We start from the raw sequence: 55,430 nt of genomic DNA, 5'->3' as shown, positions 1-55,430 counted from the left end.
CCAAGAAGGGCGTCGCCGTCAACGAGCTGCCGCTGCTGCTGCCCACCGTGAAACCCGTCTACGTGCCCCGCACCGGACTCTGGGCCGGCGCCATCGGCTCACTCAGCCTCACAGCCGGCCAGAAGCACACCTACCGCGTCTCCCTCGCCGACGGCACCTCCTTCACCTTCACCTTCGGAATCAAATGACCCCGGACGAGCACGAGCAGACGGGACATACGCGACGCCCCGCTTCGTCTCCGACGCCGCTCGCTGAGCGGAATCGGCGGCCCGACCGCCCCTCCCCGCCCGTAGCGGAGTCGTCGGGCACGGTGAGATAGTGGAGAGTCACGATCCCGGTGCTCTCCAGGCCGCGATCGCGTCGCGTTTCACTGGGGAAGCGGGTCGTATGGCAACGCGCGTTTCGGCGTCCGACCTCGTCCCCCGCCTGCTCGTCGAGCACGGTGGGCTGACGGGGCGTCAGCTGCGCGTGGACGGCACCGCCGTGCTCATCGACATTTCGGGCTTCACGACGCTGTCGGAGCAGCTCGCCGCTGCCGGCCGCGAGGGCACGGAGCAGCTGATCGCGACGCTCTCCCGCATCTTCACGGTGCTGCTGCCCGCGACCGACGACGGCGGCGACATCCTCAAGTTCGCCGGGGACGCGCTGTTCGTCCTGTTCCGCGGCGAGGACCACGCGAAGCACGCCGCCCACGCTGCCTGGAACATGAACCGAGTCCTCGCCGCGATCGGCGACATCCACCTGCCGGCCGCGCGCGCGCGACTGCGGATGTCGGTCGGGGTGCACACCGGAAGGTTCGAACTTCTGCTGACCGGCTCCGACTCGGTCAGCGTCGTGCTGGCCGGAGCCGCCACCGACCGCGTGCTCGAGCTTCAGGGCGCCGCCGCGGCCGGACGCATCCTCGTCAGCGCCGAGACGGCGGCTCAGCTGCCCCCTAAGCAGACCGCTCCCGAGGACGGTGTCGAGGGAGGATTCCGGCTGCTGCGGGCCGGCACGGTGCAGGCGCACTCGCTCCTGGCCCTGAACACCGGCAGCGCGTCGGGCGGCGAGCGCTTCCTCCCGAAGGCGTTCCGCCAGCGCCCCGACCTCCTCGGCGCCGAACCCGACCACCGCTGGGCGGCCATCGCGTTCGTGCAGGTCACCGGCCTTCCCGCCGAGCCGGGCGACGAGGATCTGGCGCGGATCGACGCCCTGACGGCGGTCGTCGAGGCAGCCCTCGCCGACACCGGCGCGACGCTCCTCGACGTCGATCCGGCGATCGGCGGCTACCGCTACTTCCTCACCGCCGGCTCGCCGACCACCACCGAGGACCCCGAGGGGCGACTCCTCACCGCCGTGCAGCGGATCGTCGCGAGCGACACCGGGCTCTCCGTGCGCGCCGGCGTGACTGCGGGCCGGGTCTTCTCCGGCTTCGTCGGCGCGATGAACCGTCAGACCTTCACGGTGATGGGCGACTCGACCAACCTCGCGGCCCGCCTGACGGCCCGGGCCGCCGAGGGCACGGTGCTCGTCACTCGAGCGGCACTCGAGCGCTCCGCCGTGGTGTTCGACGCCGAGGACGGCGGGGAGATCACCGTCAAGGGCAAGGCCGAGAAGATCCCGGTCGCGGTGGTCACGACACCGGGGCGCCGCCCCGACGGCGTCATCGGCGACATCCCCTTCCTCGGACGTGATGCGGAGCTCGGCCAGCTGATCGCGCTCCAGGATGCCGCGGCCACCGGCTTCGGCGGATCGATCACGGTCTCCGCGGGAGCGGGGCTCGGGAAGTCGCGTCTGCTGGCCACGGCCGTCGAGCAGTGCCCGCTCCCGGTGATCCGCGTGAACGGAGACCGCTTCGCCGGCGCGGCGTACCGGGCGCTGCAGGCGCTCCTGCGTCCTCTGCTCGGGATCGACGTCGAAGCTCCGGCCGACGTCGCCGGTGCTCAGCTCACCCGAGCAGTGGCGGGGCTGCGGCCGGCTCTGGCGATGTGGGTGCCACTGCTCGCTCCCATGGCCGGCGCCGACGTGGAGTCGACTCCTGCCGTCGACGCGCTCGACGACTCCTTCCGGCAGGAGCGCGCGCACGCGGTGCTCGGCCGCCTCCTGGAAGATCTGCTCCCCACGCCGACGTGCGTGCTCGTCGACGATGCCCATTGGATCGACGAGGCCTCGGCCGCTGCGCTCGCGCACGTCTTCTCCGGCGACATCGGCCACGCGGTGCTCGTGGCCCGCCGCGAGGTCGAGGGCGGGCTCACCCTCCCGGGCCGCGTGATCGAGCTCGGCGGACTTCCGGCCGACGCCGCGTCCGACCTCGTCGAGACCGTCGCCGGCCGCACGCTCCTGCCGTCCGACCTGGCGCCGATGCTCGCCCGGGCTGAGGGCAACCCCCTCTACCTGACCGAGCTCGCCGCGGCGTTCGGCTCCGGCAGCGAGGCGCTCGGCATCGAGCAACTCGTCGGCGAGCGCATCGACGCGCTCGCCGAGCAGGAGCGCGCCGTCGTGCGGCGGTCGGCCGTGCTCGGCTGGGGCGTGCCGGTCGGGCTGTTCGTCCGCTGGGTGGGCCCGCTGGAGCTCGCCGAGTCGGAGGGGGTCTCCGGCTTCCTCGAGCGCCTCGAGGACTCGGTGCGCTTCCGCAGCCCCCTCTTCCGCGACGTGGCCTACGAGCAGCTCAACTTCCAGACGCGACGCGAGCTCCACCGCGCCGTGGCCGCGGCGCTCGAGGTCGAGCCCGAGCTCGCGGCGGGGCCCGTCGAGCCGATGCTCGCGATGCACTACGAGGCCGCCGGCGACCTTCCGCGCGCCTGGCGCGCGGCCGAAGCCACCGCGAAGGCGGCCGAGCAGGCGTTCGCCGTGGAGGATGCCGTCGCCGCGTACCGCGTCGCCGTGGCCTCCGCGGCACGGAGCCGGCCGCACCCGCCCGAGCTGGGGGGACTGTGGCTCGGTCTCGCGCGCACCGCGGTGGCGAGCGGGCGCGCCGGTGAGGGGCTCGAGGCGTACGACCGGGCGCGCGCCCTGACGACCGATCCACTCGAGCGGGGTCGGATCGACCAGGACCGCGCCTATGCGCTGAATGTCCTGGGCCGGGCCGCCGACGCTGCCACGGCCGTGCGCGCGGCGCGGCGCATCGCGACCCGGGCGGGCGCCGACGGCCGGTCGCTGCTGGCGAGCCTTTCGGTGACCGAGGCGGGGCTGCGCCTGCGCCAGGCGAAGTGGTCCGACGCCCAGCTCCTCGCTCGCGAGGCGATCGACCTGCTCGACGGCGACGCGGCGACGGACGACGACCGGCGCATCCTGGCCGACGCCTTCCGCTACCACGACATCGCCGCGGGCGAGATCGACGGCGATGCTGCGATGACGCACCTCCAGCGCGCGCTCGACCTGTACGACCACATCGGCGACGAGCTCTCGCGCTCGAAGGTGCTGAACATCCTCGGCGCTCGCGCCTACTACCGCGGAGCCTGGACGACCGCGGCCGGGCTGTACGCGCAGGCGCAGGATGCCGCCGAGCGCGGCGGAGACGTCGTGGGCGCCGCCATCGAGGCCGCCAACGCCGCGGAGATCCTGATCGACCAGGGTCGCGTCGACGACGCGCTGCCCCTCCTCAAGTCGTCGCGCCGTGTCTTCCAGGGTTCCGACAACCCCTACCTGGTGTCGTTCGTGACCGGCTTCGAGGGACGCGCCCACCTCCGCGCCGGACGAGCGGATGCCGCGGCATCCGCTTTCTCGATCGCCGCCGCCGGATTCGCCGCCCTCGACGACGCCGACGGCGTACTGGATGTCAGCGCGCGCCGGGTCGAAGCGCTGCTTGAAGCGGGGATCGAGACGGCTGCGCGGGAGACCCTCGCCGGTCTGGGGTCCGTGCCGCCCGCCGGATCTGCGGCGAGCCTGGTGCTGCGCCTCCGGGCGCGACTGGCGGCAGCCGACGGTGACGGCGAAGCGGCGCGCGACCTCGCTCGCTCGGCCGCGGACGCCGCCGGACCCGTCATGTTCGAGCGCGCCCTGAGCCTTGCCGAGCTCGCGCGCGCGAGCGGTCCCGACGGCGCCCTGCTGCTCGCCGAGGCCGAGACCATCCTCGGCGAGCTCGGTGTCATCGACATCCCTTCCGTTCTCGCCCCGCACGCCGCCCTCGCCCCCCGTCCCGCACCCGAAGCAGAGACCTCACCATGAACGCAGTCGCACGGCATCGACGACCGGCGCGCAGCGCGGTCGGACTCTTCGCGGTGGCGACCCTGGTCGCCGCGGGGATGGTGAGCCTGCCGGCGAGTCCTGCCGCGGCCGACATCGCCCCGCTCCCGCCCGAGGCCGACGTGTACCTGGTCTCGCGCACCGATCAGGGCGTGTCCGGCTCGCCGTACCTGACGCCCGACGGCCAGAAGGTGGTCTTCGTCTCGACCGCCGAGGACCTCGCCCCGGGCACAGCGCCCGAGACGCCGAACGTCTTCTTCTCGACGGCGATCGAGGGCTCCGGCGACCCGTTCTCGGGAGCGGCGCAGCTGGTCAGCGCCCCCGACGCCTCGTTGCCCCAGACGCCCGCGAACGACATGAGCTACGACCCCGTCGCGAGCGCCGACGGCCGCTTCGTCGCATTCGTCAGTCACGCGACGAACCTCATCCCGGGCGGGTCGACGGCCGGGCGCAGCGGCGTCTACGTGCGCGACATGCTGACCGGCGCGACGACCCGCGTGGACCCGGGCGTCGAGCCCGACGGCGACTCGTACGACCCCGACCTCAGTGACGACGGCCGCTACCTGGTCTTCACGTCTGAGGCGACCAACCTCTGGGCCGAAGACACCAACGGTGCGCCCGACGTGTTCGTCGCGGACCTCGATCCCGCGGGCGACGGCGCGCGCGGAGCTCCCTCGATCCGCAGGCTGAGCGGCGGCAACAGCATCCCGGGTGGTCTGTCCGAACCCGCGATCAGCGGCAACGGCGAGCACATCGTGGTGACCGCCCACGTCGAGAGCCCGCAGTCGACCGAACTGCCCACCGGCACGCCGTCCCTGTTCCTCTTCCCCCGCGGGGCCGACTACCGGTTCACCACGCTTCTCAAAGGCGCCCACGAGGGCGATCTCGACGCGACCGGCAGAGAGTTCGCCGCGATCGCGGACGACTGCGGCGGCGCTCCTGCCGCGGTGGTCGGGACGCTGGACCGCAACGACGAGGTCTACATCACGAGTGTGGGAACGACCCTCGTCGACCGCAGGGTCGGCGAGGTGCACTCGCCGGCGATCTCGGCCGACGGGTCGGCCGTCGCCTACGCCACGACCCAGCCCGTGATGTTCTCGAGCCCCGACCCCGCGGCGCTGGCCGAGCCGGTGATCCGCGTGTCGAAGGTCGGCTGGCTCGATGCCACGCGCGGCGACCCCGACTGCGTCGGCGAGCACGGCAGCAACTCGGCGGTGGAGCTCGCGGCCGGTGGCGCGCCCAGCCTCTCGGCGACGGGACGCACGGTCGCGCTGGCCGGTCCGAGCGACATGAGCGGTGCCCCGAGTGCCGTGGTGGCCATCGACACCCACTCGCACGACGGCCTCTCGGTGACCGAGACGATGGGGCAGCTCTCGGCCCCCGGCTTCATCACGAGTGCGGACATCTCCGACATCCCCGCGTCGGCCGTCGCCGACTACGCCGCGGCGCTCGCGAACGCGCCCATCTACCGGCTGCCCATCTATCGCCTCCCCATCTACCGTCTCCCGATCTACCGTCTCCCCATCTACCGGCTGATGATCGGCGATTCGCCCATCTACCGGCTCGATGTCGCGGACTCGCCGATCTACCGGCTGCCGATCTACCGGCTTCCCATCTATCGGCTGCCGATCTACCGACTCGACATTCCCGGAGGGTGGACCGAGCTGCTCGCGGGCACGAAGTTCGCCGGCGACCTCGCGCAGAGCGTCCTGCTGGCCGATGTGCTCGAGTGGGCGAACGAGCTCCTCGCCGGCGAGGGCGGCGACCCCGCAGAGCGCGCGGCCGCCCAGCGCATCCAGAGCCTCACGCTCAGCGACGTCGGGCTGGAAGGCACCGGCATCGACGCGCTGTCCCTGGCCTCGATGGTGCTCGGCGGCGCCGCCCTCGGTGACGTCGAGATCGACGGGACGACCGGGGATGCCGTACTCAAGCGTTGGCAGGACATCGTCGACGCACAGGGGCTCGCGGTCACCCTCGACGAGCTGACCACCCTGGCCGAGCTGGATGCCGCCGGGCTCGCCGTCGACCGCAGCGGCGTCGACGCGGTGATCGCGAACACGCTGCCCGTCGACGACACGCTGCTCGACGGCATCCCGCTCATTCCGGCCTCCGACGGCACCCCTGGCCTGCAGTTCGAGGGAACTCCGCTCGGCGAGGTCGACGTGACCGACTTGAGCTCCGCCGCCTATGAAGCGATCTTCGGGGAGGGCGCGCAGCATTCGGGCACCCTCGCGGAGAACGTCGCGGCGATCCTGCCGACGGCGACCACGGCCGATCTCGCGGCGGGAGCCCCGGACGAGGTGACTCTCGGGACGATCCTGCTGTCGCTGCTCGAGAGCGCCGATTACCCCTGGGAGCAGATCGACCCGGCCGTCATCCCCGCCGATGCGCCGACGGAGCAGTCCCAGCCGGGGTTCTGGTGCAACGGCGAGGACCGATGCGGCCCCTTCGTGCAGTACCAGTTCTCGTTCGACCCGGGGCCCGGACAGCCCACCGTCTTCCGTGCCCCGACCGCGTCCATCCAGCTCCCCGGCGGGACGCTGTCGGAGCGGATCACGAGCGGCGGCTCCGGGCCGTCGTTCGCCCAGGCCGCGAAGGACCCGTACGAGGGACCCGTGCTCAACGACGGGTCGACCGTGACCTTCCCCCTGCCTGACACCGCGGGAGGCACGGTCCGCGAGTTCACGGTCGAGTTCACCGAATTGCGGCGCCCCGGATCGTGGCAGTCGAGGGGCACGCTGACGAGCGGTGACACGACGGCGGAGACATCCCTCTTCATTCCGCTGGCCGACGAGTACGAGAACCTCGACGCGCAGGCGAACAACCGCACGCCCGAGGGAACGTGGGTGACGTCCACCGAAGCCGGTGGTGGGGTGGTGCTGCGCCCCGGCAGCGTCTACTACGAATGGGTCACGCCGTACAACATCCGGTTCGACGAGGACGCGAATGAGCGCTACCCCGGTCCGGCCGACGACGAGGACTGGTTCCTGGTGGATCCGCCGGCACCCGGCAAACGTCTCGTGATCTCGACGAATGCCTCCGACGGGCAGCTCGCGATCGCGCTGTTCAAGCCGACTCCCACGACGACACCGCTGGGCGTCGGGTCGCAGGGCGCCGCGCCCGGCCGCGAAGTGGCGGAGCAGAACTCCCGCGACGCGGGGGCACCCGCCGAGTCGGGGGCCGATGCCGCCGCTTCGACGGCCGACCACGTGCTCGTCGACCAGGCTTCGGTCGGCGGCGACGGCACCGCCACCGTCGAGGGCGGTTCCGCGACCGTCGACGGCACCGACCGATGGCTGGTGCGCGTCACGAGCGGAACCGGCGAGGCCGGCAAGCAGCTCTATTCGCTGCGCGCCGCCTACGAGGACGAGGCGCCGGAGCAGTCCTGCCCGGCGTTCGCGCCGCCCGTCCCGCTCGACCCCGAGTGGACGCCGCCGCTCCTCGACGAGGTCACCGCCGTCACGGCGGCGACGAACACGCTGTACGTCACCGACATCACCCGCATGCGTCAGCTCCACGGGAAGGCGGCGACCGATGAGGTCGAAGCCGCGCTTCGCGTGGTCGACGAGTGGAGCGCGCTGAACGAGATCGGCGTGGACGGCGCGCTCGTCCCCGTCGACGCCGACCCGGCAGTGCAGGTGGCCCGCGCGGCGTTGGACCTGAACCCGTGCTCGATGTCGGCGCGCCGAGCACTCGCGGCTGCGATCAACGTCTATCTCGCAACGGTCGTGCAGTCGAGTGGCGCGAACGTGCAGAACATCGTCGTCCTCGGCGGCGACGACGTGATCCCCTTCGCGCCCGTGGCACAGAACACGGCGCAGTTCAACGAGAGCGGCCACGCCGCCGAACTGCGCCTCGACACGCTGCCTGACGGCTCGGCGTGTCCGCCGGTCGTCGCCGGCAGCCCCGATCCCTGTGCGACGCCGCTCTCTGCGGCGGCGGCGGGCGACTACATCCTCACCGACGACCCGTACGGCCTCGCCGATGCGTACCAGACGCTCGGCGGCTACCTGTATGTGCCGACGGTGGCCCTCGGCCGGCTGGTGGACGCCCCGCAGCAGATCGTCGCGCAGCTCGACCGCTACCGGGGGTCGATGACCGGACTGCTCGAGGCCGACACCTCGCTCACCGCCGGCTACGGCGCGTGGGCGGAGCTCCCGGACCTGGTGACCAGCAACCTGTCGTGGCGGCTCCCCGGCGACAACTCGCCCCTCACGGAGCCGTGGACCGAGGCGGATGCCGTCGATCGCCTGTTCCCGACGACGGGGGATGCCCCGCGCATCGTGTCGCTGAACACGCACGCCGACGAGCGCAATCTGCTTCCGGGCATCCCGGACGCACCCGGTGGCGCGCCCGAGGGCGCCGATCTCCTCAGCGCCGAGGAGCTGGCCGCGCAGGCGTCCCGCCTGGAGGACTCGCTGGTCTTCATGATCGGATGCCACGCCGGCAACAGCCTGCCGACGTCCTACTACGGCGACACCACCGACTGGACCGACGTGTTCGGCAATGCCGCCGGCTATGTCGGCAACACCGGGTTCGGACTCGCGAACAACGTCACGACCGCCCTCAGCGAGCGGCTGCTCGGCACGTACGCGGACTGGATCGGCGTGGAGACCGACGACGGCGGGGTCTCCGCCGGCGAGGCGCTGATGTTCGCCAAGCAGTCGTACCTCGGCCAGGCCGGGACGTACTCGGGCTACGACGAGAAGGTGCTCATGCAAGCCGTGTACTACGGCGTGCCGATGTACGGATTCGTCAACGACGGCATCACGAAGAAGGCGCCGCCGCTGCCTCCGGTCGCGGACGGGCTGTCGATCGTCGACGCCGGCGAGGGGCTCGCGAGTGCGTCATTGACTCTCACGCCGACCTTCGCGACTCGCACCGTGGACCCCGACGGCAGCGCCGGCGCCGAGCCGCCGCAGACGTTCCTGACCGTGGGCGAGGAGGCTCCGCTGGCGGTGGCCGGACAGCCCGCACTCCCCAAGACCGTGATGCAGGTGCCGCTCACCGACGGAGCCGGCAAGAGCGCCAAGGGAGTCCTGATCACCGGGCTGACGTCGGAGTTCGCGTCGGGTGTCACGCCCCTCGTGGTCGATCCCGGCATCGGCGTCGAGGCCGGGGTCGTGACGAAGCAGGGCGTGGCCTTCCCGTCGGCGTTCGCGAGCGTGACCGCCCAGGACACGCCGACGGGTCCGGTGGGGCTCCTCGTCGTGACTCCCGCCAGCGTCCAGGCCGCCGTCAACGGCATCGGCCGGATCGAGACGTTCACGTCGATGGACGTCTCGGTGCTCTACGGCGATGATTCCGCGGCCGACTCGACTGCGCCGGTCGTGGTGCGTCGCGAAGCCGGCTGGCCGTTCCGGGTCTCGGCCTATGACCCCGGCGACGGCGACATCTCGCGCGTGGTCCTCCTCGTCCAGCAGATGACCGACGGTGCAGCGAAGGAGTGGATCCCGGTCGACCTGACCCGTGACGGAGACGAGTGGGAGGCATCCCAGCCCGAGGGGTTCGAGGGGCCGTTCCGCTGGATCCTCCAAGTGGTCGACGCCGCAGGCAATGTGACGACCGACAGCGACCGTGGCCGGCTCCCCCTCGCCGACCAGGTCGCACCGACGCTGGCCGACGGCGGGGAGACCGAAACCGCCCAGGTGGGCGACCGCGTCGTCCGCGGATTGGAGATCGGAGAGGTGGAGCCCGGCGATGCGCTGAGCGGCAGCTTCCGGCTCCTCCGGGACGGCGACGTCGTGCAGTCCGGACCCCTCCTGGTGGAGACCGGAGCGGACGGTGTGACGCGCGCGGTCCTCGATCTGATCGCCCCGGCACCCGGGACGTTCACCGTCGAGCTCAAGGCGTGTCGTCCCGGCGGGTCGAGCTGCAGCGACCCGTCCTCCTTCGAGCTCACCGTGACCCCCGACAACACGGCTCCCGCCGCCACGGTCCATCTGGCCGACGCCGAGCCGACGCCGAGTTCGACGCTCTACGCGGCAGCGGAGGGCACCGATGCCGACGGAGACACCGTCCGCCTGTCCTACCGCTGGTACCGGAACGGCATCCTGCTCGAGACGGCCGACGAAGTGTCGCTGGTGCTGACGGGGATCGCGACCCCGGGCGACGTGATCCGGGTCGTCGCGACGCCGAATGATGGTGCGACGGATGGTCATGCGGCGTTCGCGGAGGTCGTGGTGGGGTCCGAGGTGCCGTTGCCGACGATCGAGGTCGATGCGGTATCCGATGGGGTCCCCTACGCCGAGGGCGCCTGGGCCACCGACGAGGTGCTGGTGTCGTTCGCGTGCACCGGCACCGGGGTGGTCTGTCCCGACCCGGTCACCGTCACCACCGACACCCCCGGCACCCTGATCAGCCGCACCGTCACCGACACCCTCGGCCGGGAAGCGACCACGGCCATCACGGTCACGCTCGACCGGACCCCGCCCGCCCTGGCCCCCGTGGTCACCCCGGACCCGGTCGCCGTCGGCGGCACCGCCACCGCACGCGCCGGCGCGACCGACACCGGCTCCGGGATCGCCGAGCAGTCCTGCGACACCCCCGTCACCACCACCGCCGGGTCCCAGACCCTGAGCTGCCAGGCCACCGACACCGCCGGCAACACCAGCACCGCCACCGCCACCTACACGGTGGTCGCGCCGTCGGCGGCATGCCGCTCCGGCAGCCGGGTCGTGCTGCAGCCGGTCAACCCCGACGGCTCCAGCGTGTTCGCCCGCATCTCCGCCGTCCCGGTGATCTTCCGCCTCTGCGACAGCCTCGGCCAGGTCATCACCGCCAAAGGCTCCGTCACCGCCGTCACCCCGGTATCCGCCACCGCACTGCCCAAGAAGGGCGTCGCCGTCAACGAGCTGCCGCTGCTGCTGCCCACCGTGAAACCCGTCTACGTGCCCCGCACCGGACTCTGGGCCGGCGCGATCGGCTCGCTCAGCCTCACAGCCGGCCAGAAATACACCTACCGCGTCTCCCTCGCCGACGGCACCTCCTTCACCTTCACCTTCGGAATCAAATGACCCCGGACGAGCACGAGCAGATTCCGGATGCCGCGGCCGACGCCCTCGCGACCACGATGCTGGCCGAGGTCAGCGCCGAGATCGCCCACGCCGACGAGAAGTCCTCGCTGCTGATCGGCAGCCTGGGCATCGCGTTCTCGATCGTGCTGAGCGGGCTGCTCGGCGGCGACTGGGGCACCGAGTCGCTGTCGCCGGTCGGGCTCGGTCTGTGGATCGCCGGTGCGGTGGCCGCGATCCTGTCAGTAGGGACGGCTGCCCTCGCGGTGTGGCCGCGCCTCACCAAGGCTCCGGCGAACGGGGTGATCGCCTTCTGGGGTCACGTGCAGGGCTACTCCTCGCACCGCGAGCTCATGGCCGCGATGGGCACGAAGGCCATTCCCGAGCCCGAGCGGACCTATCAGCAGCTGTTCGTGCTCTCGGCAGTGGTGCAGCGGAAGTACCGGCACATCCGGCAGTCGATGCTGCTCGCCGGAGTCGCCGCGGTGCTCGTCGCGGTCGCGTTCCTGTTCGTCGCGTGAGCCGGGCGGTGGCGCGCGTCAGACCTCGAGCGGGGTGACGGCCGCGACGGCCTGGTCGTCCTCGGTCGCGACGAGCTGGCCGCACGCGCCGTCGATCTCCTTGCCGCGGGTGTCGCGGAGGGTCGTCGGGATGCCTGCCTCGTTGAGGCGACGGACGAACTCGTTCTGCACCGGAACCTCGGACGCGGTCCAGATCGACCCCGGCGTCGGGTTGAGCGGGATCGGGTTGACGTGCACCCAGCCGCGGCCGCGGGCGTTGAGCTTCTCGGCCAGGAGGTCGGCGCGCCACGCGTGGTCGTTCATGTCCTTGATGAGCGCGTACTCGATCGAGACGCGGCGACCCGTCTTGTCGAAGTACCCGCGCGCGGCGTCGAGCGCCTCATCGACCTTCCAGCGCGAGTTCACCGGGATGAGCTCGTCGCGCAGCAGGTCGTCGGGCGCGTGCAAGGAGAGCGCGAACGTGACGGGGATGTCCTCGTTCGAGAGCTTGATGATGGCGGGCACGAGCCCCACGGTGGAGACGGTGATGCCTCGTGCGCTCATGCCGAGCCCGTGCGCCTTGTCGGTCATGACTCGGACGGCCTGCATGACGCGGGCATAGTTCGCGAGCGGCTCGCCCATGCCCATGAACACGATGTTCGAGACGCGCTCGGCGGAGTGGTCGTCCTTCTTCTTGCCACCCAGCCCGCCGTCGGCGATCAGGCGGTTCGCGCGCACGATCTGCTCGATGATCTCGGCCGCCGACATGTTCCGGGTGAGTCCGGCCTGTCCGGTCGCGCAGAAGGGACAGTTCATGCCGCAGCCGGCCTGCGACGAGACGCAGAGGGTGATGCGACCGGGATATCGCATGAGCACCGACTCGACGAGGGCGCCGTCGTGCAGCTTCCACAGGAACTTGATCGTGTCGCCGCGATCGGTCTCGAGGCGTCGCACTTCGGTGAGCAGCGGGGGCAGCATCCCGTGGACGAACTCCTCGCGGCCCTCGACCGGAAGGTCGGTCATCGCGGCGGGGTCGTGGGTCCAGTGGGTGAAGTAGTGCTTCTCCAGCTGCTTCGCCCGGAATCCGGGGAGACCGAGCTCCTTGACCTTCGCGACGCGCTCCTCGGGAGTGAGATCCGCGAGGTGAACCGGCGGCTTGCCGCGCTTCGGGCTGGCGAACTGGAGGAGAGGGCGACCCTCCTCGTCCTTCTTCTGCGACCAGCCTTCGGTCGCCGGACGCACCTGGCGGGGTTTCGTGGCGCGCACGGCAGGATCGGAAGTCATGCTTCGAGGGTAGGGGACGCACCTGAACGCCTGCCCGATCCGCGCGCCGGGCGGCGACGTCGTCTCCGCCCCGCGGGCCCGCGGACGGGTCTAGCCTGGGATCGTGGCGAGGAAGCCGTGAGATGGATGCCTCGGCTCGTGCCGAGCTGGAGGGACTCCGCCGTCGTGCATACGGGCGGGCCCCCGACATCCAGCGCGACCACGACGCCCTGCTCCGGCTGATCGAGCTCGAAGAGGCCGTGGTCGCCGAGCGCGGCCGACTCGTGGCGACGCGCCGTCCGAGCTCGCCCGACACGGAGCCGCCCGGTCGCGACATCGCGTCCGCCGGACCGCCTCCGACCGAGTCGCGGGAGGACGGACTCGTCGATTCGCCGCCGCCCGACGCTGTCACCGCCCAGCCCGATCCTGAGCCTGCGCCCCTCGGGCCGTTCCCGGACCCGCGGCTGCCGTTTCGCGTGTTCGCAGCGTCGGTCGCGCTCGCCGTGGGCTGCGGGCTCGCCGCCCTGGCCATCCCCGCGCTTCTTCCGGACGACGCACCGCCCGCGACGCACGCGGTCGCGACGTCGACGGATCGGGCGTCGAGCGAGGCGTACTCCTTCGCTCAGGATCCCGACGCCGTGGTCCACCTGAACGTCCCGCTCGGCGGCTCGTTCGCGGACTACATCGATCTCCCGGCCGACGGGCACATCCCCGCCTTCCCCGCGAGGACGAAGCTGGAGTGGGCGTCGCCGCTCGGCGAGTACTTCGGCTGGGACGTCTGGATCGCGGGCAGCACCGGAGCCACGGGCTCCGGCCAGGGCGAGCACTGCCTCCTGATCGAGCGAGGCCCGCTCTCCCGCGGACGCTGCGTGCCTGCGGTGCTCCGGCCCCAGAGCGCGCTGCTCGTCGCGGTGCCCTACACGCTCGTCACCGTCGACGAGCGGCCGGTCGGCATGCGGGCCGGCGAGCGCCTGGGCTTCTGGTGGTCGCACCAGCGGGCCATCACGGTGATGGTCGGCGACGATCCCGAGCGCTGACCGCGGCTATCGTTGCCCCCGTGGTCCCTCCCGAGAACCTCCTGGCCTTCACCCTCGCCGCGCTCGTGCTCATCGTCATCCCGGGCCCGAGCGTGCTGTTCACGATCGGGCGCGCCCTCGCGCTCGGCCGGATCGGCGGCCTGCTGAGCGTGCTCGGCAACGCGCTGGGCCTGCTGCCGGTCATCGCCCTCGTCGCGCTGGGCGTGGGAGGGATCGTCGCGCAGTCGATCGTCCTGTTCACCATCGTGAAGGTCGCCGGAGCCGCCTACCTCATGTACCTCGGCATCCAGGCGATCCGCCATCGGTACCGCGCCGCAGAGGAGGCCACAGGCACGGTGGCTCCCCGCTCGGCGTGGCGCCAGCTCGGCGAAGGCTTCATCGTCGGCGTGACCAACCCCAAGACGATCGCGTTCTTCGTGGCCGTGCTGCCCCAGTTCGTCGACCTCGGCGCGGGTGCGGTCCCGCTTCAGATGATCCAGCTCGGCCTGGTCTTCTTCGTCATCGCGCTGATCTCGGACGGCATCTGGGCGCTCGCCGCGTCCGGTGCGCGCACGTGGTTCGGCAAGTCGCCCCGGCGCATCGCTCGGCTCTCCGCGACAGGCGGCGGGCTGATGATCGGCCTCGGCGGCATCCTGCTCTTCACCGGCAGCGACCACTGAGGCCGCTCAGTCGGCGGACGACGCCGGCTGAGCACCGAGGTTGACGAGATTCCCGTCGGGGTCGCGCACCTGCGCCACCCGCTCGCCCCACGGCATGTCCTCCGGCACCTGCACCACATCGCCGCCGGCGTGGCGCCATCGCGTGAAGGCGGCATCGACGTCGTCGACGTAGAACCACAGTGCGACCCGGTCGCCGCCTGCGGCGCCCGGTGCGACGGAATCGCGCCCGATGCCGATCGTCGCCTCTCCGACCGCCAGCGACACGTAGTCGTCGTCGTCGGCACTGCCGAAGCGGTACGAGACCCGACCGTGCAGCGCGTGCTCGTAGAAGCTCACCAGCCTCGGGAGATCACGGCTGAGCAGGATGGGGAAGAGGCTCCGCACCGCCATGGGCCCACCCTACGCGGGTGCCCTCAGTCGAGGAAGATGTCGGGGAACAGCTGGTCGTCGGGGGTTCCGGGGACCGCCGCGTAACCGGAGAAGTCGGTGATGCCGGCATCCCGCAGCACGTCCTCGACGATGAGCGTCTGACCGGTGTACTCGCGGGCGGGCTTGAGCAGCACCTCGTAAGCGGCATCCGCGTAGACCTCGGGGGTGCGGCTGACCTTCATCATCGCGTCGCCGCCGAGGGCGAACTGCACGGCCGCCGTCGCGATCGTCGTGGCCGGCCACAGCGTGTTGGCCGCGATGCCCGCCTTCGCGAATTCGGCGGCGAGGCCGAGCGTCGTCAGCGTCATGCCGTACTTGGCCAGGGTGTACCCGGTGTGCGCTCTGAGCCACTTCGGCGAGAGGTTCAGCGGCGGCGACAGCGACAGGATGTGGGGGTTCTCGGCATCCTTGAGGATCGGCACCGCGGCGCGGCTCAGCATGAACGTGCCGCGCACGTTGACGTCCTGCATGAGGTCGTACTTCTTGGCCTGCAGGTCGAGCGAGCGCGAGAGGTCGATGACGCTCGCGTTGTTCACGACGATGTCGATCCCGCCGAACTCGCCCTGGGTCTTCAGCACCGCCTCGGTGACGTCGTCGTCGTTGCGGACGTCGCCGACGATCGGAAGCGCCCGGCCGCCGGCGGCGCGGATCTGCTCGGCCGCCGAGTGCACCGTGCCCTCGAGCTTCGGGTGCGGGGTGTCGGTCTTGGCCAGCAGGGCGATGTTGGCGCCGTCGCGCGCGGCGCGCAGGGCGATCGCGAGGCCGATGCCGCGGCTGCCGCCGGACATCAGGATGGTCTTGCCGGCGAGGGTCGTCATGCGTTCTCCTTGGGGGCGGACTTCTTGGCGGATGCCGCGGCGAACGCGGCGACGCGGGCCTGCGACTCGGGGGTCTCGAAGCGCGCGCCGATGGACGCGGCCTCGTCGTCGAGGTTCTCGGCGAAGGTGCGGTCGGCCCCGACGCGCACCAGGCGCTTGGCCTGTCCGAAGGCGGCTGTCGCGTTCGCGAGCCAGAAGCCGGCGATCTCGGCGGCGCGTGCGGCCACCTCTGCCGCCGGGAGCACCTCGGCCACCAGTCCCCAGTCCAGCGCCTCGGCCGCCGTCAGCGAGCGGTCCTGCAGCAGCAGCTGCAGGGCCCGGCGCTGGCCGATCGCGGCGGGGAGCAGCGTCGACACCCCGAGGTCGGGCGTGAGTCCGATGTTGGCGTACTTGCTCACGAACCTGGACGAGTCGGCCGCCACGATGTAGTCGGCCGTCAGCATCAGGCCGAGGCCGCCGCCCGCCACGGCGCCCTGCACCGCCGCGACGATCGGCTTGTCCGACAGGGCGAAGGTGCGGATGCCCTCGTGGATGACGTGCGCGGCGCCGGTGACATCGGCGCCGGTCGCGCCCGACGTTCCCATGGCGACGACGTCGCCGCCCGCGCAGAAGGCGGGGCCGGCGGCATCCAGGATCACGGCTCCGACCGAAGGGTCGCGGGTGATCTCGTGGGCGACGTCGCGCCAGCGGGCGCCCATCTCGAAGTCCATGGCGTTGAGGTACGCCGGACGGTTGAACGTCACGCGGGCGAGCCCGCCCTCGACGTGGAGGAGGATCGAATCGCTCATGGAGTCCTTTCGGGTCTCTATTTCGGCGCCATGCGGATCGCGCCGTCCAGCCGGATCGTCTCGCCGTTGAGGTAGCCGTTGTCGACGATCGCCATCACGAGACGGGCGTACTCGTCGGGCCTGCCGAGCCGCTGCGGGTGCGGCACCTGCTGGCCCAGGGAGTCCTGCGCCGCCTGGGGAAGACCCATCAGCATCGGGGTCTCCATGATGCCGGGAGCGATGGTGACCACGCGGATGGCGTGGCGTGCGAGCTCGCGGGCCACCGGAAGGGTCATGGCGTGCACCCCGCCCTTGCTCGCGGCGTACGCGGGCTGTCCGATCTGCCCGTCGAACGCGGCGACGCTGGCCGTGTTGACGATCACCCCGCGCTCCCCGTCGACGGTCGGCTCCGTGCGCGCCATGGCCGCGGATGCCTGCGACAGCACGTTGTAGGTGCCGATCAGGTTGACCCGGATGATCTTCTCGAACCCGGCGAGCGGGGTCGGCTCACCCTCGCGGTCGAGCACCTTGGCGGGCGGTGCGATGCCGGCGCAGTTGACGACCACGCGCAGCGGACCGGCCGCGGCAGCGGTGGCCACGGCGGCGGCCACCTGCTCGACGTCGGTGACGTCGGCGGCGGCGAACGAACCGCCGAGGTCGGCCGCGGCATCCGCTCCTGCCGAATTCGGCAGGTCGACGATCGTGACGATCGCGCCCGCGTCGGCGAGCCGGCGCGCGGTGGCCAGGCCCAGCCCGCTCGCACCGCCGGTGACGAGGGCCGAGGCGCCCGTGAGGTCCATGCGTTCTCCTTCGAACTGCCGAGACATTGCATCCCACCCTACGCGGGACTGAGTCTCACGATGAACGGATGCCACCTCCAGGCTAGTCGGCGGGGCATCATGGTGGCATGGCAGTGAGGCTGAAGAGGGTCTACGACGACCCTGCCCCCGACGACGGCGCGCACGATGCCGAGCACAACCACGCCCTGGTCCTCCTCGCAGCGCTCGAGGCCTGAGCGCCATGACGATCCCGCTCGAAGACGTCGTCGTGCCCGGTCGGGTGCAGACCCTGGCCCGAGGCGTCTCGGTCACCCCGGTGTGGCGGAACGAGTACGGCGGCCTGACCTTCCGCACCGACGACGCGCGGTACATCAAGTTCGGCCCCCGCAACGCCGAGTCCTCTCTCGCCGACGAGACGGAGCGGCTCGAATGGGCCGGGCGGTACGTCCGCGTGCCGCACGTGCTCGAGACCGGGTTCGACGACGCCGACGAGTGGCTGGTCACCCGGGCGATCCCGGGCGAGAGCGCGGTCGCCCCGCGCTGGGTCGCCGAGCCCGCCACCGCCGTCCGCGCGGTGGGCGAGGCGCTGCGGGCGCTGCACGACGCGCTGCCGGTGGCGGAGTGCCCCTTCGACTGGAGCGTGGCCTCTCGGATCGCGAATGCCGAGGGACGCGGCATCCGGGTTCCCGACGCTCTGCGCGAACCGCCGCCCATCGACCGGCTCGTCGTGTGCCACGCGGACGCCTGCTGCCCGAACACGCTGATCGGAGAGGACGGCCGCTGGCTGGCCCACGTGGACCTGAGCCAGCTCGGCACGGGCGATCGCTGGGGCGACATCGCCGTGGCGTCGATGAGCACGGAGTGGAACTATGGACCCGGGTGGGAGGACGCCCTCATCGAGGCCTATGGAGTCGATCCCGACCTTCCGCGCCTCTCCTACTACCGGGAGCTGTGGAACGCGACATGACCGAACGCACCGCCATCACCGGGACCGTCACCGACATCGACGGCTCCCCCAACCTGGTTCTCACCCGCATGTTCGCCGCGCCCGCCTCCGAGATCTGGCGCGAGCTCACCGAGTCGGCCCGGCTGGAGCGGTGGATCGGGCGCTGGGAGGGCGACCCGTCGACCGGGCACATCGCCTTCTTCATGACCGCCGAGGACGACGAGGCGCCGCCCGAGGAGTACACGATCCTGGAGTGCGACCCGCCCCGGCGCTTCGCCGGCGACACATCGGCTGCGACCGGCGCGTGGCACCTGTGGTTCGAGCTCGTGGAGAAGGGCCCGATGACGATGCTCGTCTTCGGGCAGCGCCTCAACCCCGGCGAGGACGTCGGCTCGATCGGCCCGGGATGGGAGTACTACCTCGACCGTCTCGTCGCCGTGCACAAGGGACGGGATGCCGCGACTGTCGCGTGGGACCGCTACTTCCCCGCGCTGCAGGACGAGTACCTGGCACTGGTCGCCTCGGGCTGAGCGGGGGCGTTCGGCGTTCCGGATTCAGGAGACACGCCGCGGTTGGGCCGCCCGCGACCGGCCGCGACGGCGCGTCTCCTGAATCTGAGCCGGCGGGCGAGTGGCGGCAGGCCGGAAGGGTCAGACTCCGGGGCCGAGGATGAAGTTCCAGGTGCCGGCGCCGAGCGCGGCGGCCGAGGCGACGACGGCGATCGCGAGCCCGACGGCCATGAGGGTCCACTCCGCGGCGCCGAAGGGAGACTCCCGCGCCCAGGTGCGGGGCCCGGGAGCGCCGAATCCCCGCGCCTCCATCGCCGTCGCGAGCTTCGACCCCCGCCGGAGCGAGAGCACGAGGAGCGCGAACGCCATGCCGAGGAAGCGCCGTGTGCGGCCCCGATCCGCGATGCCGCGGGCTCGGCGGGCGAGTTCGAGCGCGCGCCAGTCGTCGAGGAAGAGCCCGACCATGCGCAGTCCCGCGAGGGCCCCGAGCACGAACCGCGCGGGCAGCCGCAGCACCTGCCCGAGGCCGTCGGCGAGATCGGTGGGATCGACGCTCGCGAAGAGCACGACGGAGGGCAGCGCGATCGCGAGTACGCGGATGGTGGTGGCGAGCGCCAGGATGAGCGAGCCCTCGCTCACCTCCACGAAGAGCCACTGGACGTATACCTCGCCGCTCGTGCGCCCGTAGAGGGCGATGGTGAGGCCCGTCAGCGGGGCGAGGGCCCAGACGATCCAGGTGCGCGCCCAGAACTCGCGCCAGCCGAGGCCCGCGAGCGGCATCAGGAGCAGCTCGAGCACGAGGGCGACGGTCGCCGACACCACGTCCAGCGTCAGGATGAGGGGGATCGTGATGAGGGCCGCGGCGCCGAGCTTCGCGACCGGGTTGACCCGCGACATCCGCCCGGTGCGCGCGTGCGTGTCCAGGAGGGTCATGTGCGCTCCCCCGACCCGAGGCCGTCGGAGGCCACGGCGAGCGCGAGGTCGAACCGGTCGGCGTGCAGGGCCGAGACCACGTCGAGGTCGTGCGTGACGGCGACGATCGCCGAGCCTTCGTCGCGCAGCCGGGCGAGGAGCGCGACGAGCTCGGCCCACGTGCGGGCGTCCTGGCCGAAGGTCGGCTCGTCGAGCACGAGCACGCGGGGGGCGGTCGCCAAGGCGGCTGCGACGGTGAGGCGCCGCTTCTCGCCGCCCGAGAGCGTGTAGGGGTTGGCGCCCGCGAGGGGCGCGAGCCGCAGTCGCTCGAGCAGCTCGTCCACGCGCTCCGCCGTCCGGGCGTCGTCGAGCCCGAGCGCGCGCGGCCCCACCTCGAGCTCCTCGCGGACGGTCTTCGCCAGCAGCTGGTGCTCGGGGTCCTGGAACACCGTGCCGATGCGGGTGAGCAGCTGCCGCGAGGTCCAGCGGATCGGCGTGGGGCCGGCATCCGCTGCCAATTCCGGGGTCGCGAGGAGGGTTCCGGATGCCGGGGCCAGCAGCCCCGCGAGCGTCAGGCCGAGCGTGGACTTGCCCGCGCCGTTGGGCCCGGTGACGGCCAGGGCGGCGCCCGCGCGCACATCGAGGTCGATCCCGGAGGCGACCGGATGCCCCGCGACGCGCTGCACCGCGAGCCTGGACGCGGCAAGCAGCGTTCCACCGCGCGCGTGCGCAGGGGCCGGCGGATGCGCGGGAGGGATGCCGGGGACCCAGACGCCGCGCGCCGCCAGAGCCGGCCCCTCGCGGTCGAGGACCTCGGCGGGCGACCCGTCGGCGATCACGCCGCCGTCGCCGAGCACGATGACCCGGGACACGACGGGCAGCCAGACGTCGACCCGGTGCTCGACGACCACGAGCGTCGCCGGGTGCGAGTGGAGCAGCCGCGTGACGGCGTCGCGCACCTCGGCCACGCCGCCGGGGTCGAGGTTGGCGGTGGGCTCGTCCAGGAGCAGCAGCCCGGGCCGCATCGCCAGGAGTCCGGCCAGCGCGAGGCGCTGCTTCTGCCCGCCCGAGAGCGCCTTCGTCGGCCGGTCGAGGGGCACGTCGAGGCCGACGGCGTCGAGCGCCGACCGTACCCGGGGCCAGATCTCGTCTCGTGGCACCGCCAGGTTCTCGCAGCCGAACGCGACGTCATCGCCGACCCGTGCCAGGATCACCTGTGCGTCGGGGTCCTGCAGGACGAGACCGGCCCGGCCGCGCACCGCCCCGGCCTGCTCGCCGTCGATCAGGAGCGCGCCCTCGTGCTCGCCCTCCTCGTCGCCGCCCAGCACGCCCGCGAGCCCGTGCAGCAGCGTGGACTTCCCCGAGCCGGAGGCGCCGAGCAGCAGCACCCGCTCGCCGGGCTCGACGCGGAACGAGGCATCCCGCACCGCCCACGCGTGCCGTGACGCGTGACGCCACCCCCATCCCCGCGCCTCCACGGCGGCGGGGCGGGGCGACATGTCGGCCACGCGTCTAGACGCGCGTGCGCGCTTGGCGTCCGGAGGCGAAGCGGTCGAGAGCGCCGGTGGCGGCGAGCCCGCGCGCGAGCAGCCAGGACAGCGCGCCCGCGATCACGGCGCCCGAGAGCGACGTGCTGATGAGGTAGACGACCACGAACTGGAGGTCGGCGCCGGCGTACCAGAGCAGGAGGTTGTTGATGCCGCCGGCCAGCGCTGCGCCGATGCCGGCGAGGATCGCGACGGGCAGCGACCAGCGACGGTAGAAGAACAGGAGGAAGATCAGCTCGGCGCCGAGACCCTGCACGAGCCCGGCCTCGAGCGTGAGGAAGGCGCCCCACGAGTTGCCGATGAGCGTGAGCGCCGAGACGCCCGCTGCGACGACCTCGGTGAAGACCGCGGCGCCGGGCTTGCGGATGATCAGGGCGCCCAGCACCCCGGCGAACAGCCAGGGGCCGTCGAGCAGCCCCTGCAGGCCGGGGAGGAGGGGCTCGAGCAGCGCGCTCGGACCGCGGTAGGCGATGTTCCACAGCAGGAACACGAGCCCCGACGCGACGCCGATCACGCTGGCGACGACGATGTCGACGACGCGCCAGCGGTAAGGGCTCACCGATGACGGTGGGGACGACGTGGGCGTGGACGTGGGAATGGACGTGGACGCGTGCATCTGGTGGCTCCTCCCTGCGCCGGCATGATCCGGATCAGGTTCGACGGTCGAAGCGTGGATCGCTTCCTCTCAGCCCGGCTCACCGGACTCCCGTGGTTATGCGGACGAGTATATACGCCGCGGGGCGAGGTATCTTGAGCGGGTGACTCTGGATGACGCCCCCGCTCCCTCGCGCCGTGCGCGCCGGGCGCAGACGGGTGAGGTGGCGATTCCGGACGCCGCGTCCGAGGGCACCGAGGGCGTGCTCACGCTCGATCCCGAGACCGCTCCGCTGAGCTCCTCGACGGGCTCGATCGCCGCACCTCCGACCATCGCCGACGACTCCGCGAGCACCACCCCCCTCGGCCGCCTCGATCCGGTGGCCGACCGGGCGCCCGAAAGCGAGAGCCGCCGCGTCGCGCTCACCTGGGTGGACGAGAGCACGGTCCTCCGGGCCGCGGCGCCCGCCGACCTCACCGCCGCCTCGACGGCGTACGTCCCTGTCGAGGCCGGCCTGCTCGTCGATCCCCCGCGCCGCTCCCCGCTGCGCGCCGGAGTCGTCGTCCCCACCCTCGTGATCGCGGGCGTCGTGGGGGCCTACGCCGGCACGACCCTCCTGTGGCCACTGCACGCGGTGGCCCCCGTCGTCTCCGCGGTCGAGGTGCAGCCGATCGCAGCGCCGGCGACCGCCCCGACCTGGCCGGCCGCGGGCAGCGCCGCCGTTTCGGTGGGCGGCATCGCGGGGGCCGCGGCATCCGCCGCCGATCCCCGCTCCATCGCCAGCATCACCAAGCTCGTCACCGCCCTCGTCGTGCTCGACCAGATGCCCCTCGCCGTCGGCGAGCAGGGCCCCGAGTTCCGCTTCGACTACTGGGACTCGGTCGACTACTGGAACTACCTCGCCAACGGCGAGTCGGCGCTCGACGTGCCCGTCGGCGGCTCGCTCACGGAGTACCAGATGCTCGAGGGCATGCTCATCGGGTCGGCCAACAACTACGCCGACCGACTGGCGGGCAATCTCTATCCGTCCGACGAGGTCTTCGCAGATGCGGCGATGGCGTGGCTGTCGGTGCACGGGGTGTCCGGCGTCACGATCGTCGAGCCCACCGGCATGGACTCCCGCAACACCGCCTCCCCGGAGGCCCTCCTCGTCCTCGCCGAGAAGGCACTGGCCCACCCCGTGGTCGCCGAGATCGTCGCCAAGCGCTCGGTGGACATCCCCGGGGCGGGCACGGTCGAGAACACCAATGCCCTCCTCGCCGACCCCGGTGTCGTCGGGCTCAAGACCGGGACGCTCGACTCCTGGAACCTGCTCTCGGCCAAGGACATCACGGTGGGCGACACCGCCGTCCGGCTGTACGCCTCGGTGCTCGGCCAGCCGGACGACACCGCCCGACTCGACGCCTCTCGAGCGCTGTACACGCAGCTCGAGGCGGAGCTGCAGCCCGAGCCCTCGGTGACGTCCGGCACGCTGGCGGGAGGCGTCGACACGGCGTGGGGCGAGCACGTCGACATCGTGACCGACGGCGATGCCTCGGTCGTGCTCTGGAACGGGGGTGCCGGCACCGTGACCACCACCTACGCCCTCGGCGACCACCGCGAGCAGGGCGACACGGTGGGCTCGCTCGCGGTCGACGGGCCGTTGGATGCCGCGACCGTCGACCTGCGGCTCGCGGACGACATCGAGGGCCCGACCGCGTGGTGGCGCCTCACGCACCCGCTGGAGCTCTTCGGCCTGAACGACTGAGGGTGCGCGGTGTCGGCGACCGGTGGTAGACCGGGCGCATGCCCACCCACAACCAGATCGACCTGATCGAGTTCCGCGCCGCCGACGCGGCCACGCTCGCCGCCGCCCGCGGCTTCTACGAGTCCGCCTTCGGCTGGAGCTTCACCGACTACGGCGAGTACCTCGACACCCCCGACAGCGGCGTCGTCGCCGGCATCAACGCGGTCGCCGACGACCACCAGCAGCAGATGCCGCTGACTGTCCTGTACGTCACCGACCTCGAGGCCGCTCGCGACCTGGTGGCCGAGTCGGGCGGCCGCATCATCCACGACATCTACGGCTTCCCAGGCGGGCGGCGGTTCCACTTCGCCGATCCCGCGGGCAACGAGCTCGCCGCCTGGTCCGACGGCGCTCCCCCGAGCTGATCCGGCCCGGGCTCAGGCGAAGCGCACGGCCTGCTGCAGGCGAGTGCGCACGTCGAACACCTCGTTGCCGCCGATCGCACGCACCCCGGTGATGCCGCGGCGCAGCACCGTCGACAGCGCGCTGCGCGAGACGACCACGACCGGCGTGCCGCGCACCTTGCCGATCTCGTCGATCGTCTGCAGCACGTCGTCGTCGGGGAGCACCACGATGGCTCCGCTGAACCGCACGCCCGCGGCCCGCGCGACACCGCGCATGCGCGCGATCAGCGAGGCGATGGGAGCGTCGGGCACCGCGGCTCCGACGAGGTCGCCGCGTCGCAGGCGCACCGGACCGCCGAAGTCCTCCGACAGGATCGCGTACAGTCCGCTCGGGCCCAGGACGATGTGGTCGATCTTCGCGTCCGAATCGGCATCCCTCCCCGCCGGTGCCACGTCGTGCCACACCGTGTAGCCCATGCCGAGATCGGCGACGATGCGCGCCGTCGCCTCTTCGGCGAGAGCGTCGGCGAGCAGTCGTCGCAGGTGCTGCGGCGCCGACCGCACCAGGGCCGGATCGTAGGGGTCCTCGAGCGTCACGCCGCGGCCGGCCCACTCCCGGATGAGCGAGAGGTAGCGCTCGCGCCGCCATCCGCCGGGGTGTCCGTACGAGCGCGCTCGCGGCCGCGTGTCGGTGCGAGCCGCCGGTGCACGCCAGCCCGACCACTCCGGGGCCGGTGCGTCGCCGAAGCCGTGGCCGCGGTCGTACGCCGCGCGCGTGTCGGCGGTGCCGACGAGCTCCCAGGCGCGCTGCACCTGGATGAACACCGCGGCGTCGCCTCCGGTGTCGGGGTGCGTCTGCCGCAGGCGCAGTCGGTACGCCTTGCGCAGCGCCTCTTCGTCGACGGTCGGGTCGACCCCGAGCACCTCGTAGGCGGAAGCGGACAGCGGACTGTCGAACACGTGCGCCCTCCCCCCAGTGCCTGCCGATGCGGCGGCTCTCAGGCTATTCCACCGGCCGAGGGGGTCGGCTCACCACAGCGGCACATCGTGGCGGAATGCGAGCGCGGATGCCGCGGCATCCGGTGACAGCTCCGCCAGGGTCGCCGGCTGCCAGCGCGGCGAACGGTCCTTGTCGATGACCTGCGCTCGGATCCCCTCAGCCAGGTCGGGCTGCGAGGTCGCGAACCACATGACGAGGCCGTACTCCTGGTCGAGCGCGTCGCGCAGGCCGGGCAGGTCGCGCGAACGCCGCACCGACGCCAGCGTCACGGCGAGCCCGGTGGGCGACAGCTCGCCCAGCAGGTCGGCGGTGGCGGATGCCTCGGCCTCGGGCCGCGCGCGCAGGCGACCGATGACCTCCGACACCGTGTCGGCGGCGAAGGCGTCGTCGATCCACTCGCGCGCGCGGATGAGCTTCGACGGCGGCGGCGTCTCGTCGAACAGCAGCACGAGCTCGGTCGGGCTCGACGGGTCCGCCCGCGTCTCGAGCGCGTCGCGGAGCCCGTCGAGGTTCTCGGACGGCACGAAGTGATCGGCGAAGCCGGCGTAGATCGCGTCGGAGCCGTCCATGACCGCCCCGGTGAGACCCAGGTACTCGCCGAGCCGGCCCGGGGCGTGCGCGAGCAGCCACGTGCCGCCGACATCGGGGGTGAACCCGATGCGCGTCTCCGGCATGGCCAGCTGCGAGCGCTCGGTGACGATGCGGATCGCGGCGTGCCCGGCGACCCCGATGCCGCCGCCCATCGTGATGCCGTCGGCGAGCGCGACGATCGTCTTGGGATACTCCGCGATGCGGGCGTTGAGGGCGTACTCGTCGCGGAAGAACTGGGCCGAGTCGTCGGCGCGGCCGCTCATGACGCGCTCGGCGAGGCCGCGGACGTCTCCGCCGGCGCACAGCCCCCGCTCGCCCGCTCCGTCGATCAGCACCACGTCGACCTCGGTGTCGTGCTCCCACGCGTCGAGTGCGGCGTGCAGCTGGTGGATCATCCCGAGGTCGAGGGCGTTGATCGCACGCGGACGGTTGAGCGTGAGGCGGCCGAGCCCTCCGCTCGCACGGACGAGGACGGTGGGTTCGGGGGCGTCGGTCACGGTCGCAAGGCTACCGGGGCGGCACCGCGAGGCGGGGACTCACGGAGACGCGCGAGCGGCGCGGCCACATTTCCCCACGCCCGCGCCCGGTTTCCGCAAAGATATGGGGAATGCTCCCGAAGACGAGAGGTTTCGGCATGCCCCAAGGACAGGTGCTGGAGTTCTCAGGCGTCACGAAGCGGTTCGGCGCCGTCACCGCCGTCTCCGGGCTCACCGCCCGGGTGGAGCCGGGGCTCGTCACCGGATTCCTGGGGCCGAACGGCGCGGGGAAGACCACGTCGCTGCGCATCCTGCTCGGGCTGGTCAAGGCGACCGAGGGCACCGCCACCATCGGAGGGTTGCGCTACGCCGCGCTGCCCCAGCCGCTGCAGACCGTCGGCGCCGTGCTCGAGGCATCCAGCTTCCACCCGGGCCGCACCGGAGCGGCCCACCTGACCGTCTACGCGCAGGCCGCGCGCATCCCGAAGAGCCGCGTCGACGAGGTGCTGGGCCTGGTGGGTCTGTCGGATGCCGCGGGACGCAAGGCCGGCGGCTACTCGCTCGGAATGCGTCAGCGCCTGGGACTGGCCTACGCGCTGCTGGGAGACCCCGGTGTGCTCGTGCTCGATGAGCCGACGAACGGTCTCGACCCCGAGGGCATCAAGTGGATCCGCGGCTTCCTGCGGCAGCTCGCCCGCGAAGGGCGCACGGTCCTCGTGTCCTCGCACCTGCTGACCGAGGTGCAGCAGACCGTGGACGCCCTGCTGATCATCTCGCAGGGCCGCCTGGTGTTCCAGGGAGCGCTGGAGGAGCTGGCCGATCCGACGGAGCGGGCCACCGTGGTCGATTCGCCCGACCGCGCCGGCCTGGCCGAGGCGCTGCGAAGTGCGAACGTGCCGTTCGAGGTGCTCCGCTCGGGGCTGACCGTGCGCGGCATCGAGCCGGCCGCGGTCGGACTCGCCGCCGCAGCCGCCGGCGTGCCGCTGTCGACGCTGCATCAGCGCGGTCCCGCACTGGAGGAGGTCTTCCTCGACCTCGTGAGCGGCGCCCGGCTGCACGCGAGCGCCGCGGGCACGGGCCTCGACGACGTCATCCCGGCGATCGAGTCGGGCTCCGTCGCGGTCGTGGACCGAGACGAGACGGTGGCGGATGCCGCGGCCGACGACACCGCAGCCGACGACACCGCGTCCGTCGCGGCCGAGCTGAACGCCGAGGCCGGCGCTCCTGCGGCCGCCGCGGCTGCCGCGGGCGGCGCGGTGGCTGCGGGCGGCGCGGTGGCCGGCGGCTCGTGGGCGGACCACGCGGACGAGGATCGGGCCGAGGAAGCCGCCCCGCGCAGCGCGGGCTTCGCCGTGGCGAGCACGGGCGTGATCGACATCATCCCCGCGCAGGGAGTCGGCGACGAGGCGGGAGAAGCAGAGGCCTCGACGGTGTACCCGCCCGAGGAGCCCGAGGCGACGCCCGTCGAGTCCGAAGCGCCTCTCGGCCCGGCCGACGAGGACGCGCCCGCTCAGCAGGAGCCGGCCGAGGCGGAGTCCGAGCCCGCCGAACCCGAGCCCGCGGAACCGGAGCGGGCGGAGTCCGAGCCGGCGGAGCAGGAACCGGAGCAGGCGGAGTCCCCGCCGGCGGAGCAGGAGCCGGGCCCGCAGGAGCCGGCGGAATGGCAGCCGGTCGCCGACGACGCGCCCGTGCAGTGGGACCCCGAACCGGAGCCCGAACCCGAGCCCGAGCCCGAGCCCGAACCTGAGCCTGAGGCATTCGTCCCCCCGGAGAGCGACCGGCCGGAGAGCGACGCCCCGGCGGACGGCTCGGGCGCGGAGCCGAACGAGCCGGATCCGTGGGCGCCGGCAGATCAGCCGTACGCCGAGGACGCCGATGCAGACGTCGAGGCGATCTCCGACATCGACGCCGAGCTGGCCGACTCCGATCCGGTCGAGCCGGTGGCCTCCGACCACGACGAGCGCCCGTGGGAGGACTACGTCAAGACCGACGCGGATGTCGAGGCCGACCGCTTCTTCGCCGCCTTCGACGCCGAACGAGCCGCCGCAGCGGCCGCCGAGGCCGAGGCCCGCGAGCGGGACGGCGACGGTTCGTCCGACGCGGCGGTCCCTGAGGCAGCGCCCCAGGGCGACGATGCCGGGCTCGGCAGCCTCTCCGACCTCTCCCCCGACTGGGTCGAGGAAGACGTGCATACGCGCCACGACGAAGGGGGTGAGCAGCGATGAGCCTCGCCGCAGCCACTCGCTCCGAGACGACCAAGCAGTTCAGCACCGCGATGTGGTGGATCCTCGCGCTCGTCCTCGCCGTCTACGTCGCCTTCACCGCCGCCGCTCTGGGGTACGTGTTCGCCGCCGCGGCGAGCGGCTCCCTGCCCGGCGACGCCCCGTCGATGCCGGAAGAGGGCCTCGCGGGTCTGCTGTACAGCACCGCGACCTCCGTCGGATACGTCTTCCCGCTGCTCATCGGCACGATGATGGTCACCTCGGAGTTCCGGCACAAGACGCTGACCCCGACCTTCCTGGCCACGCCGAAGCGCGGCCGCGTGCTCTGGGCCAAGCTGCTCGTAGGAGTGCTCCTCGGGGTGCTCTACGGCGTCATCGGCACGGCCGCCTCCGTCGGGGCCTCGGCGGGCTTCCTGGCGGGCTTCGGGCTCGAGACCGAGCTCGCATCGGTCGACATGTGGGCCCAGTTCGGACGGATGCTGCTGGCTTACGTCCTGTGGGTGCTCATCGGCATCGGCGTGGGCGCGGTCGTCCGCAACCAGGTCGGCGCCATCGTCGGTGTGCTCGTGTTCACGCAGTTCCTCGAGCCTGTCGGCCGGGCGGCCGCATCGCTCGTCGAGGGCCTGTCGGAGGTGACCCAGTACCTGCCGGGCGCCGCCAGCGACGCGCTCGTCGGTGCGAGCGTCCTCACGATGGGGATGCCCGGCGGCGGAGCCGCGCTGGAGTGGTGGGCGGGCGGGCTCGTGCTGCTCGGCTACGCGGTGGTGCTGCTGCTGCTCGGACACCTGGTGAGCTGGCGCCGCGACGTCAGCTGACGGGAGTCAGCCCCCGGCGCAGGGCGTCAGACCGCCGGAGCGGCCGCGGGCGCCTTGCGCGCTCGTGGCTTCTTCGGCGCAGCGGTGGGAATGGCGCCCGTCTCGGCGATCTCGACCACATCGACGGCTTCGTCGGCGGCTTCGAGGTGCAGCGCCTGAACGAGTTCGAGCCCGTGGCGGGTGGTGAGGATGATCCGCTGGAACTCCGGGTGGCCGTCGAGGTCGATGACGACGCTCGGACGGCGTCGGCGGATGATCGCGAAGTCCTCGCCGCCCGCCGACTTCCAGGTGCCCATCGCGACCACGCCGCGCAGATGCGTGCCAGGGCTCGGGACGCCGCGGAGCCACGTCCAGGCGTCGTCCGTGAGCTGGACCTTGGTGATCGTCGAGCGCTCGATCACGACATTCCCCTTGCGGAATGCCATGGCCTTCTCGGCCCCCGAGAGCACGACTTCGAGCTGCGTCGAGTCGAGCAGCAGCGTCACCATGCGTCTAGTCTGCCAGCGCCCGCCCCCGCCCGCCCGACCTTTTGCTTACGGGAGGGCAACGATCGACGGCGCCGCGTCGCTCCCACGGTGCGAGACTGGTCCGGTGACCTCCGTGGCATCCTCCGCCGTCTCCTCGCCGGAGACGGCTCGCGCGCTCGAACGCGCTGCCCGCAGAGAGCGCCTGGACGCCGCCGATGCGCGTGCGCTCCTGGCCGCGACGGGCGAGGATCTGGAACGCCTGCTCGAGCTCGCCGGAGCCCTGCGCGACGCCGGGCTCGAGGCATCCGGTCGCCCCGGCGTCATCACTTACTCGCGCAAGGTCTTCGTCCCGCTCACCACACTCTGCCGCGATCGCTGCCACTACTGCGTGTTCGTGGACACTCCGGGGCAGCTCCTCAAGAAGAGCAAGCCCGCGTTCATGTCGCCGGCCCAGGTGCTCGCCGTCGTCCGGCAAGGACAGGCGATGGGCTGCAAGGAGGTGCTGCTGACGCTCGGGGATCGTCCGGAGGACCGCTGGCCCGAGGCGCGGACCTGGCTCGACGAGCACGGCTTCGCCTCGACGCTCGACTACGTCGGGCACATCGCTCGTCTGGTGACGGCCGAGACCGGACTCCTCGCGCACCTGAACCCGGGCGTCATGACCGCGGAGGAACTGCGGATGCTGCGCCCCACCGCCCCCTCGATGGGGATGATGCTCGAGACGACGTCCCGACGCCTGTTCGAGGAGCCCGGACAGGTGCACTACGCGTCGCCCGACAAGGACCCGGCCGTGCGCCTCGCGGTGATCGACGACGCCGGACGCGAGCGGGTGCCGTTCACCACCGGCATCCTGGTCGGGATCGGCGAGACGCTCGATGATCGTGCGGAGTCGCTCGTCGCCATCCGCGACGCGCATGAGCGGCACATGGTCGACGGGCAGGGCCACGTGCAGGAGGTCATCGTCCAGAACTTCCGGGCGAAGCCGCGGACCGCGATGCAGGGGGCGCCCGACGCCGAGCTGCTCGAGTACGTCGCCGCCGTCGCGGTCGCGCGGCTGGTCATGGGGGCAAGGATGCGCATCCAGGTGCCGCCGAACCTCTCCGACCCCGCCGAGTTCGATCTGCTGGTCCGCGCCGGCGCCGATGACTGGGGCGGGGTCTCGCCGCTCACGGCCGACCACGTCAACCCCGAGCGGCCGTGGCCCCACCTCGACGATCTCGCGCTCCGCACCGCCGAGCTGGGCTTCGAGCTGCGCGAGCGGCTCACCGCGCAGCCGGAGTTCGTGCTCGACGCCGAGACATGGCTCGACCCGGCGATGCGGGGGCCCGTGGCCGCACTCGCCGACGCCGGCACCGGCCTGGCGCGCGTCTCGGCGGCTGCCTCCGACCCCGACGCGTTTCGTCGCGCTCGCTCCGCTCCCTCGCTCTACGACCGAGAGCCTGGAGAACCCTCCGTCCGGTCGTTGAGCGAGCGAAGCGAGACGAAACGCCCCACCCCGACGAGCAGTGCCCGGCAGCTCGCCGAGACCGCGGCATCCGATCCGGGCGCTCTCGACGACGCCGAGTGGGTGGCGCTCCTGGAGTCACGCGGCGACGACCTCGACACGCTGACGGCGACCGCCGACGACCTGCGCCGCTACACCGTGGGCGAGGCCGTGAGCCTCGTCGTGAACCGCAACCTCACGTCGTCGGGCCTTCGCCCGGCGCCGACCGACGACCCGGCGGCGTTCACCCTCGCCGACGTCGGCGCGATCGCCGCCGACGCGTGGGACCTCGGCGCGACCGAGCTGTGCGTGCAGGGGCTCCTGCCGCCGACCGCGGACCCCGAGGGGTACCTCGCCCTCGCCCGTGCCGTGAAGGCCGCGGCCCCGGGCCTCCACCTCCACGCTTACCGTCCCCAGGACGTGCGCGACCTCGCCGATCGCGGCGGGCTCGGGCTCACCGGCGCCCTCAGCGCGCTGCGCGACGCCGGCGTCGACACCGTCCCCGGCACCGGCGTCAAGGTGCTGAGCGAGCGCGTGCGCGCCCTCGTCGCTCCCGGCGACCTCGAGATCGACCGCTGGATCGAGGGCATCACGGCAGCGCACCGCACCGGCCTGCGCTCGACCTCGGTGCTCTTCTACGGTCACGTCGAGACCGCGGCCGAGCGCATCGCGCACCTCCGGCTGCTGCGAGCCATCCAGGAGCAGACCCGCGGCTTCACCGAGTTCGTGCCGATCCCGCTCCCCGGACCCTCGGGCGGCGTGCCCCTCGTCCCGGACCGCTCCACGCTGGACGAGCATCGCGCCATGGTCGCCGTCTCGCGGCTGATGCTCTCGGGCAGCATCGCGCACATCCAGATCCCGTGGACGCGCGTCGGGCGCGAGGCATCCGCTGTCCTCCTCCGCTCCGGCGGCGACGACCTCGGCGGCACCCTTCTCGACGGGCGGGTGAAGCCCGAGGCGGGCATCGAGCACGGCCTCGAACTGCCGGTGACGGATGCCACGGCCATCGCCGCGCGGCTGTTCCGGCCGTTCCGCCTGCGCACCACCGACTACCTCGAGCCCCGCCGCCCGGGGGTGCCCCGGTGAACGCCTCCACGACCCGCGTGGAGGTGGCGATCGTCGGCGCCGGGTTCGCGGGCCTCGGCATGGCGATCGCCCTGCGGCGCGCCGGCCGCGAGGATTTCGTCGTGCTGGAGCGCGCGACGTCGATCGGCGGGACCTGGCGCGACAACACGTATCCCGGCGTCGCCTGCGACGTGCCGGCGCACCTGTACGGCTTCGCGTCGCACCCGAACCCGGACTGGTCGAGCACCTACGCGCCCGGCGAGGAGATCCGCGCGTATCTCGAAGACGTCGCGGGATCGGAGCGGCTCGGCGACCGCCTGCGACTCGGCACGGCGATGCAGTCGGCGGACTGGGATGCCGAGCACGAGGTGTGGCGGATCGGCACCTCGGGCGGCACGGTCCTCGCCGACGCCCTGGTGCTCGCGTGCGGGCGCCTCACCGAGCCGTCGATCCCGGAGATCCCCGGACTCGGCACGTTCACGGGTCCGCTCTTCCATTCCTCGCGGTGGGACCATCGCGCCGACCTCGCGGGCGCGCGCGTCGCGGTCGTCGGGTCGGGCGCGAGCGCCGTGCAGCTGACTCCCGAGCTCGCCCGCACTGCGGCCCACGTGACGCTGTTCCAGCGCACTCCAGCCTGGATCGTGCCCCGCGGCGGCGGCGCGTACAGCGCCGAGGAGCGCCGGGAGTTCACCGCGCATCCCGCAGAGCTCGCCGCGCTGCGCGCCGACCTCTACGCCGAGGGCGAGGCGCGGTTCGCGTCGCGGTCGGGGGACGCCGCGGCTTCGTCATCCGCGCGGGCCGTCGCCCTCGCCCACCTCGAGGCCCATGTCGCCGACCCGGCGCTGCGCGCCGCGCTCACCCCCGACTACGCCTTCGGCTGCAAGCGCGTCCTGCTGTCGGACGACTTCTACCCGGCCGTCGCCTCCCCGGACGTGACGCTCGTCCCGGCGGCCCTCGCGTCCGTCGAGGGCTCCACGCTGGTCGGCGCCGACGGCAGCCGGCACGAGGTGGACGCCATCGTCCTTGCCACCGGATTCGCCTCGACCCGGCAGCCCTACGCCGAGCTGGTGCGCGGCGAGCACGGCGCGACCCTCGCGGGACATTGGTCGCAGGGCATGACGTCGTTCGCCTCGACCGTGGTGTCGGGCTTCCCGAACCTCTTCGTGCTCAACGGCCCCAACGCGTCGCTGGGTCACTCCTCGTCGGTGCTCATGATCGAGGAGCAGGCCGGGTACACGGCGCGAGCCCTCGAGCTGCGGGCAGCGTCGGGCGGCGTGCTGCGGGTCACCGCCGAGGCCGAGACGTCGTACACCGACGAGATCGCGGCGGCCGCGGCATCCACCCCCTGGATCGCCGGCGGATGCCGCAACTGGTACGTCGACGAGCGCTCGGGGCGGCTGACGCTGCTGTGGCCGGGAACCGTCGACGCCTTCCGGGCGCGGCTGGCCCGTGCCGACGGGTCGGAGTTCGCGCCGGTCCCCGAGTTCGTCCCCGCGCCCTGGGGCGCACCGCTGAGAGGAACCGCATGACCCTTCCGCTGCGTTTCGGCTACAAGGCCTCGGCCGAGCAGTTCGGTCCGACCGAGCTCCTCGACTTCGCGATCCTCGCGGAGGAGGTCGGGTTCGACTCGGTCTTCATCTCGGACCACCTCCAGCCCTGGCTGCACGAGGGCGGGCACGCTCCGGCCTCCGTCCCCTGGCTCGGGGCGCTCGGGGCGAGGACCTCCAAGGTGCTCATCGGCACGTCGGTGCTCACGCCGACGTTCCGCTACAACCCCACGGTCGTGGCCCAGGACTTCGCGACGCTGGGCGTGATGTACCCCGGTCGCGTGATCCTCGGCGTCGGCACCGGCGAGGCGCTGAACGAGGCGAATCTCGGCATCGCGTGGCCGGATCCGCCGGAGCGCTTCCAGCGGCTCAAGGAGGCCATCGGGCTCATCCGGCGGCTCTGGTCGGAGGAGCGGGTGAACTTCGACGGCACGTACTACACGGCCCGCAACATCACGATCTACGACAAGCTCGACGAGCCCGTGCCGATCTACATCGGCGCGGCCGGGCCGGCGGCCACCCGCCTCGCCGGCCGGATCGCGGATGGATTCATCACCACGAGCGGCAAAAACCGCGAGCTCTACACCGACACGCTGCTTCCCGCCCTCCACGACGGGCTGGAGAAGGCCGGCAGAGCCGCCGACGCGATCGACACGCTCATAGAGGTCAAGGTCTCGCTCGACGCGTCGATCGCGGCGGCGCAGGAGAAGACGCGGTTCTGGGCGCCGCTCGCGCTCTCGGCCGACGAGAAGATGGGCGTCGACGACCCGATCGAGATGCAGCGCCTCGGCGAGCAGCTGCCGATCGAGCGGGCCGCGTCGCGCTTCATCGTGTCGGACGACCCCGACGAGCACGTCGAGCGGATCGGCTGGTACATCGACCTCGGCTTCCGCCACCTGGTGTTCCACGACCCCGGTCATGACCAGGCGGCATTCCTGCGGCTGTACGGCGAAGAGATCCTCCCGCGCCTGCGCGCGAAGTACGGCTCGTGACCGGCTGGTTCGGCCGCCGCACGCGGGCAGCAACTCCGCCTGAACCGCCGGTCGACATGCCTTCCAACGGCGTGTCGTCCTACCCGGAGAAAGAGCAGGCGGAGTTACGGCACATCCGCTGGATCGTCGTCGTGCCGGTCAAGCCGTCATCGCGGGGGAAGTCCCGGCTCGAAGTGCCCGGCATCCCGCGTGCCGAGCTCGCCCGGGCGATCGCGCTCGACACCCTCGCCGCCGCGACCGCGTGCGACGTCGTGGCACAGGTGGTCGTCGTCACCGACGATCCGGCGCTGGCGCGGGAGGCGGCATCCATCCCGGCCCTGCGGTTCGTGCCCGAGGGCGAGGCGCGCGGGCTCGATGCGGCGGTGGCCTCCGGGTTCTCCGCCGTGGATCCGAACGCCCGGATGCCGAGGGCCGCACTCCTCGGCGACGTGCCCTCGCTGCGACCCGCCGATCTGGCCGCTGCGCTGGGGGCGGCGGCATCCGTTGACCGCGGTGTGGTGGCGGACGCCGAAGGGACCGGTTCGACGCTGGTGACGGCGCTGGCGGGCGTGGCGTGGTCGTCGTCGTTCGGCGACGGCTCGTTCGGCCGGCACACCGCCTCGGGCTGCCTTCCCCTGCAGATTCCGGATGCCTCGACCCTCCACCGCGACGTCGACACCGCGGAGCAGCTCGGAGCCGCTGTGGCGCTGGGGGTGGGCCCGCGAACGGCCGCGCTCCTGGGCAGCGCCCGGTAAGGCGTCAGCCCCCGGGGCACTCGCAGGTGCCGCCGCTGTGGCATTGACAGGGCAGCGGACCGGTGTCCACCTCCTCGACGGGAGCGATGACGCTCTGCACGCTCGTGTACAGGCTCACCGCGAAGAACGCGCTGCCCGCCACCAGGACCAGCGCGAGCGCGAGTGCCACGAACCGGCGTGCCGCGAAAGCCACGACGGCGACGACACCGACGCCCACCGCGATCCACACGAAGGTCCAGTACAGCTCGACCTCCGGCCCGAGGCCGGATGGCGAATGCAGGGCGTTCCCCACCGCGATCGCCACGCCGCGCCACACCGCGGACAGCAGCAGCCAGATGCCGAGGAAGACGCCCAGCCACACCGCCGGGGTGAGCCAGCGGCGCCACGCCGGCGTGGATGTCTCCGCGGCCGGGCTCTCCGCGGCCGGGACGAGGCCGGAGTCCGGTCCGTAGGGCGAGGTCATGTCGCGAGACTAGCCAGGTCCGGTGCTCCGACGGCCAGAACTCTGTGCCATCTCGACAGATCAAGGGGCGATGCACCGCCGCGCTTTGGCCTTCCCATCCGACTAGCCTGGCGACGTGAGCGACTACGAAGTGCTGGACATCGGCGGACTCGACCAGTGGCGGGATCACCACGGCGGGTTCCGCCCCGAGAGTTCGCGCGACGGTCGGCGCGTGGTGGACCACGAGCTCTCGATGCAGTTCATCGGCATGACGGCCAATGCCCTGGAGCCCGGCGAAGAGGCGGGCTACTGGCACCGTCACGCGCGCGTCGAGGAGCTGTACGTGTTCCTCGCCGGCCGCGGGCAGATGGGACTCGACGGCGGCATCGTCGACGTCGGCCCCGGTTCGGCGGTGCGGGTCGGACAGGGTGTCTGGCGCACGTGGCGCGCGGCGCCCGAGAGCCCGGAGCAGCTGCGCTGGCTGTGCATCCGCGCCGGCGGGTACGAGCTGCCGCACTTCCCCGACGACAGCGAGCGCGACAACGACCGCCTGTCGCCCTGGGCCGACTGACGCGCTGCCGGGGCCTCAGACCAGCAGGTACACCGCTCCGACGATCGTGAAGGCGATGACCAGCCGCTCGAACAGCCGCTGATCGAGCCGGTCGGCGAGCCACCGGCCGACGAGCGCGCCGACGACGACGACCGGCACCAGCACGAGGTCGAGCAGCAGCCCCGGCACAGTGATGATGCCGAGTCCGATTGAGAACGGCACCTTGAAGAGGTTCACGATCGCGAAGAACCACGCGGCCGTGCCGAGGAACTCCTTGACCGGGAACCGGGCCGCGAGGAAGTACATCGACATCACGGGCCCGGCGGCATTGGCGACCATCGTCGTGAAGCCGCCGAGTGTCCCGTAGGTCGCGGCGGCGACCCGATGCGGGCCCTCCTCGGAGACGACCTTTCCGGCGCGCCGGCGCAGCAGCGTGAGCGTGATCACGACGAGGAGGATCACGCCGATGGTGCGCTTGACCCACGCGTCGTCGGCGACGGCGAGGAACCCGACGCCGAGCAGCACTCCCACCACGACGGCCGGTGCGAGCCGGAGGAGCACACGCCAGTTCGCATGGCGCCGGTACATCGTGACGGCGAAGAGGTCGGCCACGATGAGCAGCAGCAGCAGCGTGCCCGTCGACGCCTTGGCGGGCAGCACGGCCGCGAAGATCGCGACGGCGATGGTGCCCGCACCGGGAACGGCGGTCTTGGAGAGCCCCACGATGAGCGCCGCGACGCCGAGCAGCGCCCATGCGAACCAGGTCAGGTCGGGCACGTCAGACTGCGGCCGTCGCCAGGGCGGCTTCGGCGAGCGCCGCCGAGCGTGCGGCATCCGTCATCCACAGCGGGGTGACGACCGAGTGGATGCCGAGCCCCGCCACCTCGTCCGCCGCGAGCGCGTCCTCCTCCGCGATCAGCCACGAGTCGAGCAGCCCGTCCCCTGACCGCGCCCCGTAGTGCGCCGCTACCGCGGCCGCGGAGGTCTCGACGCCGATCGCCGCGAGGCACACGTCGGCCATACCGCGCACCACGCGTCCGCCGATGATGGGCGAGACGCCGACCACGGGCGCCGCGGTGCTGCGCAGTGCGGCCCGCACGCCCGGCACGGCGAGGATCGGTCCGATCGACACGACGGGGTTGGAGGGTGCGAGCAGCACGACGTCGGCGTCGGCGATCACCTCTGCCACTCCGGGTGCAGGCTCAACGCCGGTCACGCCGGGGTTGTCGAAGCTCACGGGCTCGAGGGTGGCACGATGGCGCGTCCACCACTCCTGGAAGTGCATCGAGCGGATGCCGTCCTCGTCCCGCACGGTCACCACGGTGTCGACCTCGGCATCGGTCATCGGCAGCAGCCGGGCGCCGAGCTCCCAGCGGTGCGACATGCGCTCGAGCACCTCGGTCGGGGTGAGGCCTTCGCGCAGCCAGCCGGTGCGGGCGAGATGGGTGCCGAGGTCGAGGTCGCCCAGCGTGAACCAGGGCCACCCGGAACCCCAGGCCTGCAGCTCGTGGTTCACGCGCTCGGTGTCGCCCGCGCGACCCCAGCCGCGCTCGGCGTCGTTGACGCCGGCGAGTGCATAGGTGATCGAGTCGACATCGGGCTGGAGCCGCACGCCCGAGAGCCAGAGGTCGTCGCCGGTGTTGACCACCACGGTCAGCGCGGACGCGGTATCGGCGACGCCGCGCGACCGGAGGGCGGATCGCAGGCCCAGGACGAAGCGGGATCCGCCCACCCCGCCCGCGAGGACGACGACGCGCGGCGCCCGGCTCATCGACCCATGCCGGATCAGTCCCGGCGAGGAAGGGGCAGCGCGCCGGTGCGAGGGGCGAACTCGTCGGCCGCGTGCGGGAGCGAGAAGCGTGCGACGGCATCGATGAGCGCGTCGACGGTCTGAGCGTCGGCGATGACGTCGACCGACAGGCCGGCACGCCGGGCGTCCTTCGCAGTACGCGGGCCGATCGCCGCGATCAGTGTCGTCTCGGGCAGCTCGGGGAACTGCAGATGGACCTGCTCGGCCACCGATCCGCTCGTCACGAGCACGGCGTTGATCCGGCCGGAGCGGACGTCCTCGGCGATGCGATCCGTGACCGGCACGCCGACGGTGCGGTAGGCGACCACGCTGCGGACGCGGTGCCCGGCGTCGGAGAGCATGCGGGTGAGCACCGGCTTGGCGATCTCGCTGCGCAGCGCCAGGATGTCGCGGGCACCGGGCTCGAGCGCGATCAGCTGCTCGGCCATGCCGGCGGCGGAGTTGTCCTGCTCGGGCACCAGGTCGACGCGGTAGCCGACCGCGAGCAGCGCGGCCGCGGTGGTCTCGCCGACCGCCGCGATCTTCGTCTTCGCGGGAACCACCGCGCGATACGCATAGAGCACGTCGACCGTGGTGGCGCTCGTCACGGTCAGCCAGTCGAAGGCGCCGGCGGCCAGATCGGCGAGGGCCTGATCGAGGGTCGCCTGGTCGTTGGTCGGCGCGAAGTTGATCAGCGGAGCGATGACCGGCGTGGCGCCCTGGCGGCGGAGCGACGCGGCGACGCCGTCGCCCCAGGGCCCGCCTCGGGGCACCAGAACGCGCCATCCCGCAAGGGGCTTGGCGTGTGGGTGTGCTGTGTTCATGGGGGTCGACTCTCGGTGATGCTCAGCCGGCCGCCCTGGACGTTCGAGCAGCCGACGCGCGAAGCGAATCGGGCTCGCGCGATCGGCAGCATTCGCACCATTGCACTGCCTGACTCCCGAGCATACCCCCACCCCCGGATCGTGTGTCGGGCCGGGAGTGGAGCCTGTGGAGCATCGGTCAGCGAGTGTACGAGCGGACCAGGCCCCAGACGACCGCACCGATGGCGATCGCCCCGGTGATGACGGCGGCGGCGGCGAGCACCGGGCTGCGGCGCTGGAACGCGCGAGCCTTCTCGACGGAGTCGTCGATGGTCTCGGACAGGCGCCGCGGCAGGTTCGCCTTGACCTCGATCGCGGCGAGGGCCGCTTTGAGTTCGGCGCGGGCCTGCTCGACGGGATCTGCGATGCCCAGGGGCACGGCGGTGCGGGGCATCGGCACGGGCGCATCAGAGCTCATCGCGCACCTCCTTGACGTCTTGGGCGATCGACTGGACGGGGTTCTGGCGCTCGCCGATCTTGCGGAACCGCAGGTAGCCGAGCAGTCCGAGTATCGCGGTGACGATGAGCATCGCGAAGAAGACCACGATCGCCGAGACCCACACCGGCCACCACGAGGACAGCCCCGCGATCACGAACGTGCCGAAGACCGGGACCGACCAGAACAGGACGAAGAGCGCCGCGAACACCCACAGCGCGCCCCACCCGCCGTCCTTGGCGGTGCGTGCGAGCCACTTCTTCGCAGCCTCGATCTCGGCGATGACGAGGTTCCGCACGAGCTCCGGAACATCGCCGAGCAGCGTGAGCAGACTGTCGTCGCCGCGGTCGCGGAACCCACGCGGGGACGTCACGTCACGCCCCGCCTCGGCCGGCGGTGGGGGTGCCGTCCGTGGCGTCCGTGACGTCGTCGATCACGTCGTCGACGGTGTCCTTCGCCGCGCGCGCCGACGACTTGGCGGCCGCTTCGACGTCGTCGGCCGAGTCCTGGCCGACCTTGATGGCGGCGTCGAGCCTCTGGCCGGGCGTGCCCTTGGTGGTCGCGGCCTTGGTGACCTTGACCGCGGAGTCCCACAGCGTGCTGGGCAGCGCCATGGCGCTCGACTTGGCGAAGTCCTTCACCTTGTCGACCTGTTCCTGGACCGGGTCGAGGTTCCAGAGCTTCGCGGCCTGGGCTTTGATCTGCTCGTAGCGTTCGCGGCCTGCGCGCGTGCCGAGCACGTACCCGATCGCGATTCCGATGACGAGTCCTGCTTTGCCCCTCATGGGGTCTCCTCACGGTCGGTGGTGCGCCTGATGACCCTCCCAGGGTAGCCCTGTATGCCGATTCCGGCATCCACCCTTGACAAGAGCGTCACGACGAGTTCAGCTTCCGTCCGCGTCGCGCCACAGCACGCTGCGGCGCACGCGGTCGGCCTCGGCCTGCGCGTCCGCGACGACCCGGGTGAGCCCGCTCCCCGAGAGCCAGGCCCCGACCGCCGCGAGGCCGGGCTGAACTGCGATCGAGGCACGAACGGCCTCGGCGTCCGCCGCGTGGCCCAGGGCCGAGGCGGGCCGCGCGAGCGGGAACTCCGACCGATGGGCTCCCTTCACCGCCGCCGCCCCGATCTCGACTCCCAGGAGAGCGGATGCCTCCGCCCGCGCCAGCGTCGCGACGTCGGCGTCGTCGAGCCCCGCCGTCGCCCGGGCGTCCGCCGGGCCGTCGAACGCCACGCTCACGACGTGGCGCCCGGGACCGGCCGTCCGGGAGAGCCACTCCCATCGCGCGGTCTGGTGCACGAGACCCGATGCGCGCGACGAGCCCGGCACGGCGTAGACCTCCGCGCCGCGCGGTCCGGCGTCCAGCGCCGGTTCGTCGACGACCAGGGTGACGATCTCGCGGAGGGGCGCGGCATCCGCCATCCCCTCCAGGTGCCCGTCGGCGTGCGGCGACAGCAGGCGCACCGCCGCCGACTGGTCCGTGGCGACGAACACGATGTCGGCGGGCTCGACCGCGGCAGCGTCCGGCATGGCGTCCGGGTTCTCGAGCTCCACCGTCCAACGGCCGTCGGCGCCTCGGGCGATCGCCGTGACATGGGCCCCGGAGACCAGTTCGGCGCCGAGGCCGTCGAGACGCTCCCGCAGCGCGTCGATGAGCCGCGGCATCCCGCCCCGCAGGCTCTCGACCGTGGCGCCGGGACTCCTGCCGACGCGCAGATCGGCCACGGCGCCGCCGAGAGAGCCGGTGCGGGTGAGCGCCGAGGCGAGCCCCGGCGCCGCGACGGTGACGTCGACCTCGTGCGGAGCGATGCCGAATCGGCCGAAGGTCAGCGGGGCGACGAGCCGCGAGACCACCGCCTCGCCCATGCGGGAGCGCACGAGGGTGTCGAGGTTCCGCTCCTTGCCGATGGTGAGGGGCGGCCGCAGACGGTCGAGGTAGGCGCGCCAGGCTCCGTTCCACCCGATGAACCGGCGAACGCCGTCGTCCCACGGATTCGCCGGGATGCCGAGCACCGACTCCCGGGGCACGGGGGCGGCGGCGCCTTTCGCGAGCCCGGCGATCCACGTCTGCTCGGTGCGGGGCGTGACCACGAGGTCGCCCAGTCCGAGCTCGTCCGCGAGGTCGCGCACCGGCGGGGCTGCCGACCAGCAGGTCGCGCCGACGTCGACGCGCAGCCCGGCGACCTCGGCTTCGGCGACCGTGCCGCCGAAGCCGGAACCAGCTTCGAGCACGGTGACGGGCATCCCGACCTTCGCGCACTCGAGCGCCGCGATCAGTCCGGCGATGCCCCCGCCGATCACGACGACCCTCGTGTCATGGGCGTGGGTGACGATCGCGTCGAAGGGTTCGGGGATGACGGCCATGGGGTCCATCCTCCCATCGGGGCCGCAGGCGGCCGGGGTCGCAGCGGCCGGGCGCGGGTGGAAGACTGGCCGCATGACGCTTCACATCACCGGCGATGACGCGGCCGACCGTCTGCTCACCGACGATCCGCTCGCGCTCCTCATCGGCATGCTGCTCGATCAGCAGGTCGCCATGGAGACCGCGTTCGCCGGGCCGCTCAAGATCTCGGAGCGCGCCGGCACCCTCGACGCGGCGGCGATCGCGAGCTTCGATCCCGAGGCCTTCACCGAGCTGTTCAAGGCCACCCCCGCCGTGCACCGCTTCCCGGGGTCGATGGCCGGCCGGGTGCAGGCGCTCTGCGCGGCGCTCGAGCAGGACTGGGGCGGCCAGGCCGCGGCCATCTGGACCGACGGCGACCCGGACGGCCCGACGGTGCTCCGCCGGCTCAAGGCCCTTCCCGGATTCGGCGAGCAGAAGGCCAAGATCTTCCTGGCGCTGCTGGGCAAGCAGTACGGGTTCACCGGCGACGGGTGGCGCGAGGCATCCGCCCCCTACGGCGAGGACGGATCCTTCCGGAGCGTCGCCGACATCGTCTCGGCCGACTCCCTCACGAAGGTCCGCGAGCACAAGCGCGCCATGAAGGCGGCCGCGAAGAGCGGCGGCGGGGGCGTCTGATGAAGAAGACGGGCGGCAGCGTCGCCGCGTTCATCGCCGGCGTCGCCCCGGAGAAGCGCCGGCGGGATGCCGAGACCATGGTCGCGCTCATGCGCGAGATCACCGGACGGGAGCCGGAGCTCTGGGGCACGATCATCGGCTTCGGATCCTGCCACTACCGCTACCCGACCGGCACCGAGGGCGACGTGCCCATCGCCGCCTTCGCCGCGCGCCGGCAGGCGACCACGGTCTACCTTCTCGACACCGGAGCGCACGCCCGTGAGCTCGCAGCGCTCGGACCGCACGAGGCCGGCGCCGGATGCCTCTACATCAAGGATCTCGAGGCGGTCGACGCCGGCGTCCTGCGCGGCATGATCGCAGAAGACTACCGACGAGTGATCGCCGGCGAAACCGGCTCGGCGACGTACACCGTCACGGACTGAAGGATGCCCCGGCCGCTGTGGCCGGGGCATCCGCTCTCGTCTGCGGCTAGGCGCCCTTGAGGCGCTCGGCCAGGTACGCGTGCAGGCCCTCGAGCGGCACCCGCTCCTGACCCATCGTGTCGCGGTCGCGCACCGTGACCGCGCGGTCGTCCAGCGAATCGAAGTCGACGGTCACGCAGAACGGCGTGCCGATCTCGTCCTGACGGCGGTACCGGCGGCCGATGGCTCCGGCGTCGTCGAAGTCGATGTTCCAGTCGCCGCGCAGCTGCTCGGCCACCTCGCGGGCGATCGGCGACAGCTGCTCGTTGCGAGAGAGCGGCAGGATCGCCGCCTTGACGGGAGCCAGGCGCGGATCGAGCTTGAGCACCGTGCGGGTGTCGGTGCCGCCCTTCGCGTTCGGCGCCTCCTCCTCGTGGTACGCGTCGACGAGGAACGCCATCATGGCGCGGGTGAGGCCGAACGAGGGCTCGATGACGAACGGGGTGTACTTCTCTCCCGACGCCTGATCGAAGTAGGTGAGGCTCTGGCCCGACGCCTCGGTGTGACTGGAGAGGTCGTAGTCCGTGCGGTTGGCGACGCCCATGAGCTCGCCCCACTCCTTGCCGGGGAAGCCGAAGCGGTACTCGACGTCGATCGTTCCGGCGGAGTAGTGGGCGCGGTCGTCCTCGGGGACGTCGTAGCGGCGCAGGTTGCCGGCGTCGACGCCGAGATCGATGAACCAGTCCCAGCACGCCTCGACCCAGTGCTCGAACCACTCGTTCGCCTCGGCGGGCGGCGTGAAGAACTCGATCTCCATCTGCTCGAACTCGCGGGTGCGGAAGATGAAGTTTCCGGGCGTGATCTCGTTGCGGAACGCCTTGCCGACCTGGCCGATGCCGAACGGCGGCTTCTTGCGCGAGGCGGTGAGCACGTTGGAGAAGTTCACGAAGATGCCCTGCGCGGTCTCGGGGCGCAGGTAGTGCAGGCCGGACTCGTCGTCGACGACGCCGAGGTACGTCTTGACGAGGCCGGAGAACGCCTTCGGCTCGGTGTACTGGCCCTTGGTGCCGCAGTTCGGGCACGGCACGTCGGCGAGGCCGTTCTCGGCCGTGCGGCCCTTGCGCGCCTCGAAGTCCTCGATCAGGTTGTCGGCGCGGAACCGCTTGTGGCACTGCAGGCACTCGACGAGCGGGTCGGTGAACGTGGCGACGTGACCGGATGCCTCCCACACGCGCTTGGGCAGGATGATCGACGAGTCGAGGCCGACCATGTCGCCGCGGCCGCGCACGAACGTCTGCCACCACTGGCGGCGGATGTTCTCCTTGAGCTCCGTGCCGAGGGGGCCGTAATCCCACGCCGAGCGGGATCCGCCGTAGATCTCGCCGGCCTGGAAGACGAACCCGCGGTGACGGGCGAGGGCGATGACCTTGTCGAGGCGGGACTGCTCGGCCACGGTGGCTCCAATGGTCGGGATGGGGTGTGCTGCCGAATGCGGCGAGCGCCGCGGCATCCGTCGATTCTAGTCGGCCGATCCTGGGCGACCGGACTGGTCCGGCTCGTCCCCCGCGGCCCGCTGGAACTCGCGGTCCCACTCCCGCAGCTCCTTGCGGCCGCCGATGAGGCCGTCGAGCGAGACCTGGAAGTGCAGCCCCCGCCGGGCGTTGACCTGCTTGATGTTCTCGACCAGTTCGGCCGAGAACGCCGCGACCGCGCCCCGCACCTCGTCGATGCGCTCGGCGGGGTCGTCCCACAGGTCGGGGTGGCGCAGGATGTCGAGCAGATAGTCGCGGTCGAGCGCGGCGGTCAGCTTTCGCAGCGTCTCACCGTACTCGAGCGCGGCGACCGAGCGCTGGCCCTCGTCACCCGTGCGGTCGAGGCGATCGAAGAGCTCGGTGGTGTTGCCCGCGATGGAGGTGATCTCCCGCGCGACTTCGGTGGCGACGGGACTGCCGGATGCCCCGGCCGCCGCGTACTCCGCTCTCAGGCCGTTGAGCTGCGCGACGAGCGAGCGAACCTTGTCGGGGGGCGGGCGGTGACCCGCCAGTCCCCGCCGCCGGCGTACTCGGACGACGCCGAAGATGACGCCCCCCGCCGCGACAACCGCAGCCACCGCCAGCGCGATCCCGATAACCGGTCCGGCATCGGCGCCCTCGAGGGCCGGCTGCTCGGGTGCCTGGGCTATCACGCTCTGAATGGTCTGCGAGAGCGCGGCGTCGACACCGGCGGCCGACGACTCCGCCTCGTTCGCGATCCGCATGGCTTCGTCCGGAGGAAGCGCGTCTGATCCCGCCACGAGATCATCGCCCACGACGACGATCACGGTGTCGAACCCCGTGACCTCCTCCAGCTCCTCCAGAATGTCCGTCGGCGACGCCTCGAGCGCGGCGTTGTCGGAGAACACGGCCACCCCGATGGAGGCGTCGCCGATCTGCTGCACCAGGGAATCGGTGAGCGCATCGCCACCGCTGACTTCGCGCGAGACGAACACGTGCGTCTCCGCGAGGGCCGCTGCGGCTTCGTCGACGTACAGGCCGGCATCGAGTGAGTGCATTCGCGGCCTAGAAGTTGTTGATGACCGAGGCGAACACGAGGTCGATCTTGGCCGCGTCGGACGCGTCGAACCACTGCCCGCCGGTGGCCTCGGCGATGCGCTGGAGCGCACCGGTGTCGGCGCCCTCGCCGTACGCGATCGGGAAGATGCGCACGGGCGCGTCGTCGCCGCCCTCGCTCGACGCCTTGCCGATCTTGGCGACGAGCGAGTCGAGCGAGATGCTCGAGTCGGTGTCCTGCCCGTCGGAGAGCAGCACGATCGCGTTGATGCGACCGGGCTCGGCCCGGGACGTCATCTCGTCGTACGCCGCGGCGATGGCGTCGTAGAGCGGGGTGCCCTCGCGCTGTGCGAACCGCAGGTCGTCGAGGGCGGAGTCGACGGACTCACGGTCGGACTGCAAGGGCGACACATCGCGCAGCACGACGAGGTTCTTCCCGGCGGCCGATTCCACGCCGGTCGTGAACGCCCAGACGCCCACCTCGTCGGTCGAGCGGAAGTGGCCGAGAGTGGACTGCGCCCCCTCGATCGCGCCGTCGAGCTTGGACCGGCCGTCGCCGATCGGCTCGTCCATCGAGCCGGAGATGTCGATGACCTCGAGCACGGATGAGGGCTTGCGAATCTGGGTCCACTGGTCGATCGCAGCCGAGACGACGTCGACGCCCGGGCGCGGCAGCGACACGGCGGGTCCGGCGGGGTCCACCCCGTACTCCGGTGCGAAGAGGTCGCCGAGGGGGACGTCTTCGTCGAGCGGCCGGAAGCCGAAGGTCGGAACGATGGCCTGGGCGGCGTCGGTCTGCAGGAAGGCCGCGAACGCGGCGCCCGCAGTGGCTTGGGCATCCGTCACCCAGTCGGCGCCGAGGACGGTGATCGGGTTGTCGGACCACATCGAGCCGCCCGACGGGTAGACCGCGACCAGCTTCTCCTTGGGCGGCGTGAGCGTCTCGCCCGGCTGCACCGTGTGCGAGTCGGGGTTGCCCTGGTTGTAGTTCAGCAGGGAGGTCTCTTCGAGGGCCACGGCCGAGACATAGCCCGAGCCGCCGGCGCCGTTCTGCGTCTCGTCGTAGAGCGTGGTCAGCACCTTGCCGGTGGTGTCGCCGTAGTGGATGACGCACTCCTCGAACACCCGCGAGAAGTCGGCGGCAGCGGCGACGTCCTCCGCCGTGAGATCGGCGGTCTTGCCGGCGGCCTCGTACGACTGCATGAGGATCGCCGAGAGGCCGGTGGTCGAGGTGTTCGGGTTGGTCTTCGAGATCTTGAACGATCCCCACAGGGGCTTGCCGACGCTCGCCCAGCCCTCCGGGTCCTGGCAGAGAGCCTCGAAGTCGCTGATCCCGATGTCCTCGCCCGGGTACCCCAGGGCCTTGGCCATCGTCTCGGGCACCCCGAACACGACCGGCGTGCGGGTGAAGGACTCGGGCTCGCCGACGAGTGAAGCGGATGCCGCGGCCGCCACGCGCTCGGTCCACACGGTCGACGCCGGCGACCACATCGAGGGCCAGCGGCGCGGGTCGTCGTCGGGCCAGTCCTCGCCCGACGTGAGGAACCGCGTCGCGTCGCCCGACGAGACGTTGATCGGTCGCACGGTGGCGCACTCGTCGAGCGCCTCGTGCTCGGCCGACTCCTTGAAGGCGTCGGCGAGCGCGTCGAGCATGTTGACCTTCTCGGACGAGGTCGCCACCACGACGCTCGTGCAGCCGTCGTCGGCGAAGTCGCCGTCACCGAAGTCGCCGCCCTCGGGGCCGTCGCCCGTGCACGCCGACAGGACGATCGCGGCGGCGAGGACACCGGCACCGACGACCGCGCGTCGGAGTCGCGCGCGGGAGCGCAGCGGGAGGGGAGGCGAGGAGACGGCGGGCACCCGCCGAGGTCGGGCTGGCATGGGGCCAGCCTACGGCTCACGGCGCGCGGATCGCAGAGCGGATGCCGTCGCTGTGGACGGCCCCTCCGGCGAGGGAGTGGCGTCGGCCGTCAGGAGACGAACCTGATCGCCATCGGGTACTGGTACCACTCGCCGCGGTTCGCCTTCACGGCGGCGACGATGCACAGCACGATGTTGAGGATGTACGCGGCGAAGATGATGAAGAACCCGATGATGACGATGCTCAGGATGCCGCCCACCACGTACGCGATCAGCAGGGTCAGCTGGAAGTTCAGCGCCGTCGCGGTGTGCGCGCGGACGAACGGGCCGCGGTCCTTGAGCACGAGGTAGCCGATCAGCGCCGGGAGGAAGTTGAAGAACAGTCCGCCGACGTTGATGAGGGTCGCCCACAGCTTCTCGTCGGCGGGGCTCATCGGGTTGGGCTGCGCGGCGCCGTACGGGGCGGCGCCGAAGGGGGGAGGCGTGGTCACCGGATCACTCTAGGCCGCGGCATCCGCACCGCGCACGGGGGTCATCCCCCGGATCGGCCCTGGAGTCACGCGGCACGCAGTGCATCGCGGCCGACCTCGGCGAAAGTGGCGTGCCCCGCGAGCCCGAGCGTGATGTCGAGCTCGGCCAGCAGGTTCCGGAGCACCTCGCGCACGCCCTCCTCGCCCGCGATGCCCAGACCGTAGGCGTACGGCCGTCCGATCGCGACCGCCGTCGCGCCGAGCGCCAGTGCGATGAAGGCGTCCGAGCCCTGCCGCACGCCCGAGTCGAAGACGATGGGAACTCGCCCGGCGACCCGGTCGGCGATCGTGGGCAGCACCGCGAGGGTCGGAACGGACTGGTCGATCTGGCGGCCGCCGTGGTTGGAGATCCAGATGCCGTCCATGCCGACATCGAGGGCGCGGATCGCATCGTCGGGGTGGACGATGCCCTTGAGGATGATCGGAAGCGTTGTCCACTCACGCGCCCGGGCCAGGTCCTCCCAGGTGAGAGCAGGCGTCGAGAAGACGTCGAGGAAGGTTTCGACCGCGGCGCGCGGAAGCGGAGACCGGAGGTTGTCGCGCACGCTCCGCGAGCCGGTCACCGCGGCGCCCTTGCGCGCGATCTTCACGCCGGCGGCCACGGTCTTCGGGGTCAGCCGGACGGCCGGCGCGGCGGGGGCCGCAGCATCCGGTGCCGTCCTCACACGCTCGCGGACCAGCTGCTGGAACACGGGGTCGGACGTGTACTGCGCGATGCCCAGGCCGCGCGTGAACGGCAGGTACGCGAGGTCCAGGTCGCGGGTGCGCCACCCCAGCAGGTGCGTGTCCAGCGTGACGACGATCGCGTCGCATCCGGATGCCTCGGCCCGCCGCAGGAGCGAGGCGTTCAGCTCGTCGGAGGCCGACCAGTAGAGCTGGAACAGGCGCGATGCCGTCGACGTCGCGGCCGCGACCTGCTCCATCGGGAACGAGGCCTGGTTCGACAGCGTGTACGGGATGCCCAGCGACGCCGCGGCGCGGGCCACCGCCAGATCGGCCTCGCCGTGGGCCATCTCCATGACTCCCAGGGGTGCGAGCAGCAGGGGCGTCGGCCGGCGGCGTCCGAGCAAGTCGATCGACAGGTCTCGCGCCGAGACGTCTCGCAGCGGCCGCGGCCACACCTGCCAGCGGTCGAAGGCCGCCGTGTTCGCGCGCATCGTCCGCTCGGCGCCCGCACCGCCGGCGATGTAGGCGAAAGCCTCGGCGCTGAGCGCCTTCTCCGCCGCTCGCTCGAGGTCCACGGCATCGACCGGCACTCTCGGGCGCGTGCCGCTGATGCCGGCCCGGTAGATCTCGGACTGGGTGCGACGGGAGACGCCGCGCGCGGCGGCCGGATCGTCGGGAGCGACTGGAGCGACTGGGCCCACGCGCCCGGAGGCTCCGCGCGACGCGCCAGCGGCGTGGGGAGGAGGCGTGGGGGTGCTCGGAACCATGCGGTCAGCCTACGGGCGGCGGTTTCCGAATGTCGGCGGCGACGGCCACACTCGGCTCATGCAGCAAGTCGCGTTCCTGCGCAACGTCAACCAGGGGCAGCGCGGTCAGCCGAGCACCGCGGATATCGTGGCGGCCTTCCGCGCCGCCGGAGCGGTCGATGTGCAGCTGTTCCAGAGCAACGGCACGGTCCTCTTCGCCGCGGCGTCCCCCGATGCCGTGGTGGTCGATGTGCCTCAGGTGCTGGCGTCCCTCTCGGGCTTCGAGGCCGTGGTCTTCTCCCGGCCGCTGGCGTTCATCGAGCAGGTGGTGGCGAGAAGCGCGGATGCCGCAGACCTCGGTCGCCGGGAGCTGACGCTGTTCACCGACGAGGTGGCGATCACCGACGAGGTCGCGGCGGCCGCTCAGGCGGCCAAGCGTCGCTGCACGATCGTCGAGCACGGAGCCGGGTGGGCGGTGTTGACGAACGATGCCGACCGCCAGAGCAACGGAACGCCCGCCCTCGAGGCGGCGCTCGGCACCCCCGCGTCGTCCCGCGGCATTCCCACGCTCGTGCGCCTGGTCGATCGCTTCAGCCGGTGAAGGCGAGCCCGCTCACGTCTGGCGTCGGATGAAGCGCATCAGCCACGCGATCACGGCGATGATGATGATGACGATGCCGATCCACAGCAGGAACTTCGCCGCTTCGACGAACAGCCCGAAGAGGAGCAGCACGACACCGATGATGAGCAGGATCACTGCGAGTCCGGTCATGCCCCCATCGTGGCCTCCGTTCGGCCGCGCGTCGAGTGTCTTGACAAGAGCGCCCGTCAGCTGCCGAACTCGCACCAATCGGCGACCCAGGTGAGGATCTCCCCGCGGAGATCTTCGGATGCCGCGAGCTCGATCTCGCCGGGCACGCCGTCGATCTCGACCTCGACGTCGAAGATCGTCCCCCGCTTGTCCTCCTGGACGGCGTGCGGGTCGCAGCGCAGCGGCACGATCGGCAGGCTTATCGACGCCTGACCCGTGCCGCCTTCGGCGACCGCCATCCCGATCGGGTACGTCTCGATCGTCGCCCCCGCGGCTTCGCCGAAGGTGAGGAGGTTGGTGGTCTGGATGCCGACGATCGTCGCGGCAGCACGACCCGTGGGCGCGACGAACAGCGAGAGCGCGGCGGGCTCGCCCGGGGGCGAGGGGTCGAAGTCGGTGAACTCCACGTGGGCGGCGTCCGCCACAGCCGCTGCACGACAGTCCCGCTCGTGCAGCGGCGGGACGAAGCCCAGCGGATCGTCGATCGGCGCGGACGCGACAGACGAGACGTCGCCGAGCAGGTAGTCGAAGGTCAGCCGCGGGCGCAGCTCTCCGTCGGCGGGCAGATCCTCGCCGCAGGCGACCGCGGGCAGCTGCACCCGGATGCCCACCGTTCCGCCCGGCGCGATGATGCTGTCGCGCTCCGCCACGCGCGTCGCGGGGCCGTCGAACCTCGGGTCGGCGACCTCGACGCCTCCGACGACCAGTCGCTCGTCGGTGCCGTTGTGCACGACGACCTGCGCCTGGCGCGCGGCGACGTCGGACCGCAGCTGCTGCAGCTCGGCCGTGACGCCGCCGGGCAGGCCGCCGGCGACGAGGCTGACCTCCGGCTGCGCCGCCGGCGCCGTGCATCCGGCGACGGCCAGGAGCGCGGCGCCGAGCACCGCGGCGATCGCTGCCCGCTGTGCCCGTGCGCCGATCATGGTCAGCGCGTCAGCGTCTCGCGCGCGACCGTGAAGTCGTCCAGCGCGACCGGATCGATGTCGACGCCGATGCCCGGTCCGGTCGGCACCCGCACGTGGCCGTCCTCGAGCACGGCCGGCTCGGTCACGATGTCCCTGGTGTAGAAGCGGTTCGACGCCGACACGTCCCCGGGAAGCGTGAAGCCCGGCAGCGCCGCGAGCGCCGCGTTGGCGGCGCGCCCGATGCCGGTCTCGAGCATGCCGCCGCACCACACGGGGATGCCGGCATCCCGGCACAGATCGTGGATCGCGACCGCCTCCAGGTAGCCGCCCACCCGTCCGGCCTTGATGTTGATGATGGCTGCCGCCTGCAGCGCGAGGGCGTCGGCTGCGGCCTTGGCCGACACGATCGACTCGTCGAGGCAGATCGGTGTGCGAAGGCGGCGGGCAAGCGCGGCGTGGTCGACCAGGTCGTCCTCCTGCAGCGGCTGCTCGATCAGCAGCAGGTCGAATCGGTCGAGTTCGGCCAGGGTGTCGGCGTCGGCCAGCGTGTAGGCGGAGTTCGCGTCGACCTGCAGCGTGATGGCGCCGAACGCGTCACGGACGGCCGCCGTGTCGGCGATGTCGCGGCCGGGCTTGATCTTGATCTTGATGCGCGCGTAGCCCTCGTCGAGGTAGCCGCCGACGACATCGACCAGAGCGGCCGGATCGCTCTGGATCCCCACCGACACGCCGCTCGGGATCCGGTCGCGCACCGCGCCGAAGTACTCGCCGAGCGCACGTCCGTCGGTGCGCAGTGCGGCGTCGAGCACCGCGAGCTCCAGCCCGGCCTTGACCATGCGGTGGCCCACGAACGGCGCGAGCGCCGGCGCGACCTCCTCGGGCGCCAGCGTGCCGCGGTCGAGGAGCGCCGGCACGAGGAAGCGCAGTGCCACGTCCCACGCGCTCTGTGTGTACTCGCTCGAGTACAGCGGTGCCGCCCCCGTGACGATCTCGCCCCAGCCGTCGGCTCCGGACGTGAGCGCGCGCACCACGATCACCTCGCGCACGGTCTCCGTGCCGAACGACGTCGTGAACGGCGCGACGAGCGGCAGGTGCAGCACCCGCAGCTCGAAGCCTTCGAGGGCGACGGATGCCGCGGGCGAGGCGATGGGCATGCGCACCAGGCTACGCCCCGCCCTGGACGCTGCCGGGCGTCAGTGGGCCAGCCGCAGCGTGCGGACGTTGTTGCGCACCGGCACGAAGGTGCCGCGGGCCCGGCGCGGTCCGCGCGTTCGGGCCGGTCGGCGTCGCTCGCGGCGGAGCGAGGCAGCCAGTCCGACCATCAGGACCTCGATGTGTTCGCGCATGACGTCTCCCTCTCGTGCGTTGCTGCAGAGGAGGAGCACGATCGGCCGGCCCAGATACGTCAGACGGGAATCTCGGCGAAAGCCCGCACCGGGAAGGTGCCGAAGCCCTCGACCGCCGGCGGGGCCGCCGTGAACCGGGCGCCCTGGGGCGGAAGGGCGCCGAGGTTGGTGAGGTGCTCGACGACGTGCACCCCGGCGCCGAGCAGCAGCGAGTGGGCGGGACGCTCGCCGCCGGACTCGGTGTCGTCGATGTTGACCGAGTCGATGCCCACGAGCACCGCGCCGGCGTCGATGAGCCACTGGGCGCCCTCTGCGCTCAGGAACGGCGCACCGGCACCGTACTCGGGGGTTCCGAACAGGCGGTCCCAGCCGGTGTGCAGCAGGACGGCCGCGCCCCGCACGTCGCGATCGGCCAGCGTCTCCGAGCGGATGCCGCGCCGCTCGGCGCCCCACGCGTCCTCCAGGTGGAAGACCTCGGTGCGCAGCCCGACGAGCGTCGAGAGGTCCAGGCCCGCGAGATCCGGACCCTCGGCGTAGCGGTGGAAGGGGCTGTCGAGGTACGTGCCGGTGTTGCCGATCATCGTGATGATGTCCATCGCGAACTCCGTGCCCGGCGCATAGCGGGCGCGGGAGTCCTCGCGGGTGAGGTGCGACGTGATCGTCGGTGCGGGCAGTCCGGGGTACGTCACGAGGCCCGCGCGGATCGGGTGGCTCAGATCGACCACCCGGACCGTTCCCGGGCCGGCGGAAGCGGCATCCGTCGTCACCCCCCGGCTGCCGCGGTGCGGCTCCTCGACGATCCGCACACCGCGCAGCTCCACCTCGTCGACGAGCGCCAGGCCGAGGTGCTGCACGAGCAGGTGCGCGATCTGGTCCTCCGAGACGTCGGCGGAGGGCAGGTCGAGACGGAACCCGACCCCCGACAGCCCTCCCCCGTTGGCGAAGCGGATGTCGAAGTCGAAGTGGGCGCGATAGTCGGCTGAGGTGGACATGCGCGTCAGCCTAGATCCGACGCGCCGCGGCGTCGGCTCCCGTCGGAGAAATGGCCGGAAGTCGGAGGAATCGGCAGGAATCCTCCGACCGTGAGTCGATTCTCCGACCGGCGCGAGGATGCAGTCCCGCCGAACGTCTCACGGCCGGACGAAGAGGTACCCGCGGTCGTCGTCGAAGCCCGCGATCACGAGACCGGCCGACAGCCGTTCGAGCACCCCGTCGCGCACGCGCACGCGCCAGGCCGCGGCATCCGCCGGGGATTCACGCCGCATCGTCTCGATGTCATGCGGCACCGCGACCGACGCGACCACGCGATCGTCGGCGGGAGTCGGCACCGGCGGTGCGGCGAGCGCCCACGACACCATGATCCGGTCGGTGTCGTCACCGCGGTTGACGCCGTCGTCCATGGGCCCGTAGTGGTTCACGAGGTATTCGGTCACCCGCGTGCCGAGGACGCGCAGGTTGAAGTGCGCGTTGCGGGCGACGAGCGGGTCGAACGTCCACGTGATGTTGCCGACCTCCCGCGCGAGCGCCCACTCGCGCTGGTGCTGCTTGAGCACGCGCCCGAGGCCCTGGCTCTGCTGGTCGGGCAGCACGCCGGTGATGTGGCTGTGCATCGTGCGCGCGGCGGGCGCGGCGAAGAACGCGACGGATGCCCCGACCATCCGGTCGCCGGCGTACAGTCCGACCGCGTAGTTGCCGGAATGCGCCAGCGCGCGCAGCAGGTTGGGCGGCATGCCGCCACGGTCGCCGCCCCAGACGTCGGCGAGCACCTGCGACGCGGCGAAGACCTCCTCGACCGTGTCGAGCGCTCGGATCTCGACACCGGGAGGCGCAGGCACGGCGGCAGCGCCGGCGGAGAGGTCGGACATGCGCCCCACGATACGCCCGCACGGTGGCACGGCCGGTGTGCCGGTCGGCCGACGCTGTCCGTCCGTCCGGGACCGGCCCGGGGCGCGCCGGTCGCCGTTAGCCTGATCTGATGGCATCGGACGAGGACGCGCGAAGACGACTCACCCGGATGCCCCGCCAGGGCGCGATCGTGGCGGTGCTCGCCACGGCGGGGCTGGCGTCCTCGTTCATGTTCACGCTCATGGTGCCGATCCAGTCGAAGCTGCCCGAGCTGCTGAACTCGAGCCGTGAGGACACGGCATGGGTCGTGACCTCGACGCTGCTGGCGGCAGCGGTCATCACCCCGATCTCGGGGCGCCTCGGCGACATGTACGGCAAGCGCCGGATCGTGCTCGTGCTGCTGGGCGTCATGGTGCTCGGCTCGGTCGTCGCGGCGCTGTCGACGGGCATCGTGGGAATCATCGTCGGCCGGACGCTGCAGGGCGCGATCGTCGGGGTCGTGCCGCTGGGCATCTCGATCATGCGCGATGTGCTGCACGAGGATCGCGTGGACTCCGCGATCGCCTTCATGAGCGCGACCCTCGGAGTCGGCGGGGCGCTCGGCCTCCCGATCAGCGCACTGGTCACCGAGCGCAGCGACTGGCACGTGCTGTTCTGGATGGCCGCAGGGCTCGGGGTCGTCGTGTTCGGCCTCGTGCTGTGGATCGTTCCCGTGAGCGTGCTGCGCACGGCCGGGCGGTTCGACTACGTCGGGGCGGCAGGACTCGCGGTCGGCCTGATCGGCATCCTGCTGGCGATCTCCCGAGGCAACGAGTGGGGCTGGGGATCCCCGGCGGTGCTCACCCTCGGGCTCGGCGGGCTCGCGGTGCTGCTGCTGTGGGGGTGGTTCGAGCTGCGCATCGACGAGCCGCTGCTCGACCTGCGGGTGGCTGCGAGGCCGGCCGTGCTGCTGACCAACATCGCCTCGATCGCGATGGGCTTCTCGCTGTTCGCCTCGAACGTGGTGTACCCGCAGATGCTCGAGCTGCCCGTCGCCACGGGGGCCGGGTTCGGCCTGTCGCTCCTGGCCGCGAGCCTCATCGTGATGCCGTCCGGGCTGGTCATGATGGTGCTCTCGCCGGTCGCGGGCCGCATCGCCGCCCGCACCGGGCCCAAGCTCCTCCTCCTGCTGGGCGCGATCTCGCTCATCGCCGCCTACGGGTTCACGCTGCTG

The 55,430-nt window shown here is 72.1% G+C and carries 51 protein-coding genes and 1 riboswitch (1 of these 52 only partly in view); of the genes, 21 read left to right on the top strand and 30 right to left on the bottom strand.

Annotated features, from left to right (window positions below):
• From SOM19_RS02555 to SOM19_RS02540, 4 genes are all read left to right on the top strand, one after another.
• The coding region (locus SOM19_RS02555) for a hypothetical protein (RefSeq protein ID WP_320484982.1) at window positions 1-188 on the top strand (188 nt) is incomplete at its 5' end.
• Window positions 189-387: 199 nt separating this feature from the next.
• Window positions 388-4,146, top strand: a complete 3,759-nt coding sequence (locus SOM19_RS02550; protein WP_320484981.1) for an adenylate/guanylate cyclase domain-containing protein — start codon at window positions 388-390, stop codon at window positions 4,144-4,146.
• Window positions 4,143-11,180, top strand: a complete 7,038-nt coding sequence (locus SOM19_RS02545) for a C25 family cysteine peptidase (protein WP_320484980.1) — start codon at window positions 4,143-4,145, stop codon at window positions 11,178-11,180. The genes SOM19_RS02550 and SOM19_RS02545 overlap by 4 nt, the downstream gene beginning before the upstream one ends.
• Window positions 11,177-11,698 carry a Pycsar system effector family protein gene (locus tag SOM19_RS02540; protein ID WP_320484979.1) on the top strand — a complete coding sequence of 174 codons (522 nt, stop codon included), beginning with the start codon at window positions 11,177-11,179 and terminating at the stop codon, window positions 11,696-11,698. Before SOM19_RS02545 ends, SOM19_RS02540 begins: the two co-directional genes overlap by 4 nt.
• Window positions 11,699-11,716: 18 nt before the next feature.
• Here the strand turns inward: SOM19_RS02540 and rlmN are convergent, their stop codons facing one another.
• Entirely contained in the window at window positions 11,717-12,961 is a 1,245-nt protein-coding gene (gene rlmN, locus SOM19_RS02535) for a dual-specificity RNA methyltransferase RlmN (protein WP_320484978.1), read from the bottom strand.
• A 122-nt stretch (window positions 12,962-13,083) separates the two neighbouring features.
• On the opposite strand from rlmN, the gene SOM19_RS02530 reads away from it, so the two are divergent.
• Window positions 13,084-13,977: a hypothetical protein gene (locus tag SOM19_RS02530; protein ID WP_320484977.1), complete on the top strand. Its 894-nt coding sequence runs from the start codon at window positions 13,084-13,086 to the stop codon at window positions 13,975-13,977.
• Between the two features lie 20 nt (window positions 13,978-13,997).
• A complete protein-coding gene (locus SOM19_RS02525) occupies window positions 13,998-14,636 on the top strand; it encodes a LysE family translocator (RefSeq protein ID WP_320484976.1) in 639 nt (212 codons plus the stop codon).
• A 6-nt stretch (window positions 14,637-14,642) separates the two neighbouring features.
• On the opposite strand, the gene SOM19_RS02520 is transcribed toward SOM19_RS02525, so the two are convergent.
• The 4 genes from SOM19_RS02520 to SOM19_RS02505 are packed head-to-tail and all read right to left on the bottom strand — an operon-like array spanning window position 14,643 to window position 17,450.
• On the bottom strand, window positions 14,643-15,026 hold the full coding sequence (locus SOM19_RS02520; RefSeq protein WP_320484975.1) for a VOC family protein: 384 nt from the start codon (window positions 15,024-15,026) through the stop codon (window positions 14,643-14,645).
• Between the two features lie 23 nt (window positions 15,027-15,049).
• Window positions 15,050-15,883, bottom strand: coding sequence for an SDR family oxidoreductase (locus tag SOM19_RS02515; protein ID WP_320484974.1), 834 nt, complete (start codon window positions 15,881-15,883; stop codon window positions 15,050-15,052).
• On the bottom strand, window positions 15,880-16,671 hold the full coding sequence (locus tag SOM19_RS02510; RefSeq protein ID WP_320484973.1) for an enoyl-CoA hydratase/isomerase family protein: 792 nt from the start codon (window positions 16,669-16,671) through the stop codon (window positions 15,880-15,882). The genes SOM19_RS02515 and SOM19_RS02510 overlap by 4 nt, the downstream gene beginning before the upstream one ends.
• 17 nt (window positions 16,672-16,688) lie before the next feature.
• Window positions 16,689-17,450 carry an SDR family NAD(P)-dependent oxidoreductase gene (locus SOM19_RS02505; RefSeq protein WP_320484972.1) on the bottom strand — a complete coding sequence of 254 codons (762 nt, stop codon included), beginning with the start codon at window positions 17,448-17,450 and terminating at the stop codon, window positions 16,689-16,691.
• A gap of 220 nt (window positions 17,451-17,670) precedes the next feature.
• Here SOM19_RS02505 and SOM19_RS02500 point away from each other — a divergent pair, with 220 nt between their 5' ends.
• Together SOM19_RS02500 and SOM19_RS02495 are read left to right on the top strand one after the other, a co-directional pair.
• Complete coding sequence (locus SOM19_RS02500) at window positions 17,671-18,396, top strand: aminoglycoside 3'-phosphotransferase (protein ID WP_320484971.1); 726 nt, start codon at window positions 17,671-17,673, stop codon at window positions 18,394-18,396.
• Window positions 18,393-18,905 carry an SRPBCC domain-containing protein gene (locus SOM19_RS02495; protein WP_320484970.1) on the top strand — a complete coding sequence of 171 codons (513 nt, stop codon included), beginning with the start codon at window positions 18,393-18,395 and terminating at the stop codon, window positions 18,903-18,905. Before SOM19_RS02500 ends, SOM19_RS02495 begins: the two co-directional genes overlap by 4 nt.
• A gap of 120 nt (window positions 18,906-19,025) precedes the next feature.
• On the opposite strand, the gene SOM19_RS02490 is transcribed toward SOM19_RS02495, so the two are convergent.
• From SOM19_RS02490 to SOM19_RS02480, 3 genes are all read right to left on the bottom strand, one after another.
• On the bottom strand, window positions 19,026-19,817 hold the full coding sequence (locus SOM19_RS02490) for an energy-coupling factor transporter transmembrane component T family protein (protein ID WP_320484969.1): 792 nt from the start codon (window positions 19,815-19,817) through the stop codon (window positions 19,026-19,028).
• Window positions 19,814-21,295 (bottom strand): ABC transporter ATP-binding protein, encoded by a 1,482-nt coding sequence (locus SOM19_RS02485; RefSeq protein WP_320484968.1) that lies wholly within the window; start codon window positions 21,293-21,295, stop codon window positions 19,814-19,816. Before SOM19_RS02485 ends, SOM19_RS02490 begins: the two co-directional genes overlap by 4 nt.
• Before the next feature lie 13 nt (window positions 21,296-21,308).
• Window positions 21,309-21,959 (bottom strand): ECF transporter S component, encoded by a 651-nt coding sequence (locus SOM19_RS02480; RefSeq protein WP_320484967.1) that lies wholly within the window; start codon window positions 21,957-21,959, stop codon window positions 21,309-21,311.
• Window positions 21,954-22,063: riboswitch (TPP riboswitch) on the bottom strand. Its footprint overlaps the gene before it by 6 nt.
• A 38-nt stretch (window positions 22,064-22,101) precedes the next feature.
• Between SOM19_RS02480 and SOM19_RS02475 the strand changes: the two genes are divergently transcribed.
• On the top strand, window positions 22,102-23,685 hold the full coding sequence (locus tag SOM19_RS02475; protein WP_320484966.1) for a D-alanyl-D-alanine carboxypeptidase family protein: 1,584 nt from the start codon (window positions 22,102-22,104) through the stop codon (window positions 23,683-23,685).
• 38 nt (window positions 23,686-23,723) lie between these two features.
• Window positions 23,724-24,089 (top strand): VOC family protein, encoded by a 366-nt coding sequence (locus SOM19_RS02470; protein WP_320484965.1) that lies wholly within the window; start codon window positions 23,724-23,726, stop codon window positions 24,087-24,089.
• 12 nt (window positions 24,090-24,101) lie between these two features.
• Here the strand turns inward: SOM19_RS02470 and SOM19_RS02465 are convergent, their stop codons facing one another.
• Window positions 24,102-25,028 (bottom strand): J domain-containing protein, encoded by a 927-nt coding sequence (locus tag SOM19_RS02465; RefSeq protein ID WP_320484964.1) that lies wholly within the window; start codon window positions 25,026-25,028, stop codon window positions 24,102-24,104.
• A gap of 69 nt (window positions 25,029-25,097) precedes the next feature.
• Window positions 25,098-26,156 carry an enoyl-CoA hydratase/isomerase family protein gene (locus tag SOM19_RS02460; RefSeq protein ID WP_320484963.1) on the bottom strand — a complete coding sequence of 353 codons (1,059 nt, stop codon included), beginning with the start codon at window positions 26,154-26,156 and terminating at the stop codon, window positions 25,098-25,100.
• Window positions 26,157-26,293: 137 nt separating this feature from the next.
• Here SOM19_RS02460 and SOM19_RS02455 point away from each other — a divergent pair, with 137 nt between their 5' ends.
• Both SOM19_RS02455 and SOM19_RS02450 read left to right on the top strand, forming a co-directional pair.
• On the top strand, window positions 26,294-28,360 hold the full coding sequence (locus tag SOM19_RS02455; RefSeq protein WP_320484962.1) for an ABC transporter ATP-binding protein: 2,067 nt from the start codon (window positions 26,294-26,296) through the stop codon (window positions 28,358-28,360).
• On the top strand, window positions 28,357-29,172 hold the full coding sequence (locus tag SOM19_RS02450) for an ABC transporter permease (RefSeq protein ID WP_320484961.1): 816 nt from the start codon (window positions 28,357-28,359) through the stop codon (window positions 29,170-29,172). Before SOM19_RS02455 ends, SOM19_RS02450 begins: the two co-directional genes overlap by 4 nt.
• Before the next feature lie 26 nt (window positions 29,173-29,198).
• Here the strand turns inward: SOM19_RS02450 and SOM19_RS02445 are convergent, their stop codons facing one another.
• Window positions 29,199-29,660, bottom strand: coding sequence for a hypothetical protein (locus SOM19_RS02445; protein ID WP_320484960.1), 462 nt, complete (start codon window positions 29,658-29,660; stop codon window positions 29,199-29,201).
• Window positions 29,661-29,763: 103 nt separating this feature from the next.
• Between SOM19_RS02445 and cofG the strand changes: the two genes are divergently transcribed.
• From cofG to cofC, 4 genes are read left to right on the top strand one after another with little or no spacing between them, the layout of a single operon-like run.
• On the top strand, window positions 29,764-32,208 hold the full coding sequence (cofG, locus tag SOM19_RS02440; protein WP_320484959.1) for a 7,8-didemethyl-8-hydroxy-5-deazariboflavin synthase CofG: 2,445 nt from the start codon (window positions 29,764-29,766) through the stop codon (window positions 32,206-32,208).
• A complete protein-coding gene (locus SOM19_RS02435; RefSeq protein ID WP_320484958.1) occupies window positions 32,205-33,716 on the top strand; it encodes a flavin-containing monooxygenase in 1,512 nt (503 codons plus the stop codon). The genes cofG and SOM19_RS02435 overlap by 4 nt, the downstream gene beginning before the upstream one ends.
• Complete coding sequence (gene fgd, locus SOM19_RS02430; protein ID WP_320484957.1) at window positions 33,713-34,726, top strand: glucose-6-phosphate dehydrogenase (coenzyme-F420); 1,014 nt, start codon at window positions 33,713-33,715, stop codon at window positions 34,724-34,726. Before SOM19_RS02435 ends, fgd begins: the two co-directional genes overlap by 4 nt.
• Before the next feature lie 56 nt (window positions 34,727-34,782).
• The gene (cofC, locus tag SOM19_RS02425) at window positions 34,783-35,460 is read left to right on the top strand and encodes a 2-phospho-L-lactate guanylyltransferase (protein ID WP_320484956.1); all 678 of its coding nucleotides are present in this window, start codon (window positions 34,783-34,785) and stop codon (window positions 35,458-35,460) included.
• A 4-nt stretch (window positions 35,461-35,464) separates the two neighbouring features.
• Here the strand turns inward: cofC and SOM19_RS02420 are convergent, their stop codons facing one another.
• Window positions 35,465-35,923, bottom strand: a complete 459-nt coding sequence (locus SOM19_RS02420) for a hypothetical protein (RefSeq protein ID WP_320484955.1) — start codon at window positions 35,921-35,923, stop codon at window positions 35,465-35,467.
• 115 nt (window positions 35,924-36,038) lie between these two features.
• On the opposite strand from SOM19_RS02420, the gene SOM19_RS02415 reads away from it, so the two are divergent.
• Window positions 36,039-36,473 carry a cupin domain-containing protein gene (locus tag SOM19_RS02415; protein ID WP_320484954.1) on the top strand — a complete coding sequence of 145 codons (435 nt, stop codon included), beginning with the start codon at window positions 36,039-36,041 and terminating at the stop codon, window positions 36,471-36,473.
• 15 nt (window positions 36,474-36,488) lie between these two features.
• Here the strand turns inward: SOM19_RS02415 and SOM19_RS02410 are convergent, their stop codons facing one another.
• The 7 genes from SOM19_RS02410 to SOM19_RS02380 all read right to left on the bottom strand — a co-directional run bounded on the left by SOM19_RS02410 (window position 36,489) and on the right by SOM19_RS02380 (window position 41,903).
• The gene (locus tag SOM19_RS02410) at window positions 36,489-37,229 is read right to left on the bottom strand and encodes a sulfite exporter TauE/SafE family protein (protein ID WP_320484953.1); all 741 of its coding nucleotides are present in this window, start codon (window positions 37,227-37,229) and stop codon (window positions 36,489-36,491) included.
• Window position 37,230: 1 nt separating this feature from the next.
• A complete protein-coding gene (cofD, locus tag SOM19_RS02405; protein ID WP_320484952.1) occupies window positions 37,231-38,223 on the bottom strand; it encodes a 2-phospho-L-lactate transferase in 993 nt (330 codons plus the stop codon).
• A 14-nt stretch (window positions 38,224-38,237) separates the two neighbouring features.
• Window positions 38,238-39,065 carry a uroporphyrinogen-III synthase gene (locus SOM19_RS02400; protein ID WP_320484951.1) on the bottom strand — a complete coding sequence of 276 codons (828 nt, stop codon included), beginning with the start codon at window positions 39,063-39,065 and terminating at the stop codon, window positions 38,238-38,240.
• Between the two features lie 178 nt (window positions 39,066-39,243).
• Window positions 39,244-39,522 carry a hypothetical protein gene (locus SOM19_RS02395; protein WP_320484950.1) on the bottom strand — a complete coding sequence of 93 codons (279 nt, stop codon included), beginning with the start codon at window positions 39,520-39,522 and terminating at the stop codon, window positions 39,244-39,246.
• On the bottom strand, window positions 39,512-39,913 hold the full coding sequence (locus SOM19_RS02390) for a phage holin family protein (RefSeq protein WP_320484949.1): 402 nt from the start codon (window positions 39,911-39,913) through the stop codon (window positions 39,512-39,514). The genes SOM19_RS02395 and SOM19_RS02390 overlap by 11 nt, the downstream gene beginning before the upstream one ends.
• A 1-nt stretch (window position 39,914) precedes the next feature.
• The gene (locus tag SOM19_RS02385) at window positions 39,915-40,325 is read right to left on the bottom strand and encodes a hypothetical protein (RefSeq protein ID WP_320484948.1); all 411 of its coding nucleotides are present in this window, start codon (window positions 40,323-40,325) and stop codon (window positions 39,915-39,917) included.
• A gap of 99 nt (window positions 40,326-40,424) precedes the next feature.
• Window positions 40,425-41,903 (bottom strand): protoporphyrinogen/coproporphyrinogen oxidase, encoded by a 1,479-nt coding sequence (locus SOM19_RS02380; RefSeq protein WP_320484947.1) that lies wholly within the window; start codon window positions 41,901-41,903, stop codon window positions 40,425-40,427.
• A gap of 73 nt (window positions 41,904-41,976) precedes the next feature.
• Here SOM19_RS02380 and SOM19_RS02375 point away from each other — a divergent pair, with 73 nt between their 5' ends.
• Both SOM19_RS02375 and SOM19_RS02370 read left to right on the top strand, forming a co-directional pair.
• Window positions 41,977-42,558 carry an HhH-GPD-type base excision DNA repair protein gene (locus SOM19_RS02375; protein ID WP_320484946.1) on the top strand — a complete coding sequence of 194 codons (582 nt, stop codon included), beginning with the start codon at window positions 41,977-41,979 and terminating at the stop codon, window positions 42,556-42,558.
• Entirely contained in the window at window positions 42,558-42,980 is a 423-nt protein-coding gene (locus SOM19_RS02370; RefSeq protein ID WP_320484945.1) for a DUF1801 domain-containing protein, read from the top strand. The genes SOM19_RS02375 and SOM19_RS02370 overlap by 1 nt, the downstream gene beginning before the upstream one ends.
• Before the next feature lie 46 nt (window positions 42,981-43,026).
• Here the strand turns inward: SOM19_RS02370 and SOM19_RS02365 are convergent, their stop codons facing one another.
• The 5 genes from SOM19_RS02365 to SOM19_RS02345 all read right to left on the bottom strand — a co-directional run bounded on the left by SOM19_RS02365 (window position 43,027) and on the right by SOM19_RS02345 (window position 49,265).
• Window positions 43,027-44,412, bottom strand: a complete 1,386-nt coding sequence (locus SOM19_RS02365) for a glycine--tRNA ligase (RefSeq protein ID WP_320484944.1) — start codon at window positions 44,410-44,412, stop codon at window positions 43,027-43,029.
• 66 nt (window positions 44,413-44,478) lie between these two features.
• Entirely contained in the window at window positions 44,479-45,510 is a 1,032-nt protein-coding gene (locus SOM19_RS02360; RefSeq protein WP_320484943.1) for a hypothetical protein, read from the bottom strand.
• A gap of 7 nt (window positions 45,511-45,517) precedes the next feature.
• Window positions 45,518-47,389: a vWA domain-containing protein gene (locus SOM19_RS02355; protein WP_320484942.1), complete on the bottom strand. Its 1,872-nt coding sequence runs from the start codon at window positions 47,387-47,389 to the stop codon at window positions 45,518-45,520.
• 89 nt (window positions 47,390-47,478) lie between these two features.
• Window positions 47,479-47,802 (bottom strand): DUF4870 domain-containing protein, encoded by a 324-nt coding sequence (locus SOM19_RS02350; protein ID WP_320486650.1) that lies wholly within the window; start codon window positions 47,800-47,802, stop codon window positions 47,479-47,481.
• A gap of 122 nt (window positions 47,803-47,924) precedes the next feature.
• Window positions 47,925-49,265: an alpha-hydroxy-acid oxidizing protein gene (locus SOM19_RS02345; protein WP_320484941.1), complete on the bottom strand. Its 1,341-nt coding sequence runs from the start codon at window positions 49,263-49,265 to the stop codon at window positions 47,925-47,927.
• A 124-nt stretch (window positions 49,266-49,389) separates the two neighbouring features.
• Here SOM19_RS02345 and SOM19_RS02340 point away from each other — a divergent pair, with 124 nt between their 5' ends.
• Window positions 49,390-49,911, top strand: a complete 522-nt coding sequence (locus tag SOM19_RS02340; protein ID WP_320484940.1) for a DUF1697 domain-containing protein — start codon at window positions 49,390-49,392, stop codon at window positions 49,909-49,911.
• A gap of 12 nt (window positions 49,912-49,923) precedes the next feature.
• Here SOM19_RS02340 and SOM19_RS02335 read toward each other — a convergent pair whose 3' ends face one another.
• The 6 genes from SOM19_RS02335 to SOM19_RS02310 all read right to left on the bottom strand — a co-directional run bounded on the left by SOM19_RS02335 (window position 49,924) and on the right by SOM19_RS02310 (window position 54,237).
• Complete coding sequence (locus tag SOM19_RS02335; RefSeq protein ID WP_320484939.1) at window positions 49,924-50,082, bottom strand: hypothetical protein; 159 nt, start codon at window positions 50,080-50,082, stop codon at window positions 49,924-49,926.
• A 56-nt stretch (window positions 50,083-50,138) separates the two neighbouring features.
• Window positions 50,139-51,044: a hypothetical protein gene (locus SOM19_RS02330; RefSeq protein ID WP_320484938.1), complete on the bottom strand. Its 906-nt coding sequence runs from the start codon at window positions 51,042-51,044 to the stop codon at window positions 50,139-50,141.
• Between the two features lie 2 nt (window positions 51,045-51,046).
• Complete coding sequence (gene menC / locus SOM19_RS02325; RefSeq protein WP_320484937.1) at window positions 51,047-52,180, bottom strand: o-succinylbenzoate synthase; 1,134 nt, start codon at window positions 52,178-52,180, stop codon at window positions 51,047-51,049.
• Window positions 52,181-52,219: 39 nt separating this feature from the next.
• Entirely contained in the window at window positions 52,220-52,372 is a 153-nt protein-coding gene (locus tag SOM19_RS02320) for a hypothetical protein (protein WP_320484936.1), read from the bottom strand.
• 59 nt (window positions 52,373-52,431) lie between these two features.
• A complete protein-coding gene (locus SOM19_RS02315; RefSeq protein WP_320484935.1) occupies window positions 52,432-53,364 on the bottom strand; it encodes a cyclase family protein in 933 nt (310 codons plus the stop codon).
• Window positions 53,365-53,502: 138 nt separating this feature from the next.
• Entirely contained in the window at window positions 53,503-54,237 is a 735-nt protein-coding gene (locus tag SOM19_RS02310; protein WP_320484934.1) for a GNAT family N-acetyltransferase, read from the bottom strand.
• Window positions 54,238-54,386: 149 nt separating this feature from the next.
• Here SOM19_RS02310 and SOM19_RS02305 point away from each other — a divergent pair, with 149 nt between their 5' ends.
• On the top strand, window positions 54,387-55,430 hold the 5' portion of the coding sequence (locus SOM19_RS02305; protein WP_320486649.1) for an MFS transporter. Its footprint extends 360 nt past the window's final position; 1,044 of the gene's 1,404 nt are visible here — the first part of the coding sequence; it begins with the start codon at window positions 54,387-54,389; the stop codon falls past the right edge of the window.

It is taken from the genome of Microbacterium sp. CFBP9034 (assembly GCF_034045255.1).
Classification (GTDB): Bacteria; Actinomycetota; Actinomycetes; order Actinomycetales; family Microbacteriaceae; genus Microbacterium.
This window is presented reverse-complemented; position numbering and strand designations above follow the sequence as displayed.

Excerpts from the sequence above, each read along its gene's own strand:
- SOM19_RS02550 (WP_320484981.1), top strand. The coding sequence starts at position 388 with ATGGCAACGCGCGTTTCGGCGTCCGACCTCGTCCCCCGCCTGCTCGTC.
- SOM19_RS02545 (WP_320484980.1), top strand. The coding sequence starts at position 4,143 with ATGAACGCAGTCGCACGGCATCGACGACCGGCGCGCAGCGCGGTCGGA.
- SOM19_RS02540 (WP_320484979.1), top strand. The coding sequence starts at position 11,177 with ATGACCCCGGACGAGCACGAGCAGATTCCGGATGCCGCGGCCGACGCC.
- rlmN (WP_320484978.1), bottom strand. The coding sequence starts at position 12,961 with ATGACTTCCGATCCTGCCGTGCGCGCCACGAAACCCCGCCAGGTGCGT.
- SOM19_RS02530 (WP_320484977.1), top strand. The coding sequence starts at position 13,084 with ATGGATGCCTCGGCTCGTGCCGAGCTGGAGGGACTCCGCCGTCGTGCA.
- SOM19_RS02520 (WP_320484975.1), bottom strand. The coding sequence starts at position 15,026 with ATGGCGGTGCGGAGCCTCTTCCCCATCCTGCTCAGCCGTGATCTCCCG.
- SOM19_RS02515 (WP_320484974.1), bottom strand. The coding sequence starts at position 15,883 with ATGACGACCCTCGCCGGCAAGACCATCCTGATGTCCGGCGGCAGCCGC.
- SOM19_RS02510 (WP_320484973.1), bottom strand. The coding sequence starts at position 16,671 with ATGAGCGATTCGATCCTCCTCCACGTCGAGGGCGGGCTCGCCCGCGTG.
- SOM19_RS02505 (WP_320484972.1), bottom strand. The coding sequence starts at position 17,450 with ATGGACCTCACGGGCGCCTCGGCCCTCGTCACCGGCGGTGCGAGCGGG.
- SOM19_RS02500 (WP_320484971.1), top strand. The coding sequence starts at position 17,671 with ATGACGATCCCGCTCGAAGACGTCGTCGTGCCCGGTCGGGTGCAGACC.
- SOM19_RS02495 (WP_320484970.1), top strand. The coding sequence starts at position 18,393 with ATGACCGAACGCACCGCCATCACCGGGACCGTCACCGACATCGACGGC.
- SOM19_RS02490 (WP_320484969.1), bottom strand. The coding sequence starts at position 19,817 with ATGACCCTCCTGGACACGCACGCGCGCACCGGGCGGATGTCGCGGGTC.
- SOM19_RS02485 (WP_320484968.1), bottom strand. The coding sequence starts at position 21,295 with ATGTCGCCCCGCCCCGCCGCCGTGGAGGCGCGGGGATGGGGGTGGCGT.
- SOM19_RS02480 (WP_320484967.1), bottom strand. The coding sequence starts at position 21,959 with ATGCACGCGTCCACGTCCATTCCCACGTCCACGCCCACGTCGTCCCCA.
- SOM19_RS02470 (WP_320484965.1), top strand. The coding sequence starts at position 23,724 with ATGCCCACCCACAACCAGATCGACCTGATCGAGTTCCGCGCCGCCGAC.
- SOM19_RS02455 (WP_320484962.1), top strand. The coding sequence starts at position 26,294 with ATGCCCCAAGGACAGGTGCTGGAGTTCTCAGGCGTCACGAAGCGGTTC.
- SOM19_RS02450 (WP_320484961.1), top strand. The coding sequence starts at position 28,357 with ATGAGCCTCGCCGCAGCCACTCGCTCCGAGACGACCAAGCAGTTCAGC.
- SOM19_RS02445 (WP_320484960.1), bottom strand. The coding sequence starts at position 29,660 with ATGGTGACGCTGCTGCTCGACTCGACGCAGCTCGAAGTCGTGCTCTCG.
- fgd (WP_320484957.1), top strand. The coding sequence starts at position 33,713 with ATGACCCTTCCGCTGCGTTTCGGCTACAAGGCCTCGGCCGAGCAGTTC.
- cofC (WP_320484956.1), top strand. The coding sequence starts at position 34,783 with ATGCCTTCCAACGGCGTGTCGTCCTACCCGGAGAAAGAGCAGGCGGAG.
- SOM19_RS02420 (WP_320484955.1), bottom strand. The coding sequence starts at position 35,923 with ATGACCTCGCCCTACGGACCGGACTCCGGCCTCGTCCCGGCCGCGGAG.
- cofD (WP_320484952.1), bottom strand. The coding sequence starts at position 38,223 with ATGAGCCGGGCGCCGCGCGTCGTCGTCCTCGCGGGCGGGGTGGGCGGA.
- SOM19_RS02400 (WP_320484951.1), bottom strand. The coding sequence starts at position 39,065 with ATGAACACAGCACACCCACACGCCAAGCCCCTTGCGGGATGGCGCGTT.
- SOM19_RS02395 (WP_320484950.1), bottom strand. The coding sequence starts at position 39,522 with ATGAGCTCTGATGCGCCCGTGCCGATGCCCCGCACCGCCGTGCCCCTG.
- SOM19_RS02385 (WP_320484948.1), bottom strand. The coding sequence starts at position 40,325 with ATGAGGGGCAAAGCAGGACTCGTCATCGGAATCGCGATCGGGTACGTG.
- SOM19_RS02380 (WP_320484947.1), bottom strand. The coding sequence starts at position 41,903 with ATGGCCGTCATCCCCGAACCCTTCGACGCGATCGTCACCCACGCCCAT.
- SOM19_RS02375 (WP_320484946.1), top strand. The coding sequence starts at position 41,977 with ATGACGCTTCACATCACCGGCGATGACGCGGCCGACCGTCTGCTCACC.
- SOM19_RS02370 (WP_320484945.1), top strand. The coding sequence starts at position 42,558 with ATGAAGAAGACGGGCGGCAGCGTCGCCGCGTTCATCGCCGGCGTCGCC.
- SOM19_RS02360 (WP_320484943.1), bottom strand. The coding sequence starts at position 45,510 with ATGCACTCACTCGATGCCGGCCTGTACGTCGACGAAGCCGCAGCGGCC.
- SOM19_RS02355 (WP_320484942.1), bottom strand. The coding sequence starts at position 47,389 with ATGCCAGCCCGACCTCGGCGGGTGCCCGCCGTCTCCTCGCCTCCCCTC.
- SOM19_RS02350 (WP_320486650.1), bottom strand. The coding sequence starts at position 47,802 with ATGAGCCCCGCCGACGAGAAGCTGTGGGCGACCCTCATCAACGTCGGC.
- SOM19_RS02340 (WP_320484940.1), top strand. The coding sequence starts at position 49,390 with ATGCAGCAAGTCGCGTTCCTGCGCAACGTCAACCAGGGGCAGCGCGGT.
- SOM19_RS02335 (WP_320484939.1), bottom strand. The coding sequence starts at position 50,082 with ATGACCGGACTCGCAGTGATCCTGCTCATCATCGGTGTCGTGCTGCTC.
- SOM19_RS02330 (WP_320484938.1), bottom strand. The coding sequence starts at position 51,044 with ATGATCGGCGCACGGGCACAGCGGGCAGCGATCGCCGCGGTGCTCGGC.
- menC (WP_320484937.1), bottom strand. The coding sequence starts at position 52,180 with ATGCCCATCGCCTCGCCCGCGGCATCCGTCGCCCTCGAAGGCTTCGAG.
- SOM19_RS02320 (WP_320484936.1), bottom strand. The coding sequence starts at position 52,372 with ATGCGCGAACACATCGAGGTCCTGATGGTCGGACTGGCTGCCTCGCTC.
- SOM19_RS02315 (WP_320484935.1), bottom strand. The coding sequence starts at position 53,364 with ATGTCCACCTCAGCCGACTATCGCGCCCACTTCGACTTCGACATCCGC.
- SOM19_RS02310 (WP_320484934.1), bottom strand. The coding sequence starts at position 54,237 with ATGTCCGACCTCTCCGCCGGCGCTGCCGCCGTGCCTGCGCCTCCCGGT.